Origin of the sequence: Mycobacterium lehmannii (genome assembly GCF_002245535.1) — a bacterium.
Classification (GTDB): Bacteria; Actinomycetota; Actinomycetes; order Mycobacteriales; family Mycobacteriaceae; genus Mycobacterium; species Mycobacterium lehmannii.
This window is the reverse complement of sequence record NZ_NKCN01000002.1, coordinates 1-56,584: the sequence shown is the minus strand read 5'-3', so window position 1 is coordinate 56,584 and position 56,584 is coordinate 1. Positions and strand designations below refer to the sequence as shown.

The following is a 56,584-nucleotide window of genomic DNA, read 5'->3' as shown; positions in this document are numbered from 1 at the left end:
CGAGTACACCGGCTGCGCGGTGGCCAGCGCATCGAGGAACCGATCGGTGCGGTTGATCTCGTTGAGCGAGGGATCTCCCCCGTTGGAAGTCCAGCGTCCGAAGTCAGGCATAGTCACGCCCCGTCGCGACGATCTCGGACTTCAGTCGCGCCAGCGCACGGTGCTGGGCGACGCGGACCGCGCCCGGCGTGCTGCCGACCGCCTCTGCGGTCTCCTCGGCGCTCATCCCGACGACGATGCGCAGGATCAAGATCTCGCGCTGCTTCTCGGGAAGCACCGCCAGGAGCTTCTTCATGCGTGCCGACGCCTCGGCATCGAGCGCCATCTGCTCGGGTCCGGCGTCCAGCGAGTATCGCTCCGGCACGACATCGGTCGGGTCGGATCGATTCCTGGCTGCTGCGCGATGCGCGTCAGCAACCTTGTGGGCGGCAATGCCGTACACGAAGGCCAGGAACGGTCGTCCCTGATCCTTGTAACGCGGCAGCGCCGTGATGGCGGCCAAGCAAACCTCCTGCGCAACGTCGTCGGCTGAGAGGCCACTGCGCTCTGTCGCCCCTACCCTCGCCCGGCAGTACCGAACGACGATCGGACGAATGGTCTCCAGTACCTCCCGGAGCGCGTCTCGGTTCCCTGCCACGGCCTCAGCAACGACAGCATCGAGACGTTCTCCCGAAAATGTCATCGTGGGCGATCTCTCCAACGTTACGAACAGGACCGGATCCGGTAGGCCGGTCAGCTAAACAATAACTTTCACTTCCGTGTGGACCCGGTTACCGCACCGACCACACGCCGCCCCGCCGACGCACTGTATCGGCACACCGGTCGCGGATCGCCACCATGTCGAGTGCCGGATGCGCGCCGCTGCCGATGTCGGCCAGCAAGCAGGCCAACGCCCATTGCAGCGGAACCATTCCGAAGCGCTGCGTTTCGTCGAGCGCCGCGTCGGCCACCGACCGGGCGGCGGCCAGGTCACCCGCGCTGCACCAAGCGGCGGCGAGCACGACCGAGGACTTCACCTCGTGGCGCACCGAGCCGAAGGCAGCGGCGTCGTCGACGGCGCGTTCGGCGTGACCCACGGCCGCCCGGCCGCGGCCCTGCGCCATGGCCAATTCGGCCGACACCCACCCCAGCCGAACCCGCAGTCTCGGCGGCGCCGGATCAGACATCAGGTCGGCGGAACGGGCCAGCGCGCGCGCCGACGCCTCGAACCGGCCGACTCCCAGCGCGTCGGCGGCCAGACCGATCAAGGCATCGGCAGCCGCCTCGGTATCCGATCCGGCAAGCGCCATCGCCCGACCATCCCATCGCCGCGCCCGAGCGTGCCAGCCGAGCTGACGCAGGAACGACGCCTCAGTGCTGTGAGCCAATGATCGTTCGGGTCCTGCGGCCAAGAAGAGCTTGGCCAGTTCGACACGCGCGCTGGCATAGCGGCCCTGTCCGCCCGCCGCGACGGCGCGCAGCCACAGCTCGCGCGCGGTGGCGCCGGCGGGCAACGGCCAGCGGCCGGGATCGTCGCCGAATGCAGCTGCGGCCAGAACGGTCTCTGCGGACATCGAGTCGCGACCGTATCAATTGCGGCGACGCGCTGGTTAACAATTGGTACTCGCGATGTTACTTCCGTGTAAGCGGGCGGAGTTTGCCCGCGAACGGGTAATTGAGGCGAACTGGAAAAATGGGTCCCGCGGTCCACCGCGATCGGTCCGTTTAGCACCGTTCTCGTTGTCTGTGCGTCGCAATGATGAACGTGACGTAAATTCTCGGCCTGCGCTTATGTCAATAAGCACATGTGCAAGCTATTGACGAGATTTCGTGAGCGCCCATACTTTGTCTCCACGAGTGGTCATCGGCGACTTGAGCTCGAATCGGTTTTGAACTCACTCATCCGTTCGTTTCCGAAATGGATGTGCAGAGAGGGGTTTCCAATGCCACAACCGCAGCAACTGCCCGGACCCAATGCTGACATTTGGGACTGGCAGATGGCCGGGCTCTGTCGAGGCGAAGATTCCTCCATGTTCTTTCATCCCGACGGGGAGCGCGGCCGCGCCCGCACGCAACGCGAGATGCGCGCCAAAGAGATGTGCCGTAAGTGCCCGGTGATCGCTCAGTGCCGCGCACACGCCCTCGCCGTCGGTGAGCCCTACGGCATCTGGGGCGGGTTGTCCGAGTCGGAGCGCGAACTGTTGCTGAAGCGCGGTATCCGGCGCGCCTCTTGACGGGTGCGGGCGCCTACCCGCGGTCAGCAAGCGTGTGGAGCACCGAATCGGTTGTCGCCCAGTCCATGCACTTGTCGGTCACCGACTGCCCGTAGGTCAGGGGACGGGCTTCGGGGGCCTGTGCACCGGCGACGAGGAAACTCTCGAGCATCACCCCGCTGACCGGTAAGCCGCCGCGCACCAGCTGCGCGACGTCCGCGGCGACTTGGGCCTGGCGGACGTGATCTTTTCCGGAATTGGCGTGGCTGCAGTCGATTACGACGCGGCCGGGCAACCCGGCCGCGGTCAGCTTGGCCGCGGTCGTCCGGATGGCTTCGGCGTCGCAGTTCGGCCCATTGGTGCCGCCCCGCAGGATGACGTGGCAGTCCTCGTTGCCCGCCGTATTGACCAACGCACCGCGCCCGAGATCGTCCATGCCGAAGAAGACGTGCGGTGCGGCGGCGGCCTTGACCCCGTCGACGGCGACCTGGATGTTGCCGTCGGTGCCGTTCTTGAAGCCGACGGGCATCGACAACCCGGATGCCAGTTGTCGGTGCACCTGGGATTCGGTGGTCCTGGCGCCGATCGCACCCCACGCGACGGCGTCGGCGATGTACTGCGGACTGGTCGGCTCGAGGAACTCACACCCGACCGGCAGGCCGATGTCGACGATGTCGAGCAGCAGGTGACGGGCGATGCGCAGACCGCGGGCGACGTCGAAGGTGCCGTCCATGCCGGGATCGTTGATCAGGCCCTTCCAGCCGATCGTGGTGCGCGGCTTCTCGAAGTACACCCGCATCACGACCTTGAGGCGGTCGCTGAGCTTGTCGGCCACCTTGGCCAGCCGGCTGGCGTAGTCGAGTGCCGCCGACGGGTCGTGCACCGAGCACGGGCCCACGACGACGAGCAGCCGGTCGTCGCGGCCAGCGAGGATGTCGGCGATCTCCTCCCGGTCGCGCACCACCCGCTCGGCGCGCCGGGCTCCCAACGGGAACTCGGTGAGCACCTCGTGCGGGCTGGGGATCTCGCTGAAACCGCGGACCCGCCGGTCCGAGGTGGCGGGCGGGGTGGCGGTCTGCGCCAGATTCATGTTCGGGTGCCTTTCTGGAGAGATTGTGGGCGCCCGGTGAAAGCCCAGGGCCCTTGAATGACGAAAGGCAGCGACCTGGTGGTCACTGCCTGGGCTCCGGGTGGATGCGTCGCTTAGCGCTGCGCTCTATCGGCTCCGCCCGGAGCCTCGATAAAGCGCCAATAGCCGGCGCGCGTCACGATGTTCACGCCGACCAGGATATACGGAGGGCGAAGGTGGGCCAAATTCGATGCTGCTCGAATCCGCGCGTTGTTAGCGGCGGGGCAGCCACGAACCGTCGCGCATCACTGTATGAACACCTAGATTGTTGTCCAGCACAACACAATTGGCGTCTCTGCCGGCGCGTAGGCTGCCGACATGGTCGAGCTTCAACGCACTGGCGGGGGTGGTCGCCGTCATCCGCACCGCGTTGGCCAGCGCCTCGTCGGAGCCGCCGAGTTGGCCGACCACGGTCCGGAAAAGCTGATCCATGGTCGCCGTGCTGCCGGCGATGGTCGGCCTCCCGCGCACGCGGGCGACGCGCTCGGTGACCTCCACCTCGACTGCGCCGATCCGAAACGAGCCGTCCGGCAGTCCGGCCGCCGCCATCGCGTCGGTGATCAACGCGACCCGTCGAGGCCCGGCCGCCTCGATGATCTGCCGCACGAGCGCGGGATGGAGATGTACGCCGTCGGCGATGAGCTCGAGAGTGATTCGCGGGTCTTCTAACAGCGCCAACGCCGGCCCCGGGTCGCGATGGTGAAGCGGCCGCATCGCGTTGAACACATGGGTGCCGACGGTCGCGCCCGATTGGATCGCACGCTTGGCGTCGTCGTAACTGGCGTCTGTATGGCCGACGGCGACGACCACACCGGCGTCCGCGATGCGGGTAATGGCGTCCAAACTGCCCGGCAGTTCCGGCGCCAGCGTGACCATCCGGATAGTGCCGTCTGCGGCGTCAAGCAGAGCATCGATCTCGGCGGGGTCGGGGTTGCGCATCAGAGTCGAGTCGTGGGCACCGCATCGCACCGCGCTGAGCCAGGGGCCTTCCAGGTGCACGCCCGCGACGGTTTTCTGTCGAGTCACCTCGGTGAGCACCCGCACTTGGCGCAGAAGGTCGTCGGGTGAGGCGGTAACCAGGCTGGCCACCGTCGTGGTGGTGCCGTGGCGCAGGTGGAACTCGGCGGCCTGTTCGATCTCTGAGCTGACGCCGTCGGTGTAGGACGCACCGCCGCCGCCGTGCACGTGCATGTCGACGAACCCGGGCACCACGACGTGATCCGGGAAGTCGTGGTCGGGCGGTCGAGGCGCCGGGCCCGGTGCGCAATCGATGATTCGACCGGCTGCTGTAGCCAACCAACCCGGTTTGCAGACCCGGTCTTCCAAGACCATGGTCCCCGCGGCGATGAGCGTCACTTCAACATGCCGGCATCCTCGGGCGCCTCGCCGGCTTCATCGGGCCAGCGCCCGCCGTTCTCCCAGAAATGCCGGATCTCCTCGAGCGGGCGCCCCTTGGTTTCCGGCGCGAATCGATAGACGAACACGAGGGCTGCCAGCGCGAAAACGCCGAACAGCGCAAACGTTCCGCCACCACCCAGCGAATTGAGCATCGTCAGGAAGAAGGCGGCGATGATGGCATTGGCCACTAAATCGGAGGTGAGCATCGCACTCGAACCCGTCGACCGGAGCCGGGTAGGAAAGCTTTCACCGGCGTATACCCAGACCAACGCGCCGAAGCCGAAGGTGAACCCGATCGTGAACAACAGCACGCCGAGGAACCCGACCGCGGTGAGCGCACCACCGAACTCCGTGCCCGCAACAAAAACGCCGATCAGCATGGCGTTAGCGGCGACCATCATCGCGATGCCGCCCAGCAGTATCGGTCGTCGACCTACCCGGTCGACCAGCATGAGCGAGACGAACACCGCTACTAGGGCGGCGACCTGGATCAGCGCTGGAAGTATCAGCAGCGCGAAGTACCCTTCGAAGCCCATGGCCTCGAACAGTCTCGGGCTGTAGTAGACGATCGCGTTGATGCCGGTGATCTGGATGAAGAAACCGAGCACCACGACGAAAACCGTGGCGCGAAGGTAGGGCCGCCGGAGCATCTCGCGCACCGCGCCGCCGGTTTCCTCCTTGAGCGCGCGCCTGATTTCGGCGAGTTCGGCCTCGACGTCGGCGCTCGGCTCGACCCGGCGCAAGGTTTGCCGGGCCTCCTCGACCCGGCCCTTGAGCATGTACCACCGCGCAGTGTCCGGCATCCACAGCAGTAGCAACGTCACGAGCACTGCCGGTATCGCGGCCAGGCCGAGCATCCACCGCCAACTGCCCGAGCTGGCCAGGAAGTACGCGACCAGGTAACCGATGATGATGCCGACGACCGTGGCCACCTGGTAGGCGACCAACAGCGAACCGCGGACCTTCGCCGGTGCTGACTCGGCGACGAACACCGGCACGACCACCACCGACACACCGATGGTGAGGCCAAGCAGAAAACGCGACAGCAGCAGCATGGGCACCGACACCGACAACGCGCTGAGAAGCGCGAAGGCCGCGTACGCGACGGCGACGAGCACCATCGACTTCTTGCGCCCGATCGCGTTGGCGAGCATCCCGCCGCCGACCGCCCCGGCGATCTGGCCGATGACTATCGCCGTGGTTACCAATTCCTGCTGCCGAGTGGTCAAGCCGAACTCGTCGGTGATGAACAGAAGCGCACCGGCGATGTTGGAAAGGTCGTAGCCGTAGATGACACCGACACTGGCCGCCGCGATGGCTACCAGCAGTCCCAGTCGCGGGGATCGCCGGATAGCAGTGTTGCCCACGTTGATCCTCTCGCCGGTGGAGAAAAATTCTAAGGAAACGGCTGGACCGGCAACGGCAGGCGCGCCGCCTTTCCCTTCGACGCCCGACCCAACGTCGAGCATGCATTGGTTGCGAAGAATCAACGAATTTGTCGCAGTGGCCGCACGCTCGACGACTTGAAACATGTCTCTACCGGTGCTAGATGTGAGCCACCTCAACCGAGACGATTCATGGTTGAGTCGAGCCCGAATACCTGCGTCCTGGCGGACTTCCCTTTCAACGCGTGTGCGCCGCGGTCGAGGAGCCCAAAAGGTCGACGATCTAGGCCGTCGACGGTCTGGCTGGTGAGAAGTATCGGATCGCCGGTGGTCTTCGTGAGCTGTTCGACGCGGGCCGCGACGTTGACAGTGTCGCCGATCAGGGTGAACTCCAGTTTGCTGCCCCCGCCAATGGTCCCGGCGATCACCACTCCGGTATTGATCCCGATACCGATGCGCAGATCGCCCGCGAATCGGTCGGTGACCAGACGGTGAATCAACACAGCCGCGGTCACCGCGGCGTCAGCATGATTCGCGAGATCGTTCGGAGCGCCGAACACTGCCAGTGCGCCGTCGCCAAGGAACTTGTTCACGTGCCCACCGGCGTCGACCACCGCGGGTACCACGATCTCGAACAGCGCATTGAGTCGGGCGACGATGTCCTCTGCGGGACTCGCCTCAGCGAATGGTGTGAAGTCGCGGATGTCGACGAACATCACCGTCACCTCGCGCCGCTCACCGGTGAACACATCGTCACCCTGCTCGAGCAACCGCGCCGCCAGCGACGGATCGACGTAGGTACCGAAAGCAGACTGAAGTCGTTGCCGCTCGGCCAAACCCGCCTGCATCCGATTGAACGACGCCGCCAATGCACCGAGATCATCGTCCTGTACCACGGGAAGGCGCTGGCCGTAGTCACCGGCGGCAACACGTTTTGTTCCCTCGGCGAGGTCACGAATGGGACGGAGGGAGGGGACAAAGACAGCGCCGACAGTGGCGGGCGCTGCAGACAAGAGCGTGAATGCACCCGCGATGAGGAAGGCGAGAACCGGCGCCTCCTGAACGTGATCGACAGCGGCTGACACCAACGCACCGCCCACGGTGAACGCGAACATAGCAGCAATCATCGAGATGCTCGACCACGCGGCGAAACTCGGACGGGTCCTCGGCAGGGCATCCCCAATCTCGCTTGCGCCGGCGAGGTGAAGTCTTGCCGGTCTCATCGCAGCTTCAGCGAAACTGTGCACCCCAATCAGTGCGATCGCGATACCGATTGTGGCCCCCAGAATCGAATACTGGACGAGCCTCGACCCGTCAGCCCCCGCGATCACACCGACAAAAGCCGCGAGGAGGGCGACTATAAGCGCACCGCTAACTACTGCACGGGCGACTGCTTCTCGGCCCCAGGTGTAGGTGGCTCGCAAAACCTCTGCGCGCTCGGTTGTTTTGCCAGCTGCCCACCGTTCCATGAGCCGAATATGTCCAACCCCGGGAAGTACCCATACGTATACGAGTGCCAGCACCGCCATCACCGTCACGATTGCCGCCTCGACGTGTTTATCGCTGCCTTCCAACGAAACGATGCAGAACGATAAAACGAGGTTGGTCGGCAGCAACACCGTGAAGCTGATCGTCAAGAAGGCCCACCAATACCGCGGCCCGTACCGATCCCATGCCCACTGAAAAATGCGGTCCATGGCAAAACAAAACACCCCCGGCCTGGTGACCGGGGGTGTTTCGTATTACTGCTCAGTGATGGTGGTGACCGTGGCCGTGGCCGTGGCCGTCGTCCTCCGGCTCCTCGGGCTTGTCGACCACCGCGGTCTCGGTCGTCAGCACCATGCGGGCCACCGAGGCAGCGTTGAGCACCGCCGAACGCGTGACCTTGACCGGGTCGACGACGCCGTCGGCCGCCAGATCACCGAAGGTGAGTGTCGCGGCGTTGAAGCCTTGTCCCGCAGGCAGATCCGCGACCTTGTTTACCACGACCGCGCCGTCCAGCCCGGCATTGGTGGCGATCCAGTACAGCGGGGAACCGAGGGCGCGCGCGAACAACTCGACACCGAGACGCTCGTCGCCGGACAGGCTGTCACGCAGCTTCTCCAGCGCGCCGCGCGTCTGGAGCAGCGCCGCACCGCCACCGGCGATGACACCCTCTTCGACAGCGGCCTTGGCCGCCGCGACCGCATCCTCGACGGCTTCCTTACGCTTCTTCAGGTCGGTCTCGGTCGCCGCACCCACCTGGATGACGGCAACGCCGCCGGCCAGCTTGGCCAGCCGCTCCTCGAGCTTCTCGCGATCCCAGTCGGAATCGGAGGCCTCGATCTCGGAGCGCAGCTGCGCTTTTCGCGCCTCGATGGCCTCCTTGGTGCCGCCACCTTCGACGATCGTGGTGCTGTCCTTGTCCACCACGACGCGCCGAGCGGTGCCCAGCACCTCGAGACCCACCTCGCGCAGTACCAGGCCGACGTCCGGGTTGACGACCTGGCCGCCGGTGACGATGGCGAGGTCGTCGAGGAACGCCTTGCGGCGGTCGCCGAAGAACGGCGCCTTGACCGCAACGGCCTTCAAGGTCTTGCGGATGGCATTGACCACCAGCGTCGAGAGCGGCTCACCCTCAACGTCTTCGGCGACGATCAGCAGCGGCTTACCCGCCTCGGCGACCTTCTCCAGCAGCGGAAGCAGGTCGGGCAGCGAGCTGATCTTCTCCCGGTGCAACAGCACCAGCGCGTCCTCGAGCACCGCCTCCTGGGCGTCGAAGTCGGTGACGAAGTACGCCGAAAGGTAGCCCTTGTCGAAGCCGACGCCGTCGGTCATCTCCAGGTAGGTCTCCAGCGTGGAGGATTCCTCGACGGACACGACGCCGTCGGCGCCGACCTTCGTCATCGCCTCACCGACCAGCTCGCCAACCGTCTCGTCACGAGACGAGACCGTCGCGACCTGGGCGATGGCGTTCTTCTCCGAGACCGGCGTCGCCGCGGCCAGCAAGGCCTCCGACACGGCGTCGGCGGCCTTGGCGATGCCCGCGCCGAGCGCGATCGGGTTGGCGCCGGCGGCGACGTTGCGCAGCCCGCCCTTGACCAGGGCCTGCGCCAGCACAGTCGCGGTGGTGGTGCCGTCGCCGGTGACGTCGTTGGTCTTGGTGGCGACCGACTTGAGCAGCTGGGCCCCGAGGTTTTCGAACGGGTCCTCCAGGTCGATCTCACGGGCGATCGTCACACCGTCGTTGGTGATGGTCGGCCCGCCCCACGACTTGGCCAACACCACGTTCCTGCCGCGCGGCCCAAGGGTCACCCGCACCGCGTCGGCCAGCTTGTCCACGCCGGCTTCCATTGCGCGGCGCGCAGTTTCGTTGAACTCAATCTGCTTACTCATAGGTGTCTTTCTTTGAGTCGCAATTCGCTATAGACGCATGCCGCCCCGGAAATCACCCGTGAGACGGGGATTCCCGGGGCGGAACACGGGTGCTTACTTGTTGACGACGGCCAGCACGTCGCGTGCCGAGAGGATCAGGTACTCCTCGCCGTTGTACTTGATCTCGGTGCCGCCGTACTTGCTGTAGATGACGGTGTCGCCCTCGGAGACGTCCAGCGGGATGCGCTTCTCGCCGTCCTCGTCCCAGCGGCCGGGGCCAACTGCGACGACGGTGCCTTCCTGCGGCTTTTCCTTGGCGGTGTCGGGAATGACCAGACCGGATGCGGTCGTGGTCTCGGCCTCGTTGGCCTGAACGAGGATCTTGTCCTCGAGTGGCTTGATGTTCACGCTCGCCACGATGGAGCCCTCCACTAGTTCGGGTGTCGATCCGGGTATCCGGATCTCTCAGTTACCAGGTGTTCGGCATGCGTCCGTGCCCACGCACCGTCGTCGCGGGTGCCGGCGCAGGGATTGGTCGCGTGCCACCTAGCACTCTATACACGAGAGTGCTAGCACTCAAGGCCGGGTATCGACAAGATCAGGCCACTTGTGCCTGCACGACGGGCAGACCCGGATCGCTGGCCGCGTCCAGCTGGGACGGCCGGGCCCCGGCAGCGATCAGGTGCGCCGCGAACGAGGCGATCATCGCGCCGTTATCGGTGCACAGGCGTGGTCGCGGAATGCGCAGCGTCAGCCCGTTGGCGGCGCATCGCTCCTCGGCCAGCTCGCGCAGCCGCGAGTTCGCCGCCACGCCGCCGGCGATGAGCAGTGTGTCGACCCCCAGGGTCGTGCATGCCCGCACCGCCTTGAGCGTCAGCACGTCGGCGACCGCCTCCTGGAAGCCGGCCGCGACATCCGCCGTCGACGCTTCCGGGTGACTCTCGACGTAGCGGGCAACTGCGGTCTTGAGCCCCGAGAAGCTGAACGCGTACGGATCGTCGCGCGGGCCGGTCATGCCCCTCGGGAACACGATCGCGGCCCGGTCGCCCTCGCGGGCCAGTTCGTCGAGCACTTTGCCGCCGGGATAGCCCAGGCCCAGCAGGCGCGCCACCTTGTCGTAGGCCTCCCCCGCCGCGTCGTCAACGGTGCTGCCGAGTTCGACGATCGGCTCGCCGAGTGATCGCACGTGCAGCAGGTTGGTGTGCCCGCCCGAGACCAGCAGGCCGATGCTCTCCGGCAGCGGGCCGTGGTCGTAGACGTCGGCGGCCAGATGCCCGCCCAGGTGGTTGACGGCGTAGAACGGGACCTGCCAGGCCACCGAATATGCCTTGGCCGCAGCCACTCCCACCAGCAGGGCACCCGCCAGGCCCGGCCCGATCGTCGCGGCGACGACGTCGGGTCTGGTCACGTCGGCCGCCTGCAGCGCGCGGCGCATCGTCGGTCCCAGCGCCTCCAGGTGTGCCCGGGATGCGATCTCAGGAACGACGCCGCCGAACCGGGCGTGTTCGTCGACGCTGGACGCGACCTCGTCGGCCAGCAGCCGCACCGAACCGTCGGCGCCCAATTCGGCGATGCCGACGCCGGTTTCGTCGCAGGAGCTCTCGATGGCCAGGATGATCGTCATGTCGCGTCTCGCCGCATCGTATAGGCGTCGGCGCCGCTGGCCCGGTAATAGCGTTTGCGCAGCCCCACATTGGTGAAGCCGAAACTCTCGTACATCTTGATCGCCGCTTCGTTGTCGGTGCGAACCTCGAGAAACACGCACCCGCCCGAGGCGTGGTCGAGCAACTCGGCCAGCATGCGCCTGCCGATCCCCTGGCCCCGGTAGGCGGGGTCTACGCCGATGGTATGGATCTCGTACTCGTAGGGCTTCTTTCGGCCGAGGCGGGCGATACCGGCGTATCCGACGAGCTTGTCCTGATCGCGTGCGGCGACGTAGCGGATGTGCTTGGCGGCGAGTTCGGAAAGGAAGGCCCGCTCGGGCCACGGATCGTCGCCGTCGAACAGCTGGGCCTCCAGCTCGGCGCATCTGGCCGCATCCGACGGCTTCAACGGCCCGTACTCGATGCTCATCGCTTGGCCACCGACGGTTTGGCGTCGGGCCGGCGTAAATACAGCGGGACGAGCGGCGCCGGTTCGGCGTTCCAGTCCGCCACTACGCGCACCAACCCCGACGCGGTCGGATACACCGGAGCCTGACGCGGCAGGTCGAACAGCGCCGCGTGCTCGGGTGACCCGGCAACCGCCGTGGCGCCTGGTGGCACGTCCGCGGCTGCGCAGACGGCGGGTCCGTCGGTACGCGCCCCGTCGCGGTATCGCGCCCAGTAGACCTCTCGACGGCGCGCGTCCGTCACCACAAGCACGTCGCCGACGGTGTCCACACCGATCGCATCCAGGCTGCAGACGCCGTGGACCGGGATGCCAAGCGCGTGCCCGTAGGCGGCGGCGGTCGCCATCCCGACGCGCAGGCCGGTGAACGGTCCCGGGCCGCACCCGACGACCACCGCGTCCAATTCGTCGACACCGAGCCCCGCGTCGGCCAGCGCGGCCACTGCATTCGGGGTGAGCTGCTCGGCGTGCGCCCGAGCGTCTACCGTCACCCGCTCGGCGAGCACCTGCACTCCGTCGAGACGGACCACGCCCGCCGTCACCGCGGGTGTCGCGGTGTCGATGGCCAGTACGTTCACGCCTTGCTCCACTCCCACACCGCGGTGCGGACCTCGGTGTCGCGGGCACGCTCGAGCCGCACGTCGAGGTGGCTGTCGGAGAGCCGTTCGGCCAGCCCCTCACCCCATTCGACGACCACGACGGCGTCGTCGAGATCGGTGTCCAGGTCCAGCGAGTCGAGTTCGGCGAGCAGGTCGACCGACGGGTGGTCGAGGAGGCGATACATGTCGACGTGGATCATGGCCGGCGCACCCGATCGGCGCGCCCGGTGTACGCGTGCCAGCACGAAGGTCGGCGAGATCACCGGACCCTCCACCTCCATCGCCTGAGCAATACCCTTGGCCAGCACCGTCTTTCCCGCGCCGAGCGGTCCGGAGAGGACGACGACGTCGCCCGCGTGCAGTTGTCTACCGAGTTCGGCGCCGAGCGCGACGGTGTCCTCTGCGGTCGACAGTTCGGCCGTGCCCGAGCTGCGTTCACCCATTATGGCGGACCTTCTCGCGCACCCGCCTCGTCAACGCGACGAGCTTGGACGGTGTCGCGCGTTCGACGAGTCGGACCAGTGCCTCGTTGATCGCCTCGGGTTGTTCGAGTTGGACGAGATGTCCAGCGCCGCCGACGATCACCACTTGCGCCTTCGGCAGAACCGCGGCCATGGCCTGCGAGTACTCCATCGGCGTCAGCAGGTCGCGGTCACCACACGCGATCAGGGTCGGCACCTTGGCCAGCGTGGTCAGGCCGTCGATCTCGTTGTGCACCTCGAGCGCGTGCAGGAATTCGACGAGCGTCGCGATCGGGGTGTCGTGCATCATCCGTTCCGAGAACGCCACGACGCTCGGGCTGATCTTCTCGTCGCCGTAGGACGCGGCGCGCAGGATCGGCGCGATCACCGACTTCGCGGCGCCGCGGGTTCGGTGCACCATCTTGGGCGCGTACCGGACCGCGAATCGGGCCGCCTCCAGTGCCGGGTTCTTCAGGATCTCACCGAGCGGCGAGCGCGAAACCCCTTCGGCGGCAGACGCGATGATCGCGGCGCCGACGATCCGCTTCGGATAGTGGTGCGGGTACTGTCGCGCATGCGACAGTACGGTCATTCCGCCCATCGAGTGTCCGACCAGCACCACAGGGCCCCGCGGGACCACGACCGCCAGCACGGCCTCGAGATCCTGTCCGAGCTGGGTCACCGTATAGGTCTCCGGCGGCGCCTCGTCGGACTGACCGTGTCCGCGCTGGTCGTAGAACACCATCCGGACTTGAGGTCCCCACTGCTCAGTCAGCCGGACGCGCTGAAAGTAGAAGGCACCCATGCGCAGACAGAATCCGTGCGCGAACACCACGGTCAGCGGCGCGTCTTGCGGGCCGACCTCGCGGACCGCCAGCGACACGCCGTCGGGTGTGGTGACGACGGAGCTGCGGTCGGCGTCGAGGAGTTCGAAATCCTCGTCCTTGTAGTGGTCCACGGTGTCGAGTCGACGCCGCAGCGAGCGCGCGGCCGACATCCCCGCCGCGCTGCCGACCGCGGTCAGGCCGGCTGCACCCGCGAGCCAGCGCCCGTTCGCGTTGCGGCCGCGGCGTGAAATCGGAATCCCGTTGTCCATCAAGGTGTCTTGTCCGTCGATCCGGTGTAGGTCCGCACGAACCGGCCACGCGGGCTCGTCACGACCTCGTAGTTGATGGTTCCGAGCAGGTCGGCCCACTCCTGGGCCGTCGGTTCACCGTGGATGCCAGGCCCGAACAGGATCGCGTCGTCACCTTCTGCCGCCCTGCCTTCCGGTCCGAGGTCCACGACGAACTGGTCCATGCAAATCCGGCCGACGTTGCGGCACCGCCTGCCGTTGATCATCACGTCGATGCGGTTGCTCAGCGGGCGGAACACCCCGTCGGCGTACCCGACGGGCAACAGCGCCACGGTGGTGTCGCGGTCGGCGACCCAGGTGTGCCCATAGGATACGCCGTCGCCCGCGCGCAGCGAGCGGACCAGTGTCACAGGGCATTTCAGGGTCATCGCCGGACGCAGGCCCATGTTGCCGCGCTCGGGTATCGGGGTCTGGCCGTACACCGCGATACCGACGCGCACCAGGTCCATGCCCAGGTCTGGCCGTGTCATCGCGGCCGGGCTGTTGCTCAGGTGGGTGATCTCGAACTGCACACCCTGTTCGGCCGCGTAGGTCCGCATCTCGGTGAGCCGCTGCGCCTGTATGCCGTTGAGCGGATCGTCGGGCCGGTCACCGTGCACGAGGTGCGACATCAGCCCCCGTACGCTGACCGCTCCGGCGGCCTGCGCCCGCTCGACCGCCGCGATCATCGCCGGATAGTCGTCGCGACCGACGCCGTTGCGGCTCAGCCCGGTGTCGACCTTGACGGTCACCGAGGCACTGCGCCCGGTCTGTGCGACGGCGTCGAGCAGGTCGTCGAGTTGGCGCACCGACGACACCGCGATCTGCACGTCGGCGGCCAGCGCGGGCGCGAAGTCGGTGCCCGGCGGATGCAGCCAGGCCAGCACCGGAGCGGTGATGCCGTCCCCGCGCAGCGCCAACGCCTCGGCGACGGTCGCCACCCCGAGTTCGGTGGCGCCCGCGGCGAGCGCGACCCGGCTCACCTGGGTGGCGCCGTGTCCGTATCCGTCGGCCTTGACGACGACCATCACCTGCGCGGTGCCCGCGAGGTCGCGCAGCAGTCGCACATTGTGGGCGATCGCGTCGAGGTCGACCACCGCCTGGGGGGCCGCGGTCGCGGTCGGCGTCGTCAGCTCGGTCGTGTGCATCGTCGTTTCACCACGGCCGATTGTCCCAGACGACGGGCGGAGGCCCGACGGTCAGTGGGCGAACGGCTGGAACTGGTTGAAGTGGCCGCGCGGTTTGAGCTCGTCGAGGTGGGAGAGCACGGTGACCATGTCGTCGTGCAGCGCTCGGGCCAGGTCCGCCGAGAACCCCTCCCGCACCACGATGCGCAGCATCGTGACATCGGTGGCGCCCTCCGGCATCGTGTAGGCCGGTACCTGCCAGCCGAACGCGCGCAGGCCCTGGGAGATGTCGAACTCCGTGTAACCGAAGTCGCCGGCGAGCTTGAAACTCACCACCGGGATCGCCGATCCGTCCGCGACGACCTCGAAGTGTTCGCTTTCGCGCAGTTGGTCACCAAGCCACCGCGCGGTCTGCGAAAGCGACTGCATCACTTGTGAGTAGCCCCCACGGCCGAGCCGCAGGAAGTTGTAGTACTGCCCGACGACTTGGTTGCCGGGCCGGGAGAAGTTCAGCGTGAACGTCGGCATGTCGCCGCCGAGATAGTTCACGTGGAAAACGAGGCCCTCGGGCAGGTACTCCGCACTGCGCCACACCACGAAGCCGATCCCGGGATAGGTCAGGCCGTACTTGTGGCCGCTGACGTTGATCGACACCACACGCGGAAGCCGGAAGTCCCATTCCAGGTCCGGATGCAGGAACGGCACCACGAAGCCGCCGCTTGCCGCATCGACGTGAACGGGGATGTCCAGGCCGCCGTCCGTGGCGAGTTTGTCGAGCGCGGCGCAGATCTCACCGATGGGTTCCAACTCCCCGGTGTAGGTGGTGCCGAGGATCGCCACCACACCGATGGTGTCCTCGTCGATGTTGTCGAGCACCTGTTCGGGTGTGATGACGTAGCGGTCCTCGGCCATCGGCAGGTATCGCGCCTCGACGTCGAAGTAGCGGCAGAACTTCTCCCAGACCACCTGAACATTCGCGCCCATCACCAGGTTCGGTGTGCGACCTTTCCACTTGTCGCCGACGCGGTCGCGCCACCGCCACTTCATCGCGAGTCCGGCCAGCATCACCGCCTCGCTGGAACCGATGGTCGAGACACCGATCGCGCTCGACGGGTCGTCGTCGCGCAGGTCTTCGGCGTGGAACAGATCGGCCACCATGCATACGCACCGCTGCTCGATCGCGGCGGTCGCCGGGTACTCGTCTTTGTCGATCATGTTCTTGTCGAACGTCTCGGCCATCAGCCGTTCGGCCTGCGGGTCCATCCACGTCGTGACGAACGTGGCCAGGTTCAGCCGGGAACTGCCGTCGAGCATCAGTTCGTCGTGGATGAACCGGTACGCGGCATCGGGATCCATCGCATCGTCGGGCAACCGCAGCGACGGCACCGGCGCCATCGCCAGCCGTCCGGTGTAGGCGGGGGCAACCTGCGGTGCGTGACTGCGGCTGGGCGACATGAGGTTTCCTCTCGTAACAGGCTGGCTTACAGACTGGCTAAGGCGGTTCGGACGTGCGCTAGGATGCGCGACGCCGACGTCGGGGCGGGATGCGGTCCTGGGTCGGAGGCGGCCAGGTTCGCGGCGCGGGCGTGGACGAACGCACCAGCGGCGGCCGCCTCGCCGGCGGGTAAACCCGCGGCAAGCAAAGCGCCGATGACGCCGGTCAGCACATCACCGGAACCCGCTGTGGCGGCCCACGATTGACCCGCCGGGTTCAGGTAGACCGGGCCGCCGGGTTCGGCGATGACCGTCACGTTGCCCTTCAGCAGCACGGTGACGCCGAGCCGGTCGGCCAGCCTGCGGGTGGCACCGACGCGATCGTCGCCGGGCGGCGAACCGGCAAGGCGCGCGAACTCGCCCGCGTGCGGCGTCAACACCGTCGCCGCCTCGCGACCGTCGACGAGATCGGGATGGGCGGCCAGGATGGTCAGCCCGTCGGCGTCGACGACCACCGGCAGCCCGCTGTCCAACGCGAACCACAGGGCGGCCGCGCCGGTGTCATCGGTCCCCAGTCCGGGCCCCACGGCCCACGCCTGCACCCGCCCCGACGCGCTGGCGTTCGGCGCGGCGATCACCTCCGGCCACTGCGAGAGAACCTGCTGCCCGGCGGATCCGGCGTACCGGACCATGCCCGAGGTCGCCGCGACGGCCGCACCCGTGCACAACACCGCAGCGCCGGGGTAGGTGGCCGAGCCGGCCAGGATGCCCGTGACCCCCTGGGTGTATTTGTCGTCGGTCGGGCCGGGCACCGGCCAGCGAGCGGCTACATCGGCGGCATCGAACGACACCATGTCGGACGCCGGCAACTGCAGCCCGATGTCGACCAACTCGACATGACCGCATTCCCCCAGTGCGTGAACGGGTTTGAGACCGCCGAACGTGACGGTCAACGCGGCCCGCACATGGGGCCCCTCGGTGACCCCGGTCTGCACATCCATGCCGCTGGGGATGTCGACGGCCACCACCGGAACGCCCGCTTCGTGGACGGCGGCGAACACCTCGGCGGCGTTCGGCCGCAGCGGCCCGGACCCGGAGATCCCCACCACGCCGTCGATCACCAGAGCGGTGCCCGCCGGAATCGATTCGACGACACGCCCACCGGCGGCGATGAACGCTGCCAGCGCCTTGCGGTGGGTGCGGTCCGGATTGAGCAAGATGGCGGCGGAACCGGCGCCGCGCCGGCAGAGGAATGTCGCCGCCCACAGCGCGTCGCCGCCGTTGTCGCCCGAACCGACCACGGCGCAGATACGTCTCCCGGAGACTCCGCCGGTGCGTAACACCAGTTCGCGCGCGATCGCGACGGCAAGACCGTTGGCGGCGCGGCGCATCAGGGCACCGTCGGGCAGGGACGCCAATAGCGGCGCTTCAGCCTCGCGAATCTGGTCCGCGGTGTAGTAGTGCCGCATCGCTGCTCACGTTAGTGGCAAACAGTGCCGAGAGGCTCAGTTTCGCCCGTCTGCATCGGCCCAGAAATCGACTGCCCGTTCGGTGATCTCGACCGCGTACTCGCCGTTGATCGCATGCGAGGCACCGGGCCACACTTCGACCTGGCCCCGCGGAAGCAGGCGCCGCGCCCGCTGCGCCGCCCGGTCGGCATCGTGCATCACGCTGCGCCCCCCGATCAGGGCCAGCACTGGTATGTCCAGTGAGCCCAGCTGTTCGTCGGTGATCATCTTCGGCATCGCCTTGCGCACGGTGTAATCGGTTGAGCCGGAGGAGATCAGTGCCGCTTCGGTTGCCGCCTCGTCGATGTCGGCGCCGCCGGAGATCCAGCGGAGCACGCGCCTGCGCAAATTCTCGGGCACACCGGGTAGGAACAACGCGGGCGAGGCCAGTACAGCCTTGACTGCGACCGGGGCAAAGGTGAACACGGCATCGAGCAGCACCAGCGAGGCGGCTCGGCCGGGGCGGCGGGCGGCGTAGTTGGCCGCCGTCCAGCCACCGATCGACACTCCCATCAGATGCACTCGGTCCAGCCCGGCGCCCGCGAACGCCTCGTCGAGCCAGTGCGCCTCGTCGTCGGGTCCGGTGATCGGTTTTTCCTGCACGGAGAGCCCCGCCTCCCCGAGCAGGTCGATCCCGATCACCGGCCGATGCCGTTGCAGCAGGGGGATGTTGCCCCGCCACATCGGGACCGAAGCGTTGCGACCGGGGAGCAGTACGACGGGCGTCAGATCGGGCGGCCCGGCGAACCGGTACACCCGCACGGACCCGAATGACGTTGCAACGTCGTGTGATTCGGCGACCTCGGGCAGCTCTGCCATCGCGGTCCGGTAGACCTCGAGGAAGTGGCGGCGAGCCCGATCGCCCTTGAAGTTCCCGACCCGGCCCGCCACTACTCGACGGTGACGGACTTGGCCAGGTTACGGGGCTTGTCGACGTCATAGCCGCGCGCCTGCGCCACCCCCGCGGCGAACACCTGCAGCGGGATCGTCGACAGCAGCGGCTGCAGAAGCGTTGACACCGCCGGGATCTCGATCAGGTGATCGGCGAAGGGGCGGACCGTGTCGTCGCCCTCTTCGGCGATCACGATGGTGATGGCGCCGCGCGCCTGGATCTCGCGGATGTTCGACAGCAGCTTGGCGTGCAACATCGGCGCGTTCTTCAGTGAAGGCATCACGACGATGACCGGGAGGTCGTCCTCGATCAGCGCGATCGGACCGTGTTTGAGCTCACCCGCCGCGAAGCCTTCGGCGTGCATGTACGCCAGCTCCTTGAGCTTGAGCGCACCTTCGAGCGCGACCGGGTAACCGACGTGCCTGCCGAGAAACAGCACCGTCTGCGACTGGGCGAAGCGGTGGGCCAACGCCCTGACCGGTTCGACGATCTCCAGCACCCGCGCGACCAGCTCGGGCATGGCCTCCAGCTCGCGGTACTCGCGCTCCACCTCGTCGGGGTACTTCGTGCCGCGCGCCTGCGCGAGCGCAAGCCCGACAAGGTAATTGGCCGCGATCTGGGCGAGGAACGTCTTTGTCGACGCCACCCCGATCTCGGGTCCGGCACGGGTGTAGAGCACCGCATCGCATTCGCGCGGGATCTGGCTGCCGTTGGTGTTACAGATCGCCAGCACCTTGGCCTTCTGCTCCTTGGCGTGCCGCACCGCCTCCAGGGTGTCGGCGGTCTCGCCGGACTGCGAGATCGCCACCACCAAGGTATGGCTGTCCAGAACCGGGTCGCGGTAACGGAATTCGCTGGCGAGCTCGGCCTCGACGGGCAGCCTCGTCCAGTGCTCGATCGCGTACTTGGCCAGCAACCCGGAGTGGTAAGCGGTGCCGCATGCCACCACGAAGACCTTGTCGACCTCACGCAGTTCCTGATCGGACAACCGCTGCTCGTCCAGGACGATGCGGTTGTCGACGAAGTGGCCCAACAGCGTGTCGGAAACCGCAGCCGGCTGCTCGGCGATCTCTTTGAGCATGAAGTACTCGTAGCCGCCCTTTTCGGCAGCCGACATGTCCCAGTCGATATGGAACGACCGCGCGTTCGCACCGTCGTCCACACCGTGGAAGTCGGTGATGCGATATCCGTCAGCGGTCACGACCACTGCCTGATCCTGGCCAAGCTCCACCGCGTCGCGGGTGTGCTCGATGAACGCGGCGACGTCCGAACCGACGAACATCTCGCCGTCACCGACGCCGACCACCAGGGGCGTGGAGCGGCGCGCCGCCACGATCGTGCCCGGATCGTCGGCGTTGGCGAACACCAGCGTGAAGTGCCCTTCGAGGCGCCGCAGCACCGCGAGCACGGACGCGGGGAAATCTCCGGCGGTGGGGCCGTGGTGGAACTGCCAGGAGACCAAGTGCACCGCGACCTCGGTGTCGGTGTCGCTGGCGAACTCCACCCCGGTCTTCTCGAGTTCGGCCCGCAAGGCGGCGTAGTTCTCGATGATCCCGTTGTGGACGACGACGATCTTGCCCGCGGCGTCGCGGTGCGGGTGGGCGTTGCGGTCTGTGGGTCTGCCGTGGGTGGCCCACCGGGTATGCCCCAGGCCGGTGTTGCCCCCGAGGCTGGACGCGTCGGCGTCGGCCAGCGCGGCTTCCAGGTTGGCCAGTCGCCCGGCCCGGCGGCGGACCGTGAGCCCGCCGCGTCCGTCCAGCAGAGCCACACCCGACGAGTCGTAGCCTCGGTACTCCATCCGGCGCAGCGCGTCGACGACGATGTCGCAGGCAGGACGCTGCCCGACATAGCCGACGATTCCACACATAGCCATTCAGGGTAGTGCAAGAGCAGCTCACAACCCCGTCGGCTACGGTCGTCTGGTGGCCAGTACGAAGAAGCTCTTCAAGGCCCTGACCCGCCGCGGTCCGCACCGCGTTCTGCGAGGTGACCTGGCCTTCGCCGGGCTTCCCGGTGTCGTGTTCACCCCCGATTCCGGTTTCAGCCTGCCCGGCGTGGCGTTCGGCCACGATTGGCTCGCCACAGCCGACCGCTATTCCGGCACGCTGGAGCATCTGGCGTCCTGGGGCATCGTCGCGGCGGCGCCGGCGACCGAGACGGGTTTGGCGCCGTCGGCGCTGAACTTCGCCTATGACCTGGGCACGACGCTCGACATCATCACCGGGGTCCGGCTGGGAGCGGGAGAGATCAGCGTGCATCCCAACAAGCTCGGCGTGGTCGGGCACGGGTTCGGCGGGTCCGCAGCCGTGTTCACCGCGGCGGGGATGCCGGTCAAGCCGAAAGCCGTCGTTGCGATTTTCCCCACAGTCACCTCGCCACCCGCCGAGGAGCCCGCGGCGGCGCTGGAGGTACCCGGCCTGGTGCTCAGTGGTCCGGGTGACCCGATGACGCTGCGCTCCAATGCGGTCGAGCTGGCCCGGACGTGGAACAAAGCCACGCTGCGCACGGTCAACGGGGCCAAGCCGGGCGGGCTGATCGAGGGCCGTCGGCTGGCCCGCGCCGTCGGCCTGCCAGGAGCCGACCGCAGCACCCAGAAGGTGGTGCGGGCGCTGATCACCGGCTACCTGCTGCACACCCTGACCGGCGACAAGACCTACCGCGACTTCGCCGATCCCGACATCGCCCTGCCGAAGGCCCCGAACGTCGACCCGTTCGCCGAAGACCCGGTGGACCTGGAGAACAAGGTCGTCGCGCTGCTGAAGCCCTGAGGGTGACCAACCAACCGGTTGGGTGTATAACTCGATGATGCGCACCGGGATCTTCCTCAACTACACCGACGGGTTTCTCCAGGCCGTCGATCAGGTCGTCGAGCTCGAGAAGGTCGGCGTCGATCTCGCCTTGGTGGCCGAGGCGTACTCCTACGACGCGATCAGCCAGCTCGGTTTCCTGGCGGCCAGGACGACGCGCATGGAACTCGGGACAGGCGTGGTGCCGATCTACATCCGCACGCCGACGTTGTTGGGGATGACGGCCGCGGGTCTCGACTATGTCTCCGGCGGCCGTTTCCGGCTCGGCATCGGTACGTCCGGCCCACAGGTGATGGAGGGCTTCCATGGCGTGCCGTTCGACGCGCCGCTGGGACGCACGCGAGAAGTGGTGGAGATCTGCAGGCAGGTATGGCGCCGCGAACGCGTGCAGTTCGACGGAAAGCACTATCAGATTCCGCTGCCCAGCGAGGGACCCGGAGCACGGGGCACGGGGCTGGGCAAGCCGTTGCAGTTGATCAATCACCCTGTGCGCGAACGTATTCCGATCACGATCGCCGCGCTGGGGCCGAAGAACGTCGAACTCACCGCGGAGATCGCCGAGGGGTGGCAGCCGGTGTTCTTCTACCCTGAGCAGGCCGACGCCGTGTGGGGTGAGGCGCTGCGCGCCGGGTTCGCCAAACGTGACCCCTCGTTGGGCCCACTCGACGTCATGGTCAGCGCTCCCCTGGCCATCGGCGAGGACGTCGATGACCGGCTGTCCTGGGTGAAGCCGCAGTTGGCGTTGTACCTCGGCGGTATGGGCGCGCGCGGCCGCAACTTCTACCACAACCTGGCCACCCGCTACGGGTACGGCGAGGTCGCCAACACCATCCAGGACCTCTACCTTGCGGGCAAGAAGACCGAGGCGATCGCGGCGGTGCCGGACGAACTGGTGCGCAGCGTGTCACTGGTCGGACCTCGTGGGTACGTCAAGGAGCGACTGGCCGCATTCGCCGAAGCCGGTGCGACGACGCTTCTGCTGCAGCCGCTTTCCGTCGACGGCAGTGAAATCGTCGGATTCGTCGAGGAACTGCACGGCTTGCTGCCTTAGCCGATTACGCCGATCGCCGCTGCCCCTGTACAGTGGGCACAGCGGCATCTTCTGTTCTGCCTTTTGCCGCATCGCCGAAGGCGATAATCGACCCCGTTCGATCGTCACACCGAGCGCCGCGGATCATCCGCGCCGGGCAGGACGACCACACTGAACTTTCGGAGTTTCCACTTGTCTGTGCAAATCCCCAGTGGCACAACCGTGCCCACTTTCGCCGACCTCGGCCTGCCGAAGGCCGTCGTCGACACTCTCGCCGCCGACGGCGTCGAGTCACCCTTCCCGATCCAGGCGGCGACGCTGCCCGACTCACTGGCCGGTCGCGATGTCCTCGGCCGCGGCCGCACCGGATCCGGGAAGACCTACGCCTTCCTGCTGCCTGTGGTGACCAGACTCACTGCGAGCCCGGCCAAACGCGTGCCCGGCCGCCCGCGTGCCCTCATCCTCGCGCCGACGCGCGAGCTGGCTGCCCAGATCAGCGCGTCGCTGGCACCGTTGGCGGCGGCCACCAACATGCGCTCGGTGACGATCATCGGTGGTGTGGGTCCCAACCCGCAGATCCAGGCGCTGCGTCAAGGCGTCGACATTGTCATCGCCTGCCCGGGCAGGCTCGAAGATCACGTCAAATCGCGCCATGCCGACCTGTCGGGCGTCGAGATCACCGTGCTGGACGAGGCCGACCACATGGCCGACCTCGGCTTCCTTCCCCCGGTGAAACGCCTGCTGGACAAGACTCCTCGCAACGGGCAGCGCATGCTGTTCTCGGCCACCCTCGACGGCGGCGTCGATGTGCTGGTGAAGCGGTACCTGACCGATCCCGTTGTGCACAGTGTCGATTCGGAGCAATCGCCGGTGACCGCGATGGAACACCATGTGCTGCACGTCGACAAGGCCGCCCGCCTCGGTGTGTTGGCCGACCTGGCCGCATCGCCCGGCCGGACCATCGTGTTCGCGCGCACCAAGCACGGCGCGAAGAACCTTGCCCGACAGCTGAACTCGCGCGGTGTGTCGGCAGTGGAATTACACGGCAACCTGTCCCAGAACGCGCGCACCCGCAATCTCGCCGCATTCTCCGACGGCTCGGCAACCGTGATGGTCGCTACCGACATCGCCGCGCGCGGGATCCACGTCGACGACGTGAGCCTTGTCGTGCACGCCGACCCGCCCGTCGAACACAAGGCGTACCTGCACCGGTCGGGCCGCACGGCGCGCGCGGGGGCCGACGGCACCGTGGTGACGTTGATGCTCGACGAACAGGTGTCCGACGTGCGACAGCTGACCCGCAAGGCCGGCGTGAAGCCGACGATCACCCGCTTCAGCGGCTCGTCGCATCCGGTCCTGAGCGAAATCGCCCCGGGCGAGCGGACATTCGGTGATCCGATCGTGGCCAGCAGGCCCGAACCCACGCGGCCGCACCAGCCGTCGTCGGCCAGGGGCCACCAGCAACGGCGTCGGCGCCCGACGCGGTCGCGGCGTCCGGCACGCGCCTAGCGCGGCGAGTTCCTGGCCGCGATCTCGGCCAGTAACGAGACCACCACACCGAACGCGAAGTACAGCGGCACCAGCCACGGCGCGACGCCGAACAGACCGTCACAGGCGTCGTGATACGCGAACAGGCCCGCTTTGGCGATCACGATCTCGACCACGGGGCCGATGACCGCGGCCAGTAAGCCGCCGACGATCGACGGACCGTCGCCCAGCGCACACCAGGTGATGGTCGCGAGCGTGACGATCAGTGCGGTCGCGGGAACGACGGGCGCGGTGTGGATCAGTGCGGTCGTGACGTAGATGCCCAGCACCGCGGCCACACCAGCGAGACCTTGACGCGCCGTGACGTCGGCGCGCGGCGACGGTAGGCGCAGCCGAAGTTCGGCCAGTGACACCGTTGCCAGCGCGACGAGCACCGGGAACCAGATCGGGCTGCTGAACACGAACGGCACCGCATCGGTGAAGTACTCGGTGGTGCCGGTGACGACATGGCTGTGGTCGCCGACGAGCGACGCCCCCGCGCCCAGGATGAGGAAGAACAAAAGCTCCCGCGGCCGCAACTTCACCAGAGGGACGCTACAGCGCACTCGTCTGCAGCGCCGAAAGTTGCTCAGCCCAGCAAACTTTCAGTAGTAGCTGGACCGCCTCTCCGTTGCGGCAACGCCGGATTGTCATCAATTTGGTTACCCAACCGTGACCACAAATGTGGTGATCGTCATGCAGTCTTGGGTATCCGGGTTTCACTCCTGAAGGGGGTGCGGCAATGGGAACCATCACCTACCCACCGTCCATCACGTCCGAGCGCTGTGTGCGCACCTCCATGACGCCCAGGGGCGACGTGCGTCACGAGATCGACAGCGGGGCCGTCCATTTCTGGTGCGACCACTGCGGTACGAACCACCGGAGTCGATTGATCGCCGCCGAGTGCGTCCGGCTGCTGGTCAACGGCCCCGACCTCGGTTACGGTTCGTAACCGTCGCTCATTCGCCGACCTGCGGTAGTTCATCGGCGGCGATCTCGCACGGGGTGCCGGCGTCCGGTGGCTTCGGCGGCGCCACCAACGGCTCGGGCGTCACCGCCGGCGGTTCTTCAGTCACGGTCGGCGGTTCTGGAGGCACCGTCGCGGCCGGCTCCTCGGGAGGTGCGGTATCGGAATTCGGTGGCGGCTCGGGTTGACACATCGGCTCGGCGACCGCGGGTTCGGTGACTTCGCCGGGCACGGCCGCGGCGTCATCGCTGTCCTCGCCAGCCTCCCTCGCCTCTGACGCCTCGTCAGTCTCTGTCGTTTCACTGTTGTCGATTTCGCCGAGATCCTCTTCGGGCAGGCCCGCCGGCTCCCCGTCGTCGACGGCGGCATCGAGCGCACCGTCGCCCAGCAACCCGCCGAGCATGTCTCCCAATTGCTGACCGAAACTCGTTAGGCCGCCTCCGAAGTCGGGCATCCCTCCGCCGAGTGAGGGCATCGGCGAAGCGGTCGCCGGCTGCGGGACCGGAGGTTCGATCGGCAGCGGCGGCGCGGGTGGCGCCGGCGCAAGGGGTGGACTCGCCACGGATGCGCCCCATCCGGCCGGCACGACGGGAGCCGGTGGAGTCGGGTTTGCCGCAACGACCGCCCCTGGGGTTGCCGGGACGCTTCGCGTGGCGGTTTCGCCGACACCCGCCGCCGGGGTCTCGCCGACGCCCGCCGTCGACGGCGTCCACACCGGTCCGAGGTCACCGGGGATCTCGAACGTCGCGCCCGCCTCGGATGCGAGTTCCGCCGCCACGGCCTCGTAAGCCGCATTGATCGCGTCGGTGGCCGCCCGCATTGCCTCGAGCCACTCGCCGCCGATCACCGTGTCCACGAACGGCTTCACCTCCTGGTCGACCAACTCACTGGCGACCGCCCGATCGCCAACCCCCGTGGTGACGCTGTGCGCTGCCGCCAACCAGTCCGCGCGTCTGGCGCGCACGCCGTCGCCGATGGCCAGCACCTTCGACACTTTGTCGTCCACCGCCCGCCACAGCCGCTCACGCAGATCGGCCAGTGCGACTGCCGCGGTGCGGACGGCCGTCGCAGCGACCGTCGCCGCTTCGGCATGGCTGCGCAGGAACTCTCGCGAGGCGTTCGCGCCCAGACCCTGCCACGCGTCCGTCAGCGCGGCCAGCTGAGCTTCTTGGCGTGCGAGCACATCCTCGGCCGCCGTCGCGGCGGCTTGCAATGCGGCACAGTCGGTTTCGAGAGCATTCAGGTCCATACCGGTCTCGGCGGCATACCAATCGTGTAGTTGCCCGGGATGCGTCGTCAGGTCTGGATGTCGGTAGCCCAGGCTCTGGCATGCCAGGACGTACTGCGTGACATCGCCGACGCCGGGGGTGCCATCGGCCAATCGTGCCGCAGCATCGAAGGTTTCGCCCATGTCAGCCCAACCGGTCGGCAGCGCGCGCATCGGCTTCGGCGTACCGGTCGATGCAGGTACCAAGCGCGATGGCGATCTCGGCCGAGGCACGTGACCATCGCCGCAACTGATTCACCACGTCGTCGACCGCCGACCGCACCGCGTCGCCCCCCGCGGCATACGATCGGCCTGCGCCCGCGCCGTCGAACACCAGGCCACTCAGATGTGTTCGCATGGCGGCGTCGAGGGCGTCGGCCGCGCCCTGGTACTGCCGTGCGACGCTCAATAAGGTGGTGGTATCGACGCGAGCCGCGTCCGTTCCTCCCATGTATGGGTTGGACGCGCGGCGACCGCGACCGGTTCCACCCTCAGCGTTGCGCGCTGACCTGCTCGGCCACCCGCACGGCCAACTGCCGCGCGGTGTCTTCGTCGGCCGCTTCCACCATCACCCGCACGACTTGCTCGGTTCCCGACGGGCGCAGCAGGATTCGACCAGTGTCGCCGAGTTCGGCTTCCACCTCGGCAACGGCGGTGCGGACAGACGGCGCGTCGGCGACGGTCGCCTTGTCCGCAACCGCGACGTTGATCAGAACCTGAGGCAGCGTGCGCATCGGCTCGGCGAGCGCTGCGAGCGGGGTGCGCGTCTGCGCCATCCGCGACATCAACCGCAACCCGGTGACGATGCCGTCGCCGGTCGTGCCCCACGCCGGCATCACGATGTGGCCCGACTGTTCACCGCCGAGCGAATATCCTCCGGCGCGCAGTTCCTCGAGGACATAACGGTCCCCCACGCTCGTCGTGCGTACCTCGACCCCGGCCGTGCGCATCGCCAGGTGCAGGCCGAGGTTGCTCATCACCGTCGCCACCAAGGTGTTCGACGCCAGCTCCCCACTCTCCTGCATGGCGAGGGCGAGGATGACCATGATCGCGTCGCCGTCGATCACGCGCCCATGCGCGTCGACGGCGAGGCACCGGTCAGCGTCACCGTCGTGCGCGAGGCCCAGGTCGGCTCCATACGACACCACGGCGGATCGCAGGATCTCCATGTGCGTCGAGCCGCAGCGCTCGTTGATGTTCAGCCCGTCGGGGTCGGCATTGATCGTGATGACGTTGGCGCCCGCGGCGCGGTAGGCCTGTGGCGCGGCTGCCCAGGCGGCACCGTTAGCGCAGTCGACGACGACGGTGAGCTGGTCCAACCTGGTCGTCACGGCCTTGCTGACATGCCGCAGATACCGGTCGAGGGCGTCCGCGGCGTCCACCACCCGACCGATCCGGGCGCCAGTGGGCCGGTTTCCGGGCCCCTGGTGCACCAGTTCCTCGATCCGGTCCTCGGTGGCGTCGTCCAGCTTGTGGCCGCCGGGGCCGAAGATCTTGATGCCGTTGTCGGGCATCGGGTTGTGCGAAGCGCTGATCATGACGCCGAAGTCCGCGTCGTAAGCGCTGGTCAGATATGCGACAGCCGGGGTCGGCAGTACCCCGACGCGCAGCGCATCGACGCCTTCGCTGGTCAGTCCCGCGATGACGGCGGCCTCGAGCATTTCACCGCTGGCCCGCGGGTCGCGGCCGACGACGGCCACCCGCCTGGCGTGCCCACCGGCGGTGGCCAACCGTTGCGCCGCCGCCGAACCGAGGGCCAGAGCCAGTTCGGCGGTCAGATCCTGGTTGGCGACGCCGCGCACTCCGTCGGTGCCGAACAGTCGAGCCATGCCGACAAACTTCTCATAATTGGCCGCTTCAGGGCCAACCGCGCCTGTCGCCGGCCGTGCCGTCGCCGAATCGGTACCCAGACGCGACTCACCGCCCGCATCCGGGGCGATGCGGGCGGTGAGCCACCGATCGGGTTCTGAGGGTCAGCCTCCGAGGATGCCGAGAATCTGATTCAGCAGGTCGATGATCGGCTGCAGCGGGTTCGGCGGCACGGGCAGTCCACCGGCCAACGAGCACAGCAGCGAGCCGAGCAGACCGCCACCCGGATCCGCGGTGATGTTGAGAACCACCTGGTTCAAGTCCACGATCAGGCCGAGCAACTCAAGGTGCAGGGGCCCCAGCACCAGGTTGAGCACATCACAGACGGCCTGCTGGCTCGCGAAGCGGACCTGGTCCTGGCCATTTCCGGTCGTCGCCGATGACGGCTGCGCTTCTGCGCCAGGTGCCGAGATCTCGTTAACGGGCATCGAGAAATTCGAGATGTTCACATCTTGGGCGGCGCCCCGGTCACCCGGTTGATTTCCCGGTTGCGGTTGCCCGGGCGAGACCAGCTTGCCGATCAGCTGACCAGTCAACGCGATGCCGGTGTTCGACGAGGTCGCCCCGTTTTCGTCGGCCGTGGCCGGTCCGTCTTGTTGGGTGACTTCCTTGGCGGCGGTGGCTACGAACTGCCCATTGAACTTGGTCCCGTCCGGGCCGGTCCCCTGCACCTGGACGACGTTCTTCTTACCCACGCCCGGCGGCTGCGCCGCAGCAGTTCCGCTGCCGGTCAACCCCCCCACCAGCACCAACATTGCGGCGCTCACCAAAACGGTGAGCAAACGCGTGATGTGAGTTTTCATGATCACTCCATTCTTTGGTTCAGGAAGCAGCGACCCGGCTCCCCGACCCGGCCCCCGACTGCTCCTGACATCACGCCGGTGGCGGCAACTGACCGCCCTGCGTAGCATCCGTGCTCCCACCGCGGTGGTTAACTCGTGGACAGCAAGCTAAACGGCAATACCCGAAAAAATTTTCGGCTCCGTAAGTTAAGCGAAGCAGCCTAATTAGCTGCGCCGTCAATAGATTGACGCTTGTCCCACGACCGAGCACATGTAGGCGCTCTCGCAAAGGTTTACCGACACAGCAAAAAAATTGGGTCGCCGGTGCACGCCGATTGGCATCCCGAAACGACTCACCGCCCGCATCCGGTCGGATGCGGGGGTGAGGGTGCGCTCTTAGCTGCCGCTGTTCTCAGCGGCCGGGGCCGTCGGCGAGGTCGTCGGTGCCTCGGACGTCGGGGTTGCCTCCTGCTGCTCGGCCTGGCCCGGCGCGTTCTCCGAGTGGCTGGGGCCGTTCTGCTGGATCGTGACGGTGCCGAGGTTGTTCGTACACGCCGTCTTCTCGGTGCCCTCGGTGTCGGTGGTCTGAATACAAAAACCGCCGGTGTGCGGCGCACATCCGGCGGTTTCTGCGAATCGATCAGCGCTTGCTGTACTGGGGCGCCTTACGGGCCTTCTTCAGGCCGTACTTCTTGCGCTCGATGGCGCGCGGGTCGCGGGTCAGGAAGCCGGCCTTTTTCAGTGCCGGCCGGTCCTCGGGCTGCACCAGAATCAGGGCCCTGGCGATCGCCAGACGCAACGCGCCTGCCTGACCGGAGGGGCCGCCACCGTCGAGGTGGGCGTAGATGTCGAAGCTCTCCAGCCGATCGACGGTGACCAGCGGAGCCTTGATGAGCTGCTGGTGGACCTTGTTCGGAAAGTAGTCCTCGAGGCTGCGGCCGTCGAGGTTGAACTGGCCTGTCCCCGGAACCAGGCGAACCCGGACGACGGCTTCTTTGCGACGGCCGACGGTCTGGATGGGGCGGTCGATGAAGACGGGCTCGCGGGGCGTCGCCTCAGCGGCGGCCTCGGTCACGGCATCAGTGCTTTCATCGGTCGTCTCAACTGGCTGAGTCACTGCGCCACCTGCTTGATCTCGTACGGAATGGGCTGCTGGGCGGTGTGCGGATGCTCCGGCCCGACATAGACGCGCAGCTTCTTCTTCACCTGACGGCCCAGCTTGGTGTGGGGGATCATGCCGAGGATCGCCCGCTCGACGACGCGGTCGGCGTGCTTTTCCATCTCCTCACCGAGCGAGCGCTTGCGCAGACCGCCGGGGTAACCCGAGTGGCGGTAGAAAAACGTGCGGTCCGCCTTGTTACCGGCGATGGCGATCTTCTCGGCGTTGATGATGATGACGAAATCGCCACCATCGACATTCGGCGTGTATGTCGGCTTGTGCTTGCCGCGCAGCAGATTGGCTGCTGCAACGGCGAGCCGGCCGAGCACCACGTCGGTGGCGTCGATGACGTACCACGAACGTGTGGTGTCACCCGCCTTCGGCGTGTACGTAGGCACAGCGCTACCTCTCCTCTATCGGGTTTCCTGTCCCGGTGGCCCGGGGGCCGGTCAGGCGCATCCGGTGGGGTTGATCTCGGCGACCGACGTTGACCCGAGGACCCGTGCTTACCGCACGCCAACGAGGCAGCTTACCCGGGCGCTTCGCCGCAGGTCAAAACGGTGCATCGGCCCGAACTCCGAGGTTGGGACCCAAAGCCGTGACGAAACATAGGGAAACCCCTGATTCATTTTCGTTTCCTGGCCCTTCGCGTCGTCGCGGGGGTTACAGCAAACCGGCTGTCTCGCATCCGGAAACACAAGATCTCAATGGAGTGAAAATGATTCGTGGCTTGATCGTTGCCGCATTCGTGGTCGCGGCAACCGCCGCAGGCGCCGCCACCGCGTCCGCGGACACGTACTACAAGAACTGCTCCGCTGCGCGCGAGGCCGGCGTGACACCGATCCTGCAGGGTCAGGACGGCTACGCCGAGCACCTGGACCGCGACGGCGACGGCATCGCCTGCGAGTAGTCGACGGTGTTGCGCCACCGTGGCCGCTCTCCTCGACCACGGTGGCGCTCACCGTGCGGTCGCCTGGCTCCCCTCCAGTCGGACCGCACGAGTCTCTTTCAGTCAGGCGCCCCACGCTCCTGCGGCACTGCGGTCGGTGGCGGCAACGTCGTCGGCGCCGTCGCGAACCGCGTTGCCGAGGCTGAACAGAATCTCGTTCAGCGCGCCTGCCGCTTGTTCCCACCGGGCCTGTTCGAGTCGGTACGCCTCGGCCGCCTGGCGGGTCCACACCTGCTGAAGCGGCGCGATGTGCGCACGCAGCTCCTCGAGGGCGCCGTTCAGCCGGGCAGATGTGGCGTGGATCTCCTGCCTGACGGTGTATTCGATCTCGTCGAAGTTGTACGACAACACGTGGTCCATCACGGCTCCTCTACAGGTTGTTGGCCACCGCGTCGATGCGGTGCGAATGGCTCTCGTTGGCTTCCCGAAGGGTCTGCTGGTTGAGCCGGATGGTCTCGGCGATCCTCTGTAGCGAGGCATGTAGCTTCAGCGACTCGGCATTCCATCGGTCGACGACGTCGCGGAAGCGGGCCGCCGCGACGCCGCCCCAGACCGACAGTGGCACGGCGCTCATCCGCCCGATGAACGACTGCAGCATCGCGCGGATCTCCTCGTTGCGCGCGTCGGTCTGGCCGGCAACCGCGGCCATCAGGTCGAAATCGGTGGTGAGCGAACCGCCTTGCGGTGTCGTCATGGGGATCCTCTCCTTCAGGTTTCTGACTGGTACGACGCACCGGGTGTCGGTCCGGTTCCACTGAATTCAGGAAATCGCGTGGGCGGATCTGATCGCCTGGTCGCAGACCTCGCGGACCGTGGACTCGCGACCCGGTGCGCTCTGGCAGCCGATGGCGATGCGGACACCGTCATCGACCAGAACGGTCCATGCGACGTGATGGTCGGCGCGCAGTTCCCGGTAGGTGACGCCTGCTCGTCCGGCCGGCGCGCCGGTTGGGTTGAAGTCGACGAAGACGTCGTCGGGCTCACCTGCCAGGGCGCTTCGCAACGCGGCCGCAGTCTGGGCGAGGTCCGCGTGCGGCGGGCCCACCGACTGGGTGAGGTGAAGCGCGACGTCGGCGTCTGACGGCGAGGCGATCTGTGCGCGAGCCGAGCCCGGGCCGGACGTGATGTGCCGCACCGACCACGCCGCGGGCACCGTCACCTGAACTCGGCCCTCCACCAGCAGGGTTGGTGCGACGTGCTGTTCCCGGTCGCCGTCACCACTCAGGCCGAGTCCGCCGCATATCGCTATCGTCGATGCGACGACTATGGTCAGCACCGTCGCTCGTCGTGGCTGGTGCGGCTCGCTGTCGGCGGTGACGGCATCGGGCGCGGGAGGTTCGGCTTCTGGTCGACGAACTGCGTCTTCGTGGGCGAAGCGGACCTCAATACCGTTGCCGCGCAACTCTTCAGCGATCATGTCGGGCAGCGGTCCGAGGCCAGCCGGGGCGTCGATCAGCACCGGCCCCGCGCATCCGACCGCTGCGACCACTCTGTTCGCCACTTCGTCGTCGACATTGGCGATGACGACGGCGGTGGCGGCGAGACGGGTGACAACCACCAACTCCGCGGCGATCTCGACGACGGTTGCGCGAATCTGCCGCTGGAGCACCGCGGTGCGCCCGATCACCTCGACGCTGGTCGCCGTCGTCGCTTCGCGTACGCGATCGATCCGTGCGCTCGGCCACCACGTCGGGCATACGAGGACAACATGGTCGGCGCCGCCCACCGCGGCTGCCATCAGCTGGGACCAGAGTTCGCGCGCGGGCACCGCCGCTTCGCCGACCAGTGCGAGATCGTCGTCGATGGCTTCCAGCGCCGACGAGACCAGTTCGCGATCAAGCGGATTGGCTCCGCGTATCGAAGCCGGTCCGACCTCGACGAGGGTGCGGCTCATGGCGGATCCACCCAGCCGACCTGGATCAGACGTTCACCTTCGCCGCGCGTGATCAGCGTGGCGCGCCCCGGCGGCATCGACGAGGGCCGGACCGAGCCCATCAGCACACCGTCGTCCGCGCTTGCGCTCATCATGACGCCGAGGCACCCGATCTCCCGCATCCTGGCGACAAGTGGGTCGAACATCGCCCGCGCGGCACCTCCCGATCGGCGAGCGACGATGACATGCAGGCCGAGGTCGGCGGCGTGCGGCAGGAAGTCGGCAAGCGGGGTCAGTGGATTGCCAGTCGATCCGGCCACCAGGTCGTAATCATCGACGACGAGGAATATTTCAGGCCCGGACCACCACGATCGGTCGCGCAACTGCTGTTGTGTCACGTCTTCGCCGGGCATGCGCGCCTCGAGCATCCCGAGGAGCTTGGGAATCCTCGCGGTCAGCGCAACCGGCGATGCGGCGTACCCGGCGAGGTGCTCGGTTTCCACGACGCCGAGCAGAGAGCGCCGGAAATCTACGATCTCGAGGCGCACCTGGTCGACGCGGTGAGTCCGGACGATTTCGTGACACACCACGCGTAGCAGAGATGTCTTGCCACAGCCGCCTTCCCCGAGGACCAGCATGTTCATCTGCTCGGCGAAATCGACAGTCACAGGGGCCAACTCGTGCTCGTCGAGACCGAGGACCATCGTCTCGGCCGGTTGCACGCCGTGTGCGACCAACTCGGGATGTCGCACGAGCGCGGGAAGCAGCTGGATGCGCGGGGCGGAGCGGCCGCGCCACTGCTGTCGGTGCCGCTCGACGGTTGCGGCCAACGCTTCGCCGAGCCCCTCGGTGCTGGGCACACCGTCGAAGCGCGGCAGCGCGATCATCATCTCGCGCCCGTCGGCGGTGATACCCCGCCCCGGAGGGCAGTCGGTCAGCGACCGGGCGCGGCGGCGGTCCATCTCCGACTCGGCCGGGTCGCCGAGTCGCAGTTCAATGCGCGTCGCGATCTGATCCTTCAACGCGGGCCGCAGTTCGGGCCACCGCGAGGCGGTGATCACCACGTGCACGCCGAACGCGAGTCCCTGCCCGGCTATCGCGGTGATCGGCATCTCCAAGTGTTCGAGCTCACGACGCAGGTGAGCCCATCCGTCGACGACGAGGAAGACGTCGCCGTGAGGGTCGCCGGCCGCAGCGGGATCCTGCGCAGCGCGACGGGCGCGATACTCGGTCATCGACCCGATTCCCATTGTCCGGAAGAGCTTTTCCCTCGACCGGATCAGTGATTCGATGACGGCGACCGTGCGTCGGCACAGGTCCGTATCGGATCGACCGGACACCGCGCCGACGTGCGGCAGCTCCGCGAGGCGCGTGAGCGCCCCACCCCCGAAATCGATTATGTACAGCGAGATGTCTTCGGGGCTGTGTGCCTCCGCGAGGGCCAGCATCAGCGTTTGCAGGGCCGTCGACTTGCCCGATTGAGGAGCGCCGACGATGGCGACGTTCCCCGCGGCCGTCTGCGCGACGAGTAGATCGCGGCGTTGTTCGAACGGAATGTCCACCAGACCCATCGGGATACTGAGCGGATCTTTCGCCCTTGTCGACATGACCAGGTCGAGCGTCGGAGGCGCGGTGAGCGGCTCCAGCCACACCCGGTGTGCGGCGGTTCCTCGGTCCGCGACTCGATCCAACACCGCGTCGAGGACGGCCGGCGCATGTTCGGCATGCTCGTCATGGTCCGTCGGCGGTCTGGCGGTGAAGATCATCGGCGCCGCAATGTCGCTCCCGACTTCGGTGTTCGGTCGAGGACAGGGTCCGGAGACGAACGCCGTCTGGAACCGGATCAGGTCCCCGGCGGCCGTCTTCAGCAGAGCCGCGCCCGGCCTGCCGGGCAGCGTGTGCGCGTCGGGCACACCCAGTACGGCCCGGGACTCACCGGCGGAGAATGTCTTGAGGCAGATGCGATAGGACAGGTGGGTGTCCAGACCGCGGAGTCTGCCCTCGTCGAGTCGTTGACTGGCCAACAGCAGGTGGATGCCCAACGACCGGCCCAGCCTGCCGATCGCGACGAACAACTCGGCGAAGTCGGGATGCTGGGCGAGCAGCTCGGAGAACTCGTCGACGACGATGAACAGCGCGGGCAGCGGCGGCAGTCGAGCGCCGCGTGACCGAGCCCTGGCGTAGTCCGCGATGTTGACGAAATTGCCTGCCGCGCGGAGTAACTCCTGCCTGCGGTGGATCTCCCCGGCCAGCGCGTCACTCATCCTGGCCACGAGGTGCGCTTCGCCTGCCAGGTTGGTGATCACGGCCGCGACGTGTCGTGACCGTTCCAAGCCGAGAAACGTCGCTCCGCCCTTGAAGTCGACGAGGATGAAGTTGAGCACCTCTGGCGGGTGTGTCGTGATCATGCCGAGCACCAGTGTGCGCAGTAGTTCGGATTTTCCGGATCCCGTTGCGCCGACGCAGAGACCGTGGGGGCCGATGCCGCTGCGGGCGGCCTCGTTGATGTCGATCAGAACCGGCGTGCCGTCGTCTGCGACGCCGATGGGTACCGGCCGCACATGTCGGGTTTGGGACCACACGTTTTCAGGCGTCAGCCGGTTCGGTTGGTCGATGCCCATCAGGTCGAGCCAGCCCCGGACCGCCGACATGCGGTGCGTTCCACCGGCGGGTGCGGCGTCGGACCCGTTGGCCGCCAACTGTCGCGCACACATCGTGGCCTGCGTCAGGGTCAGCGAGTCCGGCTCGCAAACCGTCTCACGGCGGTCACCGATGCGCACGGTCAGGTGCTCGCCGTCGACACGCAGACACGGCACGGATCCAACCGGGTCGGCTCCGATCGCGAGGATCGTGGCGCCGCTCGTCTCCGTCACGACCTCGCCGGTCCGGCGTCCCTCCGCGACCACCACGAGGTGCCTACCGGCAGCACCGCCCCTGGTGCGGGATGAATGCTCATGGTGCGGCAACCATTTGAGCCAATCCCACTCGTGTGACGTTTCCAGATCCGTGACCGTCGTTATCGCCACCTGGCGAGGATCGTGGTGTGTCGCGAGTTGGCACACCATCGCTCGCACGAGACCGCGCGCGGAATCGTCATCGCCGCACACCGCGATGACACCATGATCCCGGAGCGCGACCGCGATCGGCGATCGCGGCACGACCGAGCGCTGCCGAATCAGCGTGTGCACCGCGGACACTGTCACTGGATCCCGATCGGCGACCGCACCGAGATCCGGCTCCACCAACGGCGTGCACAACGTCTGCTCACCGACACCGACCCGGACGCAGCAGAAGTCGTCATCGTCGGGGTCCGGTCGCGCCGTTCGCCGGCTGCCCGCCGATGCCCACAACAACTCGGGTGCCGGGTGGCGCGAATACAGTTGGCGGCGTTGCTCGACGGCCGTGACCACGACCTCCTCGTCGATACCGTCGAGATAGCGCAGATAGCTCCGCCGATTGCGGTCGATCTCGGCGGCTCGGTCCGCCCCGCCGCGGGCTCCGTACAGCATCGTGCCGAGCACCGACATCACCATCATCACCGGAAAGAATGCGAACATCGGCGTGCGGTTCGCGCCGGCGCCTGAGGTGAAGTACACGGCCATCATGCCGACTGCTGCGACGAGCATGGCCAGCGGCAGCAGGCGCGCGAGGGGACTGGTCGAAGTCGCTTTCGGCAGCGCCGGTGGTGATTTCATCACGACGCCGAGCGTTTTCCGGGATGACTCCATCGAGAGATGGGACGCGGCCGGGATCCGTTCGGTTCCATCCACAGCCGACCAAACAAGTGTCGTGGACCCGTCGTCGGCGGCGTTACGGTGACCACACGGGCACCGTAGGGGGGATGCGATGGCTGGTTCAGGCTGCCGAGTCAGCATTCACGTCGATGGGGCGGATTCGGCCCAGACTGTGGATCTGGCGCTTCCCCGCCGGGCCTACCTGGGCGACATGCTTCCGTCGATCGTCGAGTTGGTTCAGCCCGATCATCGCGAAGCCGGAGCCCAAAGGCGGTGGCGGCTACACCGAATCGACGGATCAGCGCTGGACGAGTCACTCACGTTGCCCGACAACCAGGTCCGCGACGGAGAGGTGCTGTGGCTCAGCGCCGAGGACGTTTTTGACCCGGTCTTCGCCGACCGCGATGGCACCCGCACGGTGACCAGGCGGCAGCCCGCGACCGGCGGTGTTCCGCGCATGCTGTGCGTGGCCGGCAGCGTGGTCGCCGCGGGAATCGGCGGTATCGCGCTCTTATGGTCGGCCGGCCCAGCTGGCCGCACGCTTCCGATTCTGATCAGCGCCACACTGACCTGCGCCGCGGTCATCACCGCTGCCGTCGCCGGGCGTGCGCACTCGGAACCGTTGCTGTGCAACACCTTAAGCGTGATCGCGGTGATGATGGCGGCGGTGACGGGCGCCGTCGCGGTACCTGGCGGCCCGCTCGCCGCGCATCTGCTGCTTGCCTCATCGGCGGCGCTGGCCACCGCGGCGGTCTCGTTGCGCCTCAACGGTCGTGGTCTTGTGCCGCTCGCAGCGATCACCACCACGTCCCTGCTGTGCACCGCGGTCTCGGCGGCCTCGGTCGCATGGCGCCTCGGTGGGACGGCTTCGGGCGCGTTGCTCGCGGCACTGGCGCTGGCGACGCTGAGTCTGGCCCCGCGGCTGGCCATTGCGCTCAGCCGCATCGGCCCCGCCCCGCAGGACGACGACATGGATCGCCTTCCCGACGTTGTTGAGGAAAGCGAGGCGGAGCGCGCCCACGACCTGCTGACCGCGATGGTCGCCGGCGCATCGATCGCCGCGGCCATCGCCGCCGTGTCCGTTGGCTACGGTTCCTCCGAGGCGCGCGAGTTCTCCGTGCCGGCTGCGGCGTTCGACGGTGTCGCCGGTGCCGCGCTGTTACTGCGCACCCGTATTCATATCGGGACTGCGCGTCGCGCTGCGTTGGCAGCGAGCGGCTTCGTCGCGCTCACAGCGGCGTTCGTGATCCTCGCCGTAGCCCTTCGGCAGCACGCCCAGTGGTTGGGGGCTCTGGCCGCTGTCGCAGGCACCGCACTTCTGATCCCCCTCCTGCGCTTCACACCCGGCCTGGCGGCGCGCCGCGCTGCCGAGCTGGCCGAGTACGCGGCATTGGCGGCCGTGATACCGCTGGGCTGCTGGATCGCCGGCGTCTTCGGCCTCGTCCGCAACCTGGCGCTGACGTGACACTCCTCATTCGTGTCATCCTCGCCGCGGCATTCGCCTCGGCTCCGCTGATCGTCACGCCCAAGGCGGCCGCGATAACACCGCCGCGCGTCGATGATTCGCTGCTTCCCCACCCGCAATCGCCGGCACCGCCGAAACCCACCGAGCAGACGGATCCATGCACGATCGCACAGAAGGTCGCCCCCGGCGGCGACGCCGCCGGCCAACTGCACGACCTGGACCTTCGGTCTGTGTGGCAACTCACCAGGGGAGCCGGGCAGACCGTCGCGGTGATCGACACCGGTGTCTCGCGCCACCGCCTGTTGCCTCGCCTGGTGCCCGGCGGCGACTACGTGTCCAGCGGCGACGGCACCGACGATTGCGACGGCCACGGCACGATCGTCGCGGGGATCGTCGGCGCCGCACCGGATTCGGCTACCGCCGACGCGTTCAGCGGTATCGCACCCGAGGCCACGATCATCGCCATCCGCCAGTCGAGCACGAAGTTCAGCGCCGAAGATGCCAGGGGAACATCCGGTTTCGGCGACGTGGACACCCTCGCTCGCGCCGTGCGCACCGCGGCGGACATGGGCGCCACCGTGATCAACGTCTCGACCGTCGCATGTGTCCCCGTGGGCACGGCTTTGGACGACGGACCTCTGGGCGCCGCATTGGCGTATGCGGTCGACGTGAAGAACGTCGTGGTGGTGGCCGCCGCGGGCAATGCCGGCGCGCCGGGACTGTGTGAGCATCAGAATCCGGCCCGGCGGGGACGACCGGACTGGGACGACGTCAAAGCGGTGGTGAGCCCGGCCTGGTACGACGACTATGTCTTGACGGTCGGATCGATCGGACCGAGTGGTGCGCCTTCGGAGTTCACGTTGGCGGGTCCCTGGGTCGACGTCGCCGCTCCCGGGGAGCGGGTGGTGTCGCTGGATCGCGATGGCGACGGGTTCGTCGCGGCGCTACCCACATCGACCGGTGACAAGCCGCTCGCGGGAACCAGTTACGCCGCGCCCGTCATCAGCGGCATCGTCGCGCTGCTGCGGTCACGCTCGCCGCAGTTGACCGCCCGGGAGGTCATGCGCCGCATCGAAGACACCGCGCGGCACCCGGCGGGCGGCTGGAATCCGCTCGTCGGTCACGGCGTCGTCGACACCCTTGCCGCGGTCACCGGCGGCGCCACCTCCCCCGCCGATCCCGGCCACCCGACGGTAGTGCCACTGTCGCGACAGCAACCACCGGACGGACACGGGGCGCGTACCGCCACCCGCGGAACCGTCGTCTGCCTGGCGGTCGTCAGCGTCATCGCAATGACATTGTCGGTGAAGCGGTTACGTCGTCCCCACTCCTCGGCTCGCGACTGACGCGGCCTCGACGCTCAGCTCCGGCCCGCGCGGCAGTCTCGCCAGCAGCGGCCACGGTGCCGGCAGCGGATCGCCGGTCAGCCCGAGCCGCTCGGCCGTCTCTTGATCCCGGATGCCGAAGACCACCCCGGCGTCGTTCACCAGGAAAAGCGTCCCACTTCGTGCACCGTCACCAGTCACGCCTGCCGCTCGCACGTACACGCTGCGGCCCCCTCTCATCGCGAAGGCGTCGATTCGGGGCCCTTCGGCATCGGCGTGCGCCAGCTGCGCCGGCCGCAGCTCAGCGCTGTCGGGTATCGCGTCGCCCGCGCGGGTTTCCGTGACAACCGATTCGGAGGCCACTGACCACAGCCACCGCGCGCATACGACCGGATCGGTTGCGGCACCGGCACGTTCGGGGAACTGCCCGACGGCTAGCTCGTCCACCACAGGGACGGTGCCGATCGCGCCTGGCTCGACGGTGACGATCTCGTGTGCGGCCTGCGGCTGGGTGAACCGGATGAGATCGGCCGCCACCATGCCGATCCGCTGCACCCCCGTCCTCAGTACCACGTAGTGCTGCGACGACTCGGCATGCGGCACACGGATCACGGCGCCGACCCGCAGTCCGTGCAGCGGCGCCGGCGCGGGCGCTCCGGCGTCGTGGATGGCGGGCGCCGCGAGTTCGGGCACTTCCGGCACGGTGTCGAGCAAGGTGCGGGTGACCGGCCGCGGCGCAACGCCGTCGAGTTCGAGCGCACGTACCACGGCCGGATTACGCAGATCGACTCTCGCGCGCCGCCCGTCAAAGAGCAGATACGTCGTCGCCGCACCTTCCCCCGCCGCGCTCACCAGGACGCTGTCCGCCGCGACGCGCTTCTCGTCGGCGGGCCCCACCAACACCGTCGACATCGACGAATCATCCTCGCACACAAGCCATCCCGATTCGTCCTGCGTCAGCGGCGCGCCGATCATGTCAGGGGCGCCCGGGATGCCGAGCGACGCGCCTCTCGAGGCCCGGTCGACGGCCGACGCGCTGACGAGCCGGGGTTTGGCCGCCGAAGCGGTGATCAGCCAGGCCGACGCGAGGTTCGGGACCGGGTGCAGATTGTGGTCGATCCGCACGTAGAGGGCGCCGGTGTCGCGCACCATCACGATCGGGGCGTCACCGAGTCCGCCTCGGGGCTGCAGAAACGCCAGGACGGCGGCCACCCCGAGCCCGATGACCGCCAGGACCGAGCCGACCGACAACGAAAGTGCTTGCGCGCGCATCGGATCGTCGAGCATCTGCACGTCGCCGCGGACGAGGGCATGCTGCATGCGCCGCAGCAAGAAGCGGTGTCCGCTGGTCTGCAGTTTGGTGGTCGATCGCACCGTCATAACTCCCCCGCCGAAAGCCTAAGGCTTGCGGGGAGCTCCGACCGTCACCGCTTTCGGCCGTGGTCCATGGCTCGCCGCTCCCGGTACGCCGCCACGTGTTGGCGGTTGCCGCAGTTGCCGGTGTCGCAGAACTTGCCCGACCGGTTGCGGGACATGTCCACCAGCACCGCGTCACAGTCCGACGCCGCGCACATCTTGAGGCGGCGTAGCTCGCCGATGCGGATCAGGTCGGCCAGCGCCATCGCCATCTCCGCGCCCATCCGCTGCCACAGCGGGTCGTCCACCGACGCGAGGTGCAGGTGCCACTCCGGCATCTCCGGATGCCGGGTCAGCCATGGCGAGGCGTTCGTGTCGGCCAGCAATGCGTTGACCGCAGCCACGGTGCTCTCCTCATCGTCGGCGACCGCCCAGATTCGGCCCAGGCGGTCGCGAAGCCGATGCACCGACTCGAGTTCCTCGGCGTCGCGGTCACGGCGGCCCGTCCAGCCGAAGCTGTCGAGGTAGGTGTTCAACGCCGCCATGTCACCGAGCCGCTCACCGTCGACGCGATCGCTGTTGATGAGCTCACACGCGGCCCGCAGGGTGAGCTCGGTGTCATGACTGAAAAGCATTTGACTCATGACGCCTCTCGTCGTTAATGTCAGGAGCGTAGTTCATTTTACTCCTTACATTCCCTCGGAGGTCGACCATGGCCGTGACGGCATCGGGCGCGCGGCCCGCTGCTGACCACTTCCGGCTCGGGCTGATGCTGGCGGTCGGTTCGGCGGTCGCGTTCGGCTCTTCGGGACCCTTCGCGAAGGCGCTGATGACGGCGGGCTGGAGCCCGACCGCCGCGGTCGTCGCCCGGCTTGCAGGCGGCGCGCTGGTGATGGCGCTTTTCGCCAGCATCGTCAGGCGCGGGTGGATTCGCGAAGCGCTGCGTCACCCCACGACGGTGCTCGCCTACGGCGTCGTCCCGATCGCGGGCGCGCAGCTGTTCTACTACAACGCCGTCGCGCACCTGTCGGTCGGCGTCGCGCTGCTGTTGGAGTACACCTCGCCGGTCATCGTCGTCGCCTGGGTCTGGGCCACCACACGCCGGCGCCCGACCACACTGACCCTGGCCGGTGTCGGGCTGGCGATCGCCGGGATCATGCTGGTGCTCGACGTGTTCTCGGGAGCGCACATCAACGTTGTCGGCGTGGGCTGGGGGCTGGCGGCCGCCGTCTGCGCGGCCGGATATTTCCTGATGTCGGCCAACGCCGGCTACCCGGGCGACAACGACGGAATCAGCCCGGTCACACTGGCCGCGGCGGGGCTGATCGTCGGCTCGGTCGCGGTCACACTCCTCGGACTGACCGGGATCATGCCGCTGACGTTCACCGCCGCCGACACCGTCATCGCCGGACACACCACCTCGTGGATCGTGCCGGTCATCGCCCTGGGCGTCATCGCCACCGCGGTGGCCTACACGCTGGGCATCATGGGCATCGCCCGGCTGCGGCCACGCTTCGCGTCGCTGGTCGGTCTTTCCGAGGTGATGTTCGCGGTGCTGGCGGCCTGGATCCTGCTGGGCGAGGGGATCACCCCCACGCAGGCGGTCGGAGGCGCCATCGTCCTGGCCGGCCTGGCGCTGGCACGCGCAGGCGACCGTTCCGAAGCGATTGCCGAGGCGACGTGGCCGCACGGCCCACTCGGGGAGTCGTCCGTGCGAGCGAACTGTTAGCCCACAGACCCCTTGGTATGTGAGTATGTCCGCGTGACTTTGCTGCGCGAGACGGCCCGACTGGCGGCCGCGGTTGCCGCAGTCGCCGCACTCGTCGGCGGCACGGCCCCGCTGGCGGCCGCCCAACCCGGCCCCCCACCCGGCCCCGTCAGCCCCGGATACGGTTCCGGCGCGACGCCCGGGCCGGCCGCCACCAGCCCCGGATACGGATCCTCGAGGTCCTCGTGCAGCGATATCGAGGTGATCTTTGCTCGCGGCACCGACGACACCCCCGGCCTGGGCACGCCGGGCACCGCGTTCGTCAACGCGCTGCGCGGCCTGACCGGGGGGCGCACCATCAGCACGTACGCGGTCAACTATCCCGCGTCATACGACTTCCTGGCCGCCGCCGACGGCGCGACCGACGCCACGAACCGCATCGCAATGCTGGCGCAGCAGTGCCCGAGCACCCGCATCGTGCTCGGCGGGTACTCGCAGGGGGCGGCGGTCGTCGACATGCTCGCGGGTGTTCCGCCGCTCGGCAACAAGATCGGCTCGATCGGTTCGGCTCCCCCGCTGCCGGGCAGCCTGGTGCCCAACGTCGCCGCCGTCGCGGTGTTCGGCAACCCGGCGACCAAGTTCAGCAACCCGATCACCAAGTCGGTGTTCGCGGGCCGCGCGATCGACCTGTGCAAGGACGGCGACCCGATCTGCTCCCGGGGCCGTAACCCGTTCGCCCACAACGACTACGTGACCGCCGGCCTGGTCCAGGAGGCAGCGAACTTCGTCGCCGGTCTGGTCTGATTCCGCGCGGCGATATCATCTCGTCCCGTGGATTTCGCTCGCCTTCGTCGTCGGTTCACCGGCGCAGCCGTCGTCGCGGCAACCGGATTGACCCCTTCCGTTCTCGCGCCACCCCTCGCTTCGGCGCAGGGCTGCTCGGATGTGACGGTGGTGTTCGCCCGCGGCACCGGTGAACCTCCCGGCATCGGCCGTGTCGGCCAGGCGTTCGTCGACGCGCTGCGTCCGCAGCTCGGGGACCGCACGCTGTCGGCCTACGGGGTGGCCTACCCGGCCACCTACGACTTTGTGATGGCGGCCGACGGTGCCGCCGACGCGGCGGCGTTCGTCACCAACACCGCGCAGTCGTGTCCGGGCTCGCGCATCGTGCTCGGCGGGTTCTCTCAGGGCGCTGCGGTCGTCGACATGCTGGCCGGCATCCCGCCGCTGGGGAACCGGATCGGCGCGCTGGGCCCGGTGCTGCCACCGAACGTCGCGCCCAACGTCGCGGCCGTCGCGGTGTTCGGCAACCCGGCGACCAAGTTCGGCAACCCGATCACGTCCGCGCCGATCTTCGGTGGGCGGGCGATCGACCTGTGCACCGACGGCGACCCGATCTGTTCCCGCGGCCGCAATCCGTTCGCCCACAGCGATTACGTCGGAGCCGGAATGGCGAACCGGGCTGCGGATTTCGTGGCGCGGCTGGTCTGAGGTCGCGGCAACCGCGAAGGATTACCTTCGTCGGCGTTGATTAGTTCCTATAGGATCGGCGGAGTGCAAAACGATCTTGTTCGCAGCTTGGGGCGCCGGGGAATGCTGCTCATCGGGGCGGTCGTCCTCGCAGTCGCGGGGCTGATCGCGCCCGTCCCCCTGGGCACCCAAGGCCTCTTGTCCGTCGCCGCCGCGCAGTCGTGCCCGCAAGCGGAGCTCATCTTCGCCCGCGGTCGCACCGAGTCGCCCGGTGCCGGCGTGATCGGCAACGCGCTCATCAGCGCGCTGCGCAACAAGACCGACAAGAACATCAACCTCTATTCCGTGAACTATCCGGCCGACTACGAGATCGACATCGGCGCCAACGACATGAGCTCGCGGATCCAGGACATGGCGGCACGGTGCCCCGACACCCGGCTGGTACTCGGCGGATACTCGCTGGGTGCCGCGGTGACCGACGTCGTGCTGGCCGCACCCATCGCCGCGTTCGGGTTCGACAAGCCGCTGCCACCGGGAATGGACCGCCACATCGCTGCGGTCGCACTGTTCGGCAACGGCATCGCATGGGCCGGGCCGATCACGAACTTCAGCCCGCTCTACGGCGAGCGCACCATCGAGTTGTGCCACGGTGCCGATCCGATCTGCAACCCCGCAGAGCCGAAGACCTGGGAGGGCAACTGGCCCGACCACGCCGCGCGCGCATATGTGAATGCGGGCATGGTCAACCAGGCGGCCGACTTCATCGCCGCCCGGATCTAGAGGGGATCTAGTCGACCACCCGCAGGTCGCGGGTGACCTTCGTGCGCGCTTCGAGCTGATCGTCGGACGGGTAGTCGACGCCGACGAGGGTCAACCCCTGCGGAGGCGCTGCCGCGAATTCGCTGGACCGCCGATCGGCGGCCAACAAACTTGCGCACCAGTCGGGTTCGCGGCGGTGTTCGCCGACCGCCAGCAGCGCACCGACCAGTGACCGGACCATGGACCAGCAGAAGGCGTCGGCGCTGACATGCGCGGTGACGCGCGCCCCCTCACGCGACCAGTCCAGGCGCTGCAGGTCGCGGATGGTGGTGGCGCCCTCGCGGTGCCGACAGAATGCGGCGAAGTCGTGCAGTCCCAGTAGCTTCCGTGACGCCTCGGTCATCGCGTCCACGTCGAGCGGGCGCGGCCAGGCAGTGACAAAGCGCGCCTCGTGCGGTTCGACACCGAATGGCGCCGTCGACAATCGATAGACGTAGTGGCGGCGCAGCGCGGAGAAGCGGGCGTCGAAACCGGCGGCGGCACGCTTGACGTCGAGCACCCGCACATCTCGGGACAGGAACCGGCCGAGCCGTCGCACCAGCGGCAGGAACTCGCTGTCGCCGGGACGCGTCGCACGCGGATAAGCGTGTGGCAGGGCCTCTTCGGGCACATCGACATGAGCGACCTGACCGGTGGCGTGCACACCGGTGTCGGTACGACCCGCCCCGCGCACCACCACCGCGGTGCGGAACACCGTCGACAGCGCCTCTTCGAGGACACCGGCCACGGTCCGCTGTCCTGTCTGGACCGCCCAGCCGGCGAACTCGGTTCCGTCGTAGGCGATGTCGAGCCGGAGACGAACGAGCCCGCCACCGGATTCGATGGCGGGCTCGCTCATGACGTCCTCAGGACTTGTCGTCATCCTTATCGGCCTCAACCTGTGCGGGCTCGTCGGCCGAAGCCTCGGCCTCAGCGCCCTCGGACGACTCGGCCTCGCTCGATTCGGTCCTGGCTTCCTCGACCGATTCGTCCTCGGTGGGACCCTCGGCGGCCTCGGGCACGACCGCGGCCTGTGGGGCCGACGCGGCCGCAACCGGCTGCTCGGTCTTCTGCGCACCCGCGGCACCGGATCCGACGTCGCCGCCGGAGCGGCTCCGGCGTGCACGGTTGGCCTCCGAGGTCACCGTCTTCTCCCGCACCAGCTCGATGACCGCCATCGGGGCATTGTCGCCCTTGCGGTTCTCGACCTTGATGATGCGTGTGTAACCGCCCTCGCGGTCGGCGTAGAACGGGCCGATCTCGGCGAACAGCGTGTGCACGATGTCCTTGTCGCGGATCTTCTTCATCACCTCACGCCGGTTGTGCAGCGTGCCCTTCTTGGCGTGCGTGATGAGCTTTTCCGCATAGGGACGCAACGCCCGTGCCTTCGGCTCGGTGGTCTTGATGCGGCCGTGCTCGAAGAGCGAGGTGGCCAGGTTGGCCAGCAGCGCCTTCTGGTGCGAGGACGACCCGCCGAGGCGAGGGCCCTTGGTGGGCTTGGGCATTGCGACTATCTCCTATGTGGGGCCGACCCCCGTATCAGGTAGGGCCGGGACGGACTCTGTTGTTTAGAGCTGTTCGGTTTCGGCGTAGTCCTGGTTGTCGTCCAGGTCGTAGCCGGCATCGCTGTTCCACGTGCCGGTGGCGACGTCGTAGCCGGCGACCTCGGACGGATCGAACGAGGCTGGGCTGTCCTTGAGCGACAGGCCCAACTGATGCAGCTTGATCTTCACCTCGTCGATGGACTTCTGGCCGAAGTTGCGGATGTCCAGCAGGTCGGACTCCGTGCGTGCGACCAGTTCGCCCACGGTGTGCACACCCTCGCGCTTGAGGCAGTTGTACGACCGCACCGTCAGGTCCAGATCGTCGATCGGCAGCGCGAAGCTGGCGATGTGATCGGCCTCGGCCGGGGAGGGCCCGATCTCGATACCTTCGGCCTCGACGTTGAGTTCCCGTGCCAGACCGAACAATTCGACCAGCGTCTTGCCCGCCGAAGCGAGCGCGTCACGCGGCGTGATCGAGTTCTTGGTCTCCACGTCGAGGATCAGCTTGTCGAAGTCGGTGCGCTGCTCGACGCGGGTGGCCTCCACCTTGTAGGTGACCTTGAGCACCGGCGAGTAGATCGAATCGACAGGGATGCGGCCGATTTCGGCGCCCGAGGCCTTGTTCTGCACGGCCGGCACGTAGCCGCGACCGCGCTCGACGACGAGCTCGACCTCGAGCTTGCCCTTGTCGTTGAGGGTGGCGATGTGCATCTCGGGGTTGTGCACCGTCACGCCGGCGGGCGGAACGATGTCACCCGCGGTGACCTCACCCGGCCCCTGCTTGCGCAGGTACATGGTGACCGGCTCATCTTCTTCCGACGAGACGACCAGGCCCTTGAGGCTCAGGATGATGTCGGTGACGTCTTCCTTGACTCCGGGCACCGTGGTGAACTCGTGCAGCACTCCGTCGATGCGGATGCTGGTGACCGCCGCGCCCGGGATGGACGACAGCAGCGTGCGCCGAAGCGAATTGCCAAGGGTGTAACCGAAACCTGGCTCCAGCGGCTCTATTACGAACTGGGAGCGGTTCTCGGCCTTGACATCTTCGGACAGTGTGGGGCGCTGAGAGATCAGCATGTGTTTCTTTCCTCCTCTACGGCACCCGCTATTTGATGCCGCACACCCGGCCGCCATCTGGGCGGCGGGAAATTTACTTCGAGTAGAGCTCGACGATCAGCTGCTCGGTGAGCGGGACGTCGATCTGTGCACGCTCGGGCAGCTGATGCACCAGGATGCGTTGGCGCTCACCGACGACCTGAAGCCACGACGGGATCGGGCGGTCGCCCGCGGTCTCCCGCGCGATCACGAAAGGATCGGTGTTCAGCGACTTTTCCTTCACGTCGATGATGTCGTACTGCGACACCCGGTAGCTCGGGATGTCGACCTTGACACCGTTGACCAGGAAGTGGCCGTGGCTGACCAGCTGTCGCGCCATCCGGCGGGTGCGGGCCAGGCCTGCGCGGTAGATGACGTTGTCCAGCCGGCTCTCCAGGATGCGCAGCAGGTTGTCACCGGTCTTGCCGGGCAGCCTGTTGGCCTCCTCGTAGTAGCGACGGAACTGCTTCTCCATCACGCCGTAGGAGAAGCGGGCCTTCTGCTTCTCCTGCAGCTGCAGGCGGTATTCGCTTTCCTTGATCCGCGCGCGACCGTGCTGGCCGGGCGGGTAGGGGCGCTTCTCGAACGACTGATCGCCGCCGACCAGGTCCACGCCGAGGCGGCGGGACTTGCGGGTCGCGGGTCCGGTGTAACGAGCCATTGTCTGTTTCTCCTCGTCCTACTAGACCCGGCGCCGCTTCGGCGGACGGCACCCGTTGTGCGGCTGCGGCGTGACATCGGCGATCGCGCCGACCTCGAGGCCGGCGGCCTGCAGCGACCGGATCGCGGTCTCGCGGCCCGAGCCCGGGCCCTTGACGAACACGTCGACCTTCTTCACGCCGTGTTCCTGCGCCTTGCGGGCGGCGTTCTCGGCGGCCAGCTGCGCGGCGAACGGTGTGGACTTACGCGAGCCCTTGAAGCCCACGTGCCCCGACGACGCCCAGGCGATGACGTTGCCCTGCGGGTCGGTGATCGTCACGATCGTGTTGTTGAACGTGCTCTTGATGTGCGCGGCGCCGTGCGGGACGTTCTTCTTTTCCCGGCGACGGGTCTTCTGCCCCTTCTTGGGGCCGGCCGCTGCCTTTTTTGCGGGTGGCATCGTCGATTACCTGGCCTTCTTCTTGCCGGCGATGGTGCGCTTGGGACCCTTGCGGGTGCGCGCGTTGGTCTTGGTCCGCTGGCCGCGCACCGGAAGCCCGCGGCGGTGCCGCAGGCCCTGGTAGCAGCCGATCTCGATCTTGCGGCGGATGTCGGCCTGCACCTCGCGGCGCAGATCGCCCTCCACCTTGAGGTTGGCTTCGATGTAGTCGCGCAGCTGGGTCACCTGATCATCTGTCAGGTCCTTCGTGCGCAGATCCCGGCTGATGCCGGTGGCGTCCAGGATCTCCTGGGAGCGGGTACGGCCGACGCCGTAGATATAGGTCAGGGCGATCTCCATGCGCTTATCGCGCGGGAGGTCGACGCCCACGAGACGTGCCATCAGGCAGTGTTCCTTCTTCTATGCGGAGGTCTTGTCCCAGTCCGTTCCCTCATATGGGGTCCGGCCTCCGTGCCGGACGTGACGAGCGGCGCTGATACGTCTTTTTGGCGCTGACGCGCCGGGCAGCTCAGTGGTACTGGGGTTTCGTCATTCAGTTGTGTCGGCAGCCGGCGGGTCTAGCCCTGCCGCTGCTTGTGGCGTGGATCAGAGCAGATCACCATGACCCGCCCATGCCGGCGGATCACCCTGCACTTATCGCAAATGGGCTTGACGCTCGGGTTCACCTTCACGGCTCGTTCGATCCTGTTCTTCTGGAGTGTCTGTTTTTACTTGTACCGGTAAACGATGCGGCCCCGGGACAGGTCGTAGGGAGACAGCTCCACCACGACGCGGTCCTCGGGCAGGATGCGGATGTAGTGCTGCCGCATCTTGCCGCTGATGTGGGCAAGGACCTTGTGTCCGTTCTCCAGCTCAATGCGGAACATCGCATTGGGCAGGGGTTCGACCACGCGACCCTCGACCTCTATGGCACCGTCTTTCTTGGCCATTGTTTTTCGGAGATCCTCCGTGTCCTGATTGTTGGCGCCTTCCCGCCGCGAGCGGCGGATACTGCTTGTGGCGCAGCATTTGCTCCGACTACAGAACGTGAGCCAGTAGCCAGAAATTCCTGAACAGGGCACGCAAAGAGTCGGCGCGATCACCGCACCGTTGATCCATGGTACTCGCCCACCGGCCGCGCCCAAAATCGCGACGGAGGGCTCCGTCACCCCGTCGCCGTCTCGGGCCGGTCCGGTTCTGCGTCACTACCGCGGACCAGGCCCGATTGCACCAGCGCGGCCGTGACGAACCGGTGCACGGGCCGGGACCTGAAGAAGCCGGTGTGCCCGCCGCGGTACCACTGGATGTCGGGACGGCCCCAGTGCTCCCACAGCCGGTCGATCTGCTCGCGAGGGTGGACCACCTGGTCGGCGACGCCCGCGTAGATGAAGCGCCCGGCCATCGGGACTTGCGGCGGCAACGACAGCGGCGAGATCATCCGGCCCAGCGGGGCGGCCAGCCTGATCGTCTCCATCCGCGGATCGTCGCTGTCCATGCCGGAGTGCCGCGCCAAAAGCCCGACCAGGTCTGCGACCGGCACGCCCAGCACCGCGCATTCCAGGTCCTCGTCGAGGCTGGCCACCAACGCCGCGATGAAACCGCCCAACGACAGGCCGTACACGCCGATCGGCGCGTCCGGCTGCTGCCGGCGAATCCATGCCAGCAGGCTGCGGACGTCCCACACCGCCTGCGCGGTGGCGTGGATGTCGTCGAGGACGTCCTCGCCGGGGAACACCGCACCCTTCGGCAGTCCCTTGGCTCGCGGACCGTGCATCGGCAGCACCGGCATCACGACGTTGAGACCCAACTCCTCATGCAGGTACCAGGCGCGGAAGATCGCCAGGTCGATCGCCGCCCGCCCCATCTCGGTGCCGTGGACACACACCAGCCACGGCCGCGGTTCGGGGTGGCACAGCAGCAGACCGTAGCCGCGCGAGACGGCGTCATAACCCAGCCAGCGGTCGGCGCCCGGTTCGGCGGCGTCCGGCCGGTACCCGCTGGTCCAGCGCAACCGGTAATAGGAGCGGTTGCGGCGACGCACCGGTGAGACGTCCAAGTCGCTGGGCGGCCCCGGCGCGGCGAAGAACGCCGCCGGGTCGTCGAGGCATCCACGCTCTCCGTAGAAGTCCAGCGCCGCCACCACTTCACCGTGGATCCGCTCGAACGCCCGCGGATCGCTGAGCGGACGCCGCGCTCGCAGCCCGAGCAGCACCACTTCGTCACGGAACGCCTCGGCGGCCAACGCGACCGTCGGCCGCACAGTCGGCGTCTGATCGCGGCCGTCGTGGAGGTAGTCACGCCACGAGCGCGCGTAGTAGCCGCCAGTTCTCGTCAGCGGTTGCACCGCCTTGCGCAGCGGCGCCTGTATCCGCGGCACGGTGGGGCGGTGCGGAGTACGTGCGTCGTTGTCGGCGCCGACGCCGATGTCGTCTGTTCCCACACCTCCGACAGTAGCGACGCGGTCGTCGTACCCGTAGTGCCATTGGTCACCTGTTGAACCGTGCAATCGTACTGAGGCTGAGCCGGATTCGGCGCAGGCCGCCCAGCGCCAGTGGCGCTCACCACTGTGCACGACAAATGTGGCGGCCCCTATACCCGACCTAAGGTCGTTCTGCCGCTTCGTTTGCCGCATAGGTGACTTCGGTCCCTAGCCATCGCCGACGGCCGGTGGCCCGATGAGAAGTGGTCAACGGCGGTGAAACCCGGCTCACATCTTGTGCTGGTGTCACCGGCTGACTTCGGCCGGCTGCAACGGGGCGAGAAGGCCTCGGGCTGTTGGTCGTTCGTGCTCCGGCGAGAAGTGGGACGGACCCGCCTTGTGGTGCGCGGCAGCGGTGGCGCGGTCGGGCATTCCTGGTTCGACATACCGCATTTCGTGATGGAGCAGAAGATGATACGCGGCATAGCACAGCGCACCCAGCGGACCCGCAGCCGGGAAATCACCGAAGCGCTCAACCGGCACCCGTCAGGAAGGCGGTCTCGTCGACCCCGGATGGTTTCGCAGCGAACCTGAGCAACTGACCCCGATATCGGCTGGACGATGGCCGCATACTTGTACGCGATGACCGGCCCCTCGCCCCAGCCTCGTAAACCCGTCATTTTGAGCGTCGATGACGATCCGGCGGTGTCGCGCGCTGTCGCCCGCGATCTGCGCCGCCACTACGGCGAGGGATTTCGCGTCGTACGCGCCGAGAACGGCCCCGATGCGCTCGAGACGCTCAACGAACTCAAACTGCGCGGTGAGACTGTCGCGGTGTTCGTCGCCGACTACCGGATGCCGCAGATGAGCGGGATCGAGTTCCTCGAAGAGGCGATGGACATCTTCCCGATGGCCCGCCGCGTGCTGCTGACCGCATATGCCGACACGCACGCCGCGATCGACGCGATCAACGTCGTCGACCTCGATCACTACCTGCTCAAACCGTGGGACCCGCCGCAGGAGAAGCTCTATCCGGTGATCGACGCGCTGATCGAGGCCTGGCGCGAGACCGGCGACCGGGCGATCCCGCACACCAAGATCATCGGGCACCCGTGGAATGCACGCTCGTCGGAAGTTCGCGAGTTCCTCGCCCGCAACCGGCTCTACTACACGTGGTTCCGCGCCGACGAACCCAAGGGAAGGCAGCTACTCGATGCCGCGGGACTCGACGGGCTGACGCTTCCGGTGGTGGTCACCGAACAGGGCGAGACGCTCGTCGCGCCGGACGACGCCGAACTCGGCGCGACGCTCGGCTTGTCGATCACGCCCTCGGAGGACTTCTACGATCTGGTCGTCATCGGCGGCGGCCCCGCGGGTCTGGCCGCGGCGGTATACGGTGCCTCCGAAGGCCTCAAGACGGTGCTCATCGAGCGCACGGCAACCGGTGGGCAGGCCGGCCAGAGCTCACGGATCGAGAACTACCTCGGCTTTCCCGACGGCGTCTCGGGGTCTCAGCTCGCCGAACGGGCCCGCAGACAAGCCGAGAAGTTCGCGGCCGAGCTCATCACGGCGGCCGAGGTCACCGCGCTCGAGATCGACGGCAACGCGCGCACCGTCCACCTGTCCGACGGCCGGTCGATCGGGACGCGGGCCGTGATTCTGGCGATGGGTGTGGAGTACCGCCAGCTGCCCGCCGAGGGCTGCGCAGATCTCACCGGCGCAGGCGTCTACTACGGAGCCACCTCCTCGGTGGCCGCCGAATGCGAGGACGAGGAGGTCTTCGTCATCGGCGGCGCCAACTCCGCGGGGCAGGCCGCGATGTTCCTGTCACGAACCGCGAAGAAGGTGAGCATCGTCTGCCGCCGCACCCTCGAGGACTCGATGTCCTACTACCTGATCCAGCAGATCAGGACGACCGACAACATCCGCGAACTTCCGCACACCGCAGTGCACAAGGTCGAAGGCAACGGCCACCTCGAACGCATCTGCCTGGAGAACCTGAACACCGGTGTGCGCGAGGAACACACGTGCGGGCGCATGTTCATCTTCATCGGAGCCGAACCGCGCACCGACTGGGTGGAACAGGCCGGTATCGCCCGCGACGACCACGGATTCATCCTCGCCGGACCCGATCTGCGCGACGTGGCCGGCTGGACGCTGGACCGTCCGCCGCACCACCTGGAAACAAGCGTGCCCGGTGTGTTTGTTGCAGGAGATGTGCGTTCCGAATCCGCCAAGAGGGTGGCGGCCGCCGTCGGCGAAGGGTCGATGGCGGTGATGTTGGTGCACCGATACCTGGCGGAGGCGTGATGGGCGACAACGAGAACCAGTGCATGCCCGACGAACTGCGCTCGCTGTTCCTGTTCGAGGCGCTCGACGACCGGCAACTACAGGTGCTGTGCGACAACGGCCACATCACCACGTTCGACCCCGGTCCGGTGTGCACCGAGGGCGACCCCGCGACCTGTTTCTACGTGCTGCTCGACGGTGAGCTGGTGATGTCGAAGCGCTCGGGCGGCGTGGACATCGAGACCAATCGCACGTCCCAGCGCGGGGTGTACTGCGGCGCGTGGTCGGCCTACGTCCCCGGCGAGGAGCACCTCTACGAAGCCTCGGTTCGCGTCACGAGGCCGTCCCGCTTCTTCGTGCTCGACGCCGACGCGTTCGCGAAATTCATGCAAGCGGAGTTCCCGATGGCAGTGCACCTGCTCGAGGGGCACCGCGTCGGCGGCCGGCGCCAGAGTCAGATCCTCGGCCAGCGCGAGAAGCTGCTGGCGCTGGGCACGATCACCGCCGGCCTGACCCATCAGCTCAACAACCCGGCGGCGGCCGCCGCCCGCGCGGTGGCCGACCTTCGCGAGGGCGTCGGCAAGATGCGCTACAAGCTGGCGATGCTGGCCGACGGCAAGTTCACCCCGGAAGCGCTGCGGGTGCTCGTGCGAATCCAGGACGAAGTCGCCGAGCAGGTCGCCAAGTCCAAGGCGCAGGAACTCACCGCGCTGGAGTTGTCCGACTCCGAAGAGCACATCGGCGACTGGCTGGAGGGCCGCGGCATCGCCAGCGCCTGGGACTACGCCCCGACGTTCGTGGAGGCGGGCCTGGACCTCGACTGGCTCGAACGTGTGCAAGCCTCGATCGATGACGTCGACTGCTCGGCGACGCTGCAAAGCGCATTGGGTTGGCTGAAGTACACGATCGACGCCGAACTACGGATGAACGAGATCGCCGACGCCAGCAAGCGGATCTCGGCGCTGCTGGCCGGCGCCAAGCAGTACTCGCAGATGGACCGCAGCGAGTACCAGGCCGCCAACGTCCACGAGCTGATCCACAGCACGATCAAGACCATCTTCGGCGACAAGGTAGGTAAGGACAAACCGGTCGCGCTGGTGTGGGAGAAGGACACCACACTGCCTCAATTGATGTGCTACCCAGGCGATCTCAACGAAGTCTGGACCAACATCATCGACAACGCGATCCAAGCGATGAACTATGAGGGCACGTTGACGATCCGCACGTCGCGCAAGAACGACGAAATGATCCGCGTCGAGATCTGCGACGACGGGCAAGGCATCGCCGAGAAGAACATCGACCGCATCTTCACACCGTTCTTCACCACCAAGCCGTTCGGTCAGGGCACCGGTCTGGGGCTCGATCTCGCCCGGCGCATCGTCGTCGAAAAGCACCACGGCGACATCCAGGTCACGTCCGCGCCCGGCGACACCCGGTTCGTCATCGATCTACCGTTGGTTGCGCCGGCCCCCGAAGCGCCGACCCCGACGGAACTTCCCCTCACAGCCGGATAGCCGGAATAACCCTTGGACACCGAGAAGTTGGAGCGACCATGACGAAACCCGATCTCGGCAGGTACGGCGCGTTCGGCCATTACTCCATGTGGCAGAAGCTGAGCCCGGAGCAACTGCGGGCCATCGAAGACCTCGGCTACGGGGCGATCTGGGCAGGCGGTTCACCGGCGGCCGAATTGTCCTGGGCGGAACCGATTCTCGAGGCGACGAACACACTCAAACTGGCGACCGGCATCGTCAACATCTGGACCGCGGACGCCGAGCCGGTCAGCGAGTCCTTCCACCGCATCGAGAAGGCCCATCCGGGACGCTTTGTGCTGGGTATCGGCGTCGGCCACCCGGAGGCTCATACCGAATACCAGAAGCCGTACGACGCGCTCGTCACCTACCTCGACAAGCTCGACGAGCACGGGGTGCCGAAGGACAGAAGGGTGGTCGCGGCGCTGGGTCCGCGGGTGCTCAAGCTGTCCGCGGACCGCGCGGCCGGGCCGCACCCCTACCTGACGACGCCGGAACACACCGCCGAGGCGCGCAAGCTGATCGGCCCGGATGCGTTCATCGCTCCTGAGCACAAGGTGGTGCCGACCACCGACCCCGAGCAGGCGCGCGCGGTCGGCCGCAAGGCACTCGCGATCTATCTCAACCTGACGAACTATCTCAACAGCTGGAAGCGTCTCGGATTCACCGACGACGAGGTCGCGAAGCCGGGCAGCGACCGGCTTGTCGACGCCGTGGTGGCGTATGGCACCGTCGACGCCATAGCCGAACGGCTCAACGAGCATCTCGAGGCGGGCGCCGACCACGTGCCCGTGCAGGTGCTCACCGGACCGGACAAGCTGGTGGACGCGTTGGCTCAATTGGCGGGTCCGCTCGGATTGAAGTGACGTCACCACCGAAGGGATCCGTATGACTGAGCTCAAGCCCAATTTCGGCCGCTACGGCGTATGGACGTTCGGCGTTCCGAAACCCGAACAGGCCGTGGAGATCGAGAAGCTCGGCTACGGCGCGGTGTGGATCGGCGGATCGCCTGCCGGCAACCTGGAATACGTCGAGCCGATCCTCGAGCGCACCGAGAACCTTCAGGTCGCGACCGGGATCATCAACGTGTGGACGGCGCCCGCCGGCGAGGTCGCCGACGCCTACCACCGCGTCGAGGAGGCGTATCCGGGCCGGTTCCTGCTGGGCATCGGTATCGGTCATCCCGAGCACACCGAGGAGTACCGCAAACCGTACGACGTGCTCGTCGAGTACCTCGACGCGCTGGATGCGAAGAAGGTGCCGACGAGCCGGCGGGTGATCGCGGCGCTGGGGCCCAAGGTGCTCAAGCTGTCGGCGCAGCGCAGCGCAGGGGCGCACCCGTACCTGACCACCCCGCAGCACACCGGAGAGGCACGAAACCTCTTGGGCCCCACGGTGTTCATCGCACCGGAGCACAAGGTCGTATTGGCCCGCGACGCCGAGGCATCGCGCGAGATCGGCAGGCAGACAGTCGATTTCTACCTCAACCTGTCGAACTACCTGAACAACTGGAAGCGTTTGGGCTTCACCGAGGACGACGTCGCCAAGCCCGGCAGCGACCGGCTGATCGACGCGCTCGTCGCCCACGGCACCCCCGACGCGATCGCCGCGCGGCTCAACGAGCACCTGGACGCGGGTGCCGATCACGTCGCGATCCAGGTGCTCGGCGGATGGGACGTCTTGATCCCCACACTGACCGAGTTGGCCGGGCCGCTCGGTTTGAAGGGCTGACGGGGCCCACCGTCAACCGGTCGGGGGTAGCAGCATCGTCTGCCAGGTCTTGTTCTGCGGCGCACCGGGTTCCGGTGGAGCGGTGGGGGGGTTCGCAGATCCCGGGGG

The 56,584-nt window shown here is 67.5% G+C and carries 57 protein-coding genes (1 of these 57 cut by a window edge); 16 read left to right on the top strand and 41 right to left on the bottom strand.

Annotation, left to right across the window (positions count from 1 at the left end):
* The 3 genes from CEX87_RS02720 to CEX87_RS02710 form a co-directional block, all read right to left on the bottom strand.
* Positions 1-111: the 5' portion of an anti-sigma-D factor RsdA gene (locus CEX87_RS02720; RefSeq protein ID WP_064394283.1), read on the bottom strand. It extends 1,041 nt beyond the left edge of the window; 111 of the gene's 1,152 nt are visible here — the first part of the coding sequence; its start codon is at positions 109-111; its stop codon lies beyond the left edge, outside the window.
* Positions 104-682, bottom strand: coding sequence for a sigma-70 family RNA polymerase sigma factor (locus CEX87_RS02715; protein ID WP_064394284.1), 579 nt, complete (start codon positions 680-682; stop codon positions 104-106). Before CEX87_RS02715 ends, CEX87_RS02720 begins: the two co-directional genes overlap by 8 nt.
* Before the next feature lie 88 nt (positions 683-770).
* Positions 771-1,553, bottom strand: coding sequence for a hypothetical protein (locus tag CEX87_RS02710; RefSeq protein ID WP_094285886.1), 783 nt, complete (start codon positions 1,551-1,553; stop codon positions 771-773).
* Positions 1,554-1,922: 369 nt separating this feature from the next.
* Between CEX87_RS02710 and CEX87_RS02705 the strand changes: the two genes are divergently transcribed.
* Entirely contained in the window at positions 1,923-2,213 is a 291-nt protein-coding gene (locus CEX87_RS02705; protein WP_066810486.1) for a WhiB family transcriptional regulator, read from the top strand.
* Positions 2,214-2,226: 13 nt separating this feature from the next.
* Here the strand turns inward: CEX87_RS02705 and CEX87_RS02700 are convergent, their stop codons facing one another.
* The 16 genes from CEX87_RS02700 to glmS form a co-directional block, all read right to left on the bottom strand.
* Entirely contained in the window at positions 2,227-3,282 is a 1,056-nt protein-coding gene (locus CEX87_RS02700) for a 3-deoxy-7-phosphoheptulonate synthase (protein ID WP_066810488.1), read from the bottom strand.
* Positions 3,283-3,534: 252 nt separating this feature from the next.
* Positions 3,535-4,677, bottom strand: a complete 1,143-nt coding sequence (gene nagA / locus CEX87_RS02695) for an N-acetylglucosamine-6-phosphate deacetylase (RefSeq protein ID WP_064419456.1) — start codon at positions 4,675-4,677, stop codon at positions 3,535-3,537.
* Positions 4,674-6,071 (bottom strand): sugar porter family MFS transporter, encoded by a 1,398-nt coding sequence (locus CEX87_RS02690; protein ID WP_064394327.1) that lies wholly within the window; start codon positions 6,069-6,071, stop codon positions 4,674-4,676. Before CEX87_RS02690 ends, nagA begins: the two co-directional genes overlap by 4 nt.
* A gap of 209 nt (positions 6,072-6,280) precedes the next feature.
* Positions 6,281-7,801 (bottom strand): adenylate/guanylate cyclase domain-containing protein, encoded by a 1,521-nt coding sequence (locus tag CEX87_RS02685; protein WP_066810493.1) that lies wholly within the window; start codon positions 7,799-7,801, stop codon positions 6,281-6,283.
* 52 nt (positions 7,802-7,853) lie between these two features.
* Positions 7,854-9,479, bottom strand: a complete 1,626-nt coding sequence (groL, locus tag CEX87_RS02680) for a chaperonin GroEL (RefSeq protein ID WP_064394290.1) — start codon at positions 9,477-9,479, stop codon at positions 7,854-7,856.
* Between the two features lie 93 nt (positions 9,480-9,572).
* On the bottom strand, positions 9,573-9,875 hold the full coding sequence (groES, locus tag CEX87_RS02675) for a co-chaperone GroES (RefSeq protein WP_046754122.1): 303 nt from the start codon (positions 9,873-9,875) through the stop codon (positions 9,573-9,575).
* Between the two features lie 181 nt (positions 9,876-10,056).
* Entirely contained in the window at positions 10,057-11,082 is a 1,026-nt protein-coding gene (tsaD, locus tag CEX87_RS02670; protein WP_094285884.1) for a tRNA (adenosine(37)-N6)-threonylcarbamoyltransferase complex transferase subunit TsaD, read from the bottom strand.
* Positions 11,079-11,531, bottom strand: coding sequence for a ribosomal protein S18-alanine N-acetyltransferase (gene rimI, locus CEX87_RS02665; protein WP_066810495.1), 453 nt, complete (start codon positions 11,529-11,531; stop codon positions 11,079-11,081). The genes tsaD and rimI overlap by 4 nt, the downstream gene beginning before the upstream one ends.
* On the bottom strand, positions 11,528-12,163 hold the full coding sequence (gene tsaB, locus CEX87_RS02660; protein WP_198957140.1) for a tRNA (adenosine(37)-N6)-threonylcarbamoyltransferase complex dimerization subunit type 1 TsaB: 636 nt from the start codon (positions 12,161-12,163) through the stop codon (positions 11,528-11,530). Before tsaB ends, rimI begins: the two co-directional genes overlap by 4 nt.
* The gene (tsaE, locus tag CEX87_RS02655) at positions 12,142-12,609 is read right to left on the bottom strand and encodes a tRNA (adenosine(37)-N6)-threonylcarbamoyltransferase complex ATPase subunit type 1 TsaE (RefSeq protein ID WP_064394294.1); all 468 of its coding nucleotides are present in this window, start codon (positions 12,607-12,609) and stop codon (positions 12,142-12,144) included. Before tsaE ends, tsaB begins: the two co-directional genes overlap by 22 nt.
* Positions 12,602-13,723 carry an alpha/beta fold hydrolase gene (locus CEX87_RS02650; protein WP_064394295.1) on the bottom strand — a complete coding sequence of 374 codons (1,122 nt, stop codon included), beginning with the start codon at positions 13,721-13,723 and terminating at the stop codon, positions 12,602-12,604. The genes tsaE and CEX87_RS02650 overlap by 8 nt, the downstream gene beginning before the upstream one ends.
* Positions 13,723-14,889: an alanine racemase gene (gene alr, locus CEX87_RS02645; RefSeq protein WP_094285880.1), complete on the bottom strand. Its 1,167-nt coding sequence runs from the start codon at positions 14,887-14,889 to the stop codon at positions 13,723-13,725. The genes CEX87_RS02650 and alr overlap by 1 nt, the downstream gene beginning before the upstream one ends.
* 51 nt (positions 14,890-14,940) lie before the next feature.
* Positions 14,941-16,323 carry a glutamate decarboxylase gene (locus CEX87_RS02640; RefSeq protein ID WP_064394297.1) on the bottom strand — a complete coding sequence of 461 codons (1,383 nt, stop codon included), beginning with the start codon at positions 16,321-16,323 and terminating at the stop codon, positions 14,941-14,943.
* A gap of 26 nt (positions 16,324-16,349) precedes the next feature.
* Positions 16,350-17,771 (bottom strand): NAD(P)H-hydrate dehydratase, encoded by a 1,422-nt coding sequence (locus tag CEX87_RS02635; RefSeq protein ID WP_094285878.1) that lies wholly within the window; start codon positions 17,769-17,771, stop codon positions 16,350-16,352.
* Positions 17,772-17,807: 36 nt separating this feature from the next.
* Positions 17,808-18,701, bottom strand: coding sequence for an alpha/beta fold hydrolase (locus CEX87_RS02630; protein ID WP_233151257.1), 894 nt, complete (start codon positions 18,699-18,701; stop codon positions 17,808-17,810).
* On the bottom strand, positions 18,701-20,569 hold the full coding sequence (gene glmS / locus CEX87_RS02625) for a glutamine--fructose-6-phosphate transaminase (isomerizing) (protein WP_094285876.1): 1,869 nt from the start codon (positions 20,567-20,569) through the stop codon (positions 18,701-18,703). Before glmS ends, CEX87_RS02630 begins: the two co-directional genes overlap by 1 nt.
* Positions 20,570-20,624: 55 nt before the next feature.
* Between glmS and CEX87_RS02620 the strand changes: the two genes are divergently transcribed.
* The 3 genes from CEX87_RS02620 to CEX87_RS02610 all read left to right on the top strand — a co-directional run bounded on the left by CEX87_RS02620 (position 20,625) and on the right by CEX87_RS02610 (position 24,048).
* Positions 20,625-21,470, top strand: coding sequence for a dienelactone hydrolase family protein (locus CEX87_RS02620; RefSeq protein ID WP_094285874.1), 846 nt, complete (start codon positions 20,625-20,627; stop codon positions 21,468-21,470).
* 37 nt (positions 21,471-21,507) lie between these two features.
* Positions 21,508-22,560, top strand: a complete 1,053-nt coding sequence (locus CEX87_RS02615) for an LLM class F420-dependent oxidoreductase (protein ID WP_094285872.1) — start codon at positions 21,508-21,510, stop codon at positions 22,558-22,560.
* Between the two features lie 201 nt (positions 22,561-22,761).
* Positions 22,762-24,048 (top strand): DEAD/DEAH box helicase, encoded by a 1,287-nt coding sequence (locus CEX87_RS02610; protein WP_094285870.1) that lies wholly within the window; start codon positions 22,762-22,764, stop codon positions 24,046-24,048.
* Here the strand turns inward: CEX87_RS02610 and CEX87_RS02605 are convergent.
* Positions 24,045-24,611 (bottom strand): diacylglycerol-binding protein, encoded by a 567-nt coding sequence (locus CEX87_RS02605; RefSeq protein ID WP_064394304.1) that lies wholly within the window; start codon positions 24,609-24,611, stop codon positions 24,045-24,047. The two genes, CEX87_RS02610 and CEX87_RS02605, sit on opposite strands and share 4 nt — an antisense overlap.
* 197 nt (positions 24,612-24,808) lie before the next feature.
* Between CEX87_RS02605 and CEX87_RS02600 the strand changes: the two genes are divergently transcribed.
* Positions 24,809-25,018, top strand: a complete 210-nt coding sequence (locus tag CEX87_RS02600) for a hypothetical protein (protein ID WP_094285868.1) — start codon at positions 24,809-24,811, stop codon at positions 25,016-25,018.
* A gap of 7 nt (positions 25,019-25,025) precedes the next feature.
* Here the strand turns inward: CEX87_RS02600 and CEX87_RS02595 are convergent, their stop codons facing one another.
* The 6 genes from CEX87_RS02595 to rplM all read right to left on the bottom strand — a co-directional run bounded on the left by CEX87_RS02595 (position 25,026) and on the right by rplM (position 30,508).
* On the bottom strand, positions 25,026-26,474 hold the full coding sequence (locus CEX87_RS02595) for a hypothetical protein (protein WP_233151255.1): 1,449 nt from the start codon (positions 26,472-26,474) through the stop codon (positions 25,026-25,028).
* Positions 26,446-26,709 carry a type VII secretion target gene (locus tag CEX87_RS02590; RefSeq protein WP_318258887.1) on the bottom strand — a complete coding sequence of 88 codons (264 nt, stop codon included), beginning with the start codon at positions 26,707-26,709 and terminating at the stop codon, positions 26,446-26,448. Before CEX87_RS02590 ends, CEX87_RS02595 begins: the two co-directional genes overlap by 29 nt.
* Positions 26,710-26,791: 82 nt before the next feature.
* Positions 26,792-28,129 carry a phosphoglucosamine mutase gene (gene glmM / locus CEX87_RS02585; RefSeq protein ID WP_064394307.1) on the bottom strand — a complete coding sequence of 446 codons (1,338 nt, stop codon included), beginning with the start codon at positions 28,127-28,129 and terminating at the stop codon, positions 26,792-26,794.
* 144 nt (positions 28,130-28,273) lie between these two features.
* The gene (locus CEX87_RS27320) at positions 28,274-28,972 is read right to left on the bottom strand and encodes a hypothetical protein (RefSeq protein WP_198957139.1); all 699 of its coding nucleotides are present in this window, start codon (positions 28,970-28,972) and stop codon (positions 28,274-28,276) included.
* A gap of 619 nt (positions 28,973-29,591) precedes the next feature.
* Positions 29,592-30,068, bottom strand: coding sequence for a 30S ribosomal protein S9 (gene rpsI, locus CEX87_RS02575; RefSeq protein ID WP_082694890.1), 477 nt, complete (start codon positions 30,066-30,068; stop codon positions 29,592-29,594).
* Positions 30,065-30,508, bottom strand: a complete 444-nt coding sequence (gene rplM / locus CEX87_RS02570) for a 50S ribosomal protein L13 (RefSeq protein ID WP_064394308.1) — start codon at positions 30,506-30,508, stop codon at positions 30,065-30,067. Before rplM ends, rpsI begins: the two co-directional genes overlap by 4 nt.
* Positions 30,509-30,828: 320 nt before the next feature.
* On the opposite strand from rplM, the gene CEX87_RS02565 reads away from it, so the two are divergent.
* Positions 30,829-31,020, top strand: coding sequence for an excalibur calcium-binding domain-containing protein (locus CEX87_RS02565; protein WP_064394309.1), 192 nt, complete (start codon positions 30,829-30,831; stop codon positions 31,018-31,020).
* Positions 31,021-31,122: 102 nt separating this feature from the next.
* Here the strand turns inward: CEX87_RS02565 and CEX87_RS02560 are convergent, their stop codons facing one another.
* The 4 genes from CEX87_RS02560 to eccCa form a co-directional block, all read right to left on the bottom strand.
* Positions 31,123-31,419 (bottom strand): WXG100 family type VII secretion target, encoded by a 297-nt coding sequence (locus CEX87_RS02560; RefSeq protein WP_064394310.1) that lies wholly within the window; start codon positions 31,417-31,419, stop codon positions 31,123-31,125.
* A 10-nt stretch (positions 31,420-31,429) separates the two neighbouring features.
* On the bottom strand, positions 31,430-31,753 hold the full coding sequence (locus CEX87_RS02555) for a WXG100 family type VII secretion target (RefSeq protein WP_094285866.1): 324 nt from the start codon (positions 31,751-31,753) through the stop codon (positions 31,430-31,432).
* Between the two features lie 66 nt (positions 31,754-31,819).
* Positions 31,820-32,953 (bottom strand): type VII secretion-associated protein, encoded by a 1,134-nt coding sequence (locus CEX87_RS02550; RefSeq protein WP_094285864.1) that lies wholly within the window; start codon positions 32,951-32,953, stop codon positions 31,820-31,822.
* Positions 32,950-36,627 (bottom strand): type VII secretion protein EccCa, encoded by a 3,678-nt coding sequence (gene eccCa, locus CEX87_RS02545; protein ID WP_094286185.1) that lies wholly within the window; start codon positions 36,625-36,627, stop codon positions 32,950-32,952. Before eccCa ends, CEX87_RS02550 begins: the two co-directional genes overlap by 4 nt.
* Before the next feature lie 151 nt (positions 36,628-36,778).
* Between eccCa and eccD the strand changes: the two genes are divergently transcribed.
* Complete coding sequence (eccD, locus tag CEX87_RS02540) at positions 36,779-38,131, top strand: type VII secretion integral membrane protein EccD (protein ID WP_094285862.1); 1,353 nt, start codon at positions 36,779-36,781, stop codon at positions 38,129-38,131.
* Positions 38,128-39,477, top strand: coding sequence for a type VII secretion-associated serine protease mycosin (gene mycP, locus CEX87_RS02535; protein ID WP_094285860.1), 1,350 nt, complete (start codon positions 38,128-38,130; stop codon positions 39,475-39,477). The genes eccD and mycP overlap by 4 nt, the downstream gene beginning before the upstream one ends.
* Here mycP and eccB read toward each other — a convergent pair.
* Together eccB and CEX87_RS02525 are read right to left on the bottom strand one after the other, a co-directional pair.
* Positions 39,445-40,836: a type VII secretion protein EccB gene (eccB, locus tag CEX87_RS02530; protein WP_094285858.1), complete on the bottom strand. Its 1,392-nt coding sequence runs from the start codon at positions 40,834-40,836 to the stop codon at positions 39,445-39,447. The two genes, mycP and eccB, sit on opposite strands and share 33 nt — an antisense overlap.
* A gap of 44 nt (positions 40,837-40,880) precedes the next feature.
* A complete protein-coding gene (locus tag CEX87_RS02525; RefSeq protein ID WP_094285856.1) occupies positions 40,881-41,447 on the bottom strand; it encodes a CGNR zinc finger domain-containing protein in 567 nt (188 codons plus the stop codon).
* Between the two features lie 77 nt (positions 41,448-41,524).
* Between CEX87_RS02525 and CEX87_RS02520 the strand changes: the two genes are divergently transcribed.
* The 4 genes from CEX87_RS02520 to CEX87_RS02505 all read left to right on the top strand — a co-directional run bounded on the left by CEX87_RS02520 (position 41,525) and on the right by CEX87_RS02505 (position 44,770).
* The gene (locus CEX87_RS02520; RefSeq protein WP_064394318.1) at positions 41,525-42,541 is read left to right on the top strand and encodes an EamA family transporter; all 1,017 of its coding nucleotides are present in this window, start codon (positions 41,525-41,527) and stop codon (positions 42,539-42,541) included.
* 33 nt (positions 42,542-42,574) lie between these two features.
* Entirely contained in the window at positions 42,575-43,324 is a 750-nt protein-coding gene (locus CEX87_RS02515; RefSeq protein WP_416171881.1) for a cutinase family protein, read from the top strand.
* Between the two features lie 27 nt (positions 43,325-43,351).
* Positions 43,352-44,011 (top strand): cutinase family protein, encoded by a 660-nt coding sequence (locus tag CEX87_RS02510; protein WP_064427247.1) that lies wholly within the window; start codon positions 43,352-43,354, stop codon positions 44,009-44,011.
* A gap of 102 nt (positions 44,012-44,113) precedes the next feature.
* Positions 44,114-44,770, top strand: coding sequence for a cutinase family protein (locus tag CEX87_RS02505; protein ID WP_064399040.1), 657 nt, complete (start codon positions 44,114-44,116; stop codon positions 44,768-44,770).
* Between the two features lie 7 nt (positions 44,771-44,777).
* Here the strand turns inward: CEX87_RS02505 and truA are convergent, their stop codons facing one another.
* From truA to CEX87_RS02460, 9 genes are all read right to left on the bottom strand, one after another.
* A complete protein-coding gene (truA, locus tag CEX87_RS02500) occupies positions 44,778-45,647 on the bottom strand; it encodes a tRNA pseudouridine(38-40) synthase TruA (protein WP_064399042.1) in 870 nt (289 codons plus the stop codon).
* Positions 45,648-45,654: 7 nt separating this feature from the next.
* Positions 45,655-46,293: a 50S ribosomal protein L17 gene (gene rplQ / locus CEX87_RS02495; protein WP_064399043.1), complete on the bottom strand. Its 639-nt coding sequence runs from the start codon at positions 46,291-46,293 to the stop codon at positions 45,655-45,657.
* 63 nt (positions 46,294-46,356) lie between these two features.
* Positions 46,357-47,409, bottom strand: a complete 1,053-nt coding sequence (locus CEX87_RS02490; protein WP_094285854.1) for a DNA-directed RNA polymerase subunit alpha — start codon at positions 47,407-47,409, stop codon at positions 46,357-46,359.
* A gap of 73 nt (positions 47,410-47,482) precedes the next feature.
* A complete protein-coding gene (gene rpsD / locus CEX87_RS02485) occupies positions 47,483-48,088 on the bottom strand; it encodes a 30S ribosomal protein S4 (protein WP_064426594.1) in 606 nt (201 codons plus the stop codon).
* Positions 48,089-48,109: 21 nt separating this feature from the next.
* The gene (gene rpsK / locus CEX87_RS02480; RefSeq protein WP_094285852.1) at positions 48,110-48,526 is read right to left on the bottom strand and encodes a 30S ribosomal protein S11; all 417 of its coding nucleotides are present in this window, start codon (positions 48,524-48,526) and stop codon (positions 48,110-48,112) included.
* A 6-nt stretch (positions 48,527-48,532) separates the two neighbouring features.
* Complete coding sequence (gene rpsM, locus CEX87_RS02475) at positions 48,533-48,907, bottom strand: 30S ribosomal protein S13 (protein WP_064345640.1); 375 nt, start codon at positions 48,905-48,907, stop codon at positions 48,533-48,535.
* A 176-nt stretch (positions 48,908-49,083) separates the two neighbouring features.
* Entirely contained in the window at positions 49,084-49,197 is a 114-nt protein-coding gene (gene rpmJ, locus CEX87_RS02470; protein WP_003879483.1) for a 50S ribosomal protein L36, read from the bottom strand.
* Positions 49,198-49,233: 36 nt separating this feature from the next.
* Complete coding sequence (infA, locus tag CEX87_RS02465; protein WP_003418601.1) at positions 49,234-49,455, bottom strand: translation initiation factor IF-1; 222 nt, start codon at positions 49,453-49,455, stop codon at positions 49,234-49,236.
* Positions 49,456-49,670: 215 nt separating this feature from the next.
* Positions 49,671-50,849 (bottom strand): alpha/beta hydrolase family protein, encoded by a 1,179-nt coding sequence (locus tag CEX87_RS02460; RefSeq protein ID WP_416171884.1) that lies wholly within the window; start codon positions 50,847-50,849, stop codon positions 49,671-49,673.
* Between the two features lie 717 nt (positions 50,850-51,566).
* Here CEX87_RS02460 and CEX87_RS02450 point away from each other — a divergent pair.
* The 4 genes from CEX87_RS02450 to CEX87_RS02435 are packed head-to-tail and all read left to right on the top strand — an operon-like array spanning position 51,567 to position 56,476.
* Complete coding sequence (locus tag CEX87_RS02450; protein WP_094286179.1) at positions 51,567-53,234, top strand: NAD(P)/FAD-dependent oxidoreductase; 1,668 nt, start codon at positions 51,567-51,569, stop codon at positions 53,232-53,234.
* Positions 53,234-54,727 (top strand): ATP-binding protein, encoded by a 1,494-nt coding sequence (locus CEX87_RS02445; RefSeq protein WP_064419484.1) that lies wholly within the window; start codon positions 53,234-53,236, stop codon positions 54,725-54,727. Before CEX87_RS02450 ends, CEX87_RS02445 begins: the two co-directional genes overlap by 1 nt.
* A 38-nt stretch (positions 54,728-54,765) precedes the next feature.
* The gene (locus CEX87_RS02440) at positions 54,766-55,611 is read left to right on the top strand and encodes an LLM class F420-dependent oxidoreductase (protein WP_064399052.1); all 846 of its coding nucleotides are present in this window, start codon (positions 54,766-54,768) and stop codon (positions 55,609-55,611) included.
* Positions 55,612-55,633: 22 nt separating this feature from the next.
* Positions 55,634-56,476 carry an LLM class F420-dependent oxidoreductase gene (locus CEX87_RS02435; RefSeq protein WP_064399054.1) on the top strand — a complete coding sequence of 281 codons (843 nt, stop codon included), beginning with the start codon at positions 55,634-55,636 and terminating at the stop codon, positions 56,474-56,476.
* The last annotated feature ends 108 nt before the right edge of the window (positions 56,477-56,584 follow it).

Excerpts from the sequence above, each read along its gene's own strand:
- CEX87_RS02715 (WP_064394284.1), bottom strand. The coding sequence starts at position 682 with ATGACATTTTCGGGAGAACGTCTCGATGCTGTCGTTGCTGAGGCCGTG.
- CEX87_RS02710 (WP_094285886.1), bottom strand. The coding sequence starts at position 1,553 with ATGTCCGCAGAGACCGTTCTGGCCGCAGCTGCATTCGGCGACGATCCC.
- CEX87_RS02705 (WP_066810486.1), top strand. The coding sequence starts at position 1,923 with ATGCCACAACCGCAGCAACTGCCCGGACCCAATGCTGACATTTGGGAC.
- CEX87_RS02700 (WP_066810488.1), bottom strand. The coding sequence starts at position 3,282 with ATGAATCTGGCGCAGACCGCCACCCCGCCCGCCACCTCGGACCGGCGG.
- CEX87_RS02685 (WP_066810493.1), bottom strand. The coding sequence starts at position 7,801 with ATGGACCGCATTTTTCAGTGGGCATGGGATCGGTACGGGCCGCGGTAT.
- groL (WP_064394290.1), bottom strand. The coding sequence starts at position 9,479 with ATGAGTAAGCAGATTGAGTTCAACGAAACTGCGCGCCGCGCAATGGAA.
- tsaD (WP_094285884.1), bottom strand. The coding sequence starts at position 11,082 with ATGACGATCATCCTGGCCATCGAGAGCTCCTGCGACGAAACCGGCGTC.
- rimI (WP_066810495.1), bottom strand. The coding sequence starts at position 11,531 with ATGAGCATCGAGTACGGGCCGTTGAAGCCGTCGGATGCGGCCAGATGC.
- tsaE (WP_064394294.1), bottom strand. The coding sequence starts at position 12,609 with ATGGGTGAACGCAGCTCGGGCACGGCCGAACTGTCGACCGCAGAGGAC.
- CEX87_RS02650 (WP_064394295.1), bottom strand. The coding sequence starts at position 13,723 with ATGGACAACGGGATTCCGATTTCACGCCGCGGCCGCAACGCGAACGGG.
- alr (WP_094285880.1), bottom strand. The coding sequence starts at position 14,889 with ATGCACACGACCGAGCTGACGACGCCGACCGCGACCGCGGCCCCCCAG.
- CEX87_RS02640 (WP_064394297.1), bottom strand. The coding sequence starts at position 16,323 with ATGTCGCCCAGCCGCAGTCACGCACCGCAGGTTGCCCCCGCCTACACC.
- CEX87_RS02635 (WP_094285878.1), bottom strand. The coding sequence starts at position 17,771 with ATGCGGCACTACTACACCGCGGACCAGATTCGCGAGGCTGAAGCGCCG.
- glmS (WP_094285876.1), bottom strand. The coding sequence starts at position 20,569 with ATGTGTGGAATCGTCGGCTATGTCGGGCAGCGTCCTGCCTGCGACATC.
- CEX87_RS02615 (WP_094285872.1), top strand. The coding sequence starts at position 21,508 with ATGCGCACCGGGATCTTCCTCAACTACACCGACGGGTTTCTCCAGGCC.
- CEX87_RS02600 (WP_094285868.1), top strand. The coding sequence starts at position 24,809 with ATGGGAACCATCACCTACCCACCGTCCATCACGTCCGAGCGCTGTGTG.
- CEX87_RS02595 (WP_233151255.1), bottom strand. The coding sequence starts at position 26,474 with ATGCGCGCGCTGCCGACCGGTTGGGCTGACATGGGCGAAACCTTCGAT.
- glmM (WP_064394307.1), bottom strand. The coding sequence starts at position 28,129 with ATGGCTCGACTGTTCGGCACCGACGGAGTGCGCGGCGTCGCCAACCAG.
- CEX87_RS27320 (WP_198957139.1), bottom strand. The coding sequence starts at position 28,972 with ATGAAAACTCACATCACGCGTTTGCTCACCGTTTTGGTGAGCGCCGCA.
- CEX87_RS02565 (WP_064394309.1), top strand. The coding sequence starts at position 30,829 with ATGATTCGTGGCTTGATCGTTGCCGCATTCGTGGTCGCGGCAACCGCC.
- CEX87_RS02560 (WP_064394310.1), bottom strand. The coding sequence starts at position 31,419 with ATGGACCACGTGTTGTCGTACAACTTCGACGAGATCGAATACACCGTC.
- CEX87_RS02555 (WP_094285866.1), bottom strand. The coding sequence starts at position 31,753 with ATGACGACACCGCAAGGCGGTTCGCTCACCACCGATTTCGACCTGATG.
- CEX87_RS02550 (WP_094285864.1), bottom strand. The coding sequence starts at position 32,953 with ATGAGCCGCACCCTCGTCGAGGTCGGACCGGCTTCGATACGCGGAGCC.
- eccCa (WP_094286185.1), bottom strand. The coding sequence starts at position 36,627 with ATGAAATCACCACCGGCGCTGCCGAAAGCGACTTCGACCAGTCCCCTC.
- eccD (WP_094285862.1), top strand. The coding sequence starts at position 36,779 with ATGGCTGGTTCAGGCTGCCGAGTCAGCATTCACGTCGATGGGGCGGAT.
- eccB (WP_094285858.1), bottom strand. The coding sequence starts at position 40,836 with ATGACGGTGCGATCGACCACCAAACTGCAGACCAGCGGACACCGCTTC.
- CEX87_RS02525 (WP_094285856.1), bottom strand. The coding sequence starts at position 41,447 with ATGCTTTTCAGTCATGACACCGAGCTCACCCTGCGGGCCGCGTGTGAG.
- CEX87_RS02520 (WP_064394318.1), top strand. The coding sequence starts at position 41,525 with ATGGCCGTGACGGCATCGGGCGCGCGGCCCGCTGCTGACCACTTCCGG.
- CEX87_RS02505 (WP_064399040.1), top strand. The coding sequence starts at position 44,114 with ATGCTGCTCATCGGGGCGGTCGTCCTCGCAGTCGCGGGGCTGATCGCG.
- truA (WP_064399042.1), bottom strand. The coding sequence starts at position 45,647 with ATGAGCGAGCCCGCCATCGAATCCGGTGGCGGGCTCGTTCGTCTCCGG.
- rplQ (WP_064399043.1), bottom strand. The coding sequence starts at position 46,293 with ATGCCCAAGCCCACCAAGGGCCCTCGCCTCGGCGGGTCGTCCTCGCAC.
- CEX87_RS02490 (WP_094285854.1), bottom strand. The coding sequence starts at position 47,409 with ATGCTGATCTCTCAGCGCCCCACACTGTCCGAAGATGTCAAGGCCGAG.
- rpsD (WP_064426594.1), bottom strand. The coding sequence starts at position 48,088 with ATGGCTCGTTACACCGGACCCGCGACCCGCAAGTCCCGCCGCCTCGGC.
- rpsK (WP_094285852.1), bottom strand. The coding sequence starts at position 48,526 with ATGCCACCCGCAAAAAAGGCAGCGGCCGGCCCCAAGAAGGGGCAGAAG.
- rpsM (WP_064345640.1), bottom strand. The coding sequence starts at position 48,907 with ATGGCACGTCTCGTGGGCGTCGACCTCCCGCGCGATAAGCGCATGGAG.
- infA (WP_003418601.1), bottom strand. The coding sequence starts at position 49,455 with ATGGCCAAGAAAGACGGTGCCATAGAGGTCGAGGGTCGCGTGGTCGAA.
- CEX87_RS02450 (WP_094286179.1), top strand. The coding sequence starts at position 51,567 with ATGACCGGCCCCTCGCCCCAGCCTCGTAAACCCGTCATTTTGAGCGTC.
- CEX87_RS02445 (WP_064419484.1), top strand. The coding sequence starts at position 53,234 with ATGGGCGACAACGAGAACCAGTGCATGCCCGACGAACTGCGCTCGCTG.
- CEX87_RS02440 (WP_064399052.1), top strand. The coding sequence starts at position 54,766 with ATGACGAAACCCGATCTCGGCAGGTACGGCGCGTTCGGCCATTACTCC.
- CEX87_RS02435 (WP_064399054.1), top strand. The coding sequence starts at position 55,634 with ATGACTGAGCTCAAGCCCAATTTCGGCCGCTACGGCGTATGGACGTTC.